We start from the raw sequence: 57267 nt of genomic DNA, 5'->3' as shown, positions 1-57267 counted from the left end.
GCTTGCGGAACATCTCCAGACCGGTAACGGTGGTCTTGCTCTTCTCGTCCTTCAGACCAACGATCTCAACTTCCTCGCCAACCTTGATCTGGCCCTGCTCAACACGACCGGTAGCCACGGTGCCGCGGCCGGTGATGGTGAACACGTCCTCAACGGGCATCAGGAAGGGCTTGTCAGCCATACGATCGGGAGTGGGGATGTAGTTGTCAACAGCGTCCATCAGGTCCAGAATGCACTTGTACTCGGGAGCGTTGATGTCGGTGCTGGTGCTCTCCAGAACGGCCAGAGCGGAACCCTTGATGATGGGGGTGTCGTCGCCGGGGAAGTCGTACTCGCTCAGCAGATCGCGGATCTCCATCTCAACCAGATCCAGCAGCTCGGGGTCGTCCACCTGGTCAACCTTGTTCATGAAAACAACGATGTAGGGAACGCCAACCTGACGGGACAGCAGGATGTGCTCGCGGGTCTGAGGCATGGGGCCATCAGCGGAAGAAACCACCAGGATAGCGCCGTCCATCTGGGCAGCACCGGTGATCATGTTCTTAACGTAGTCGGCGTGGCCCGGGCAGTCCACGTGAGCGTAGTGACGGTTGTCGGTCTCGTACTCAACGTGAGAGGTGTTGATGGTGATACCACGCTCGCGCTCCTCGGGAGCCTTATCGATGTTGGCGTAATCGGTGAACTCGGCGTCGCCCTTCATCGCCAGAACCTTGGTGATAGCGGCGGTCAGAGTGGTCTTGCCGTGGTCAACGTGACCGATGGTGCCAATGTTAATATGAGGCTTGCTGCGCTCAAACTTAGCTTTTGCCATTTTAATTGTCCTCCTTTTTTTAAACCATAGAGCCTAAGGTTATAATACTAAAACCAACGTCAAAAATCAAGAGATTTTTGATGATTTGCCGCATGGATACGCCCATGCGGCAAATCTCTGGTTTTATTTACTCCTTGTTGCGGCCAGCCATGATGCTCTCGGCAATATTCTTGGGTACCTCAGCGTAGTGGCTGGGCTCCATGGAATACTGACCGCGGCCCTGGGTCTTGGAACGCAGGTCGGTGGAGTAACCGAACATGTTGGACAGGGGAACGAAGGCGTTGATCTGCTGAGAACCAGACAGAGCCTCCATGCCCTGGATCTGACCGCGACGGGAGTTCAGATCGCCGATAACGTCGCCCATGTACTCGTCGGGAACGATAACAGCAACCTTCATGATGGGCTCCATGATAGCGGGATCCGCCTTGGCCATAGCGTCCTTGAACGCCATGGAACCGGCAATCTTAAAGGCCATCTCAGAGGAGTCGACCTCGTGGTAAGAACCGCCCTTCAGGGTGACCTTCACGTCCTCCACCGGGTAACCGGCCAGGATACCGGCCTTCATAGCGCCCTGGATACCCTGATCGATCGCGGGGATGAACTCCTTGGGAACATCACCGCCAACAACGGCGTTGATGAACTCGTAGCCCTTGCCGGCCTCGTTGGGCTCGATGTCGATGATACAATGACCATACTGACCCTTACCACCGGACTGACGGGCGTACTTGGTGTTGGAGCTGGCCGCACGGCGGATGCATTCGCGGTAAGCAACCTGGGGAGCACCCACGTTGGCTTCTACCTTGAACTCACGCAGCAGACGGTCAACAATGATTTCCAGATGCAGCTCGCCCATGCCGGCGATGATGGTCTGGCCGGTCTCCTCGTCGGTCCAGGTACGGAAGGTGGGGTCCTCTTCAGCCAGCTTGTTCAGCGCAATGCCCATCTTCTCCTGACCAGCCTTGGTCTTGGGCTCGATGGCAACGCGGATAACAGGCTCGGGGAACTCCATGCTCTCCAGGATGACGGGATGCTTGGGATCGCACAGGGTGTCACCAGTGGTGGTGTTCTTCAGGCCAACAGCGGCGGCGATATCACCGGCGTAGCAGACCTCGATGTCCTGACGATGGTTTGCGTGCATCTGCAGGATGCGGCCCATACGCTCGTTGTTCTCCTTCACGGAGTTGTAAACGGTGGTGCCGGCTTCCACCATACCGGAGTATACGCGGAAGAAGCACAGCTTACCAACGAACGGGTCGGTCGCGATCTTGAAAGCCAGAGCGGCGAAGGGAGCGTTGTCGTCGGAAGGACGGCTGGTCTCCTCGCCGGTCTCGGGATCCACGCCCTTGATGTCCTCGATATCGGTGGGAGCGGGCATGTAATCCACGATGGCGTCCAGCAGCTTCTGAACGCCCTTGTTGCGGTAGGAAGTACCGCAGGTAACGGGAACCACGGTGTTGGCGATGGTTTCCTTACGCAGAGCCTTCTTGATTTCTTCCTTGGTCAGCTCTTCGCCGTCCAGGTACTTCATCATCAGCTCTTCGTCGCCTTCGGCAATAGCCTCCAGCATTTCGGCACGATACTGCTCGGCCAGCTCACGCATATCCTCGGGGATGGGCTCCACGCGGATATCCTTACCCATATCGTCGTAGTAGACGTCCGCCTGCATATCGATCAGATCGATGATGCCCTTGAACTCGTCTTCCTTGCCGATGGGCAGCTGGATGGGCACAGCATTGCACTTCAGACGCTCGCGCATCATCTTCACAACGCGGTAGAAATCGGCGCCCATGATGTCCATCTTGTTCACGTAAGCCATGCGGGGTACGTGATACTTGTCGGCCTGGCGCCAAACAGTCTCGGACTGGGGCTCAACGCCGCCCTTGGCGCACAGAACGGTAACAGAACCGTCCAGAACACGCAGAGAACGTTCTACCTCAACGGTGAAGTCCACGTGGCCGGGGGTGTCGATGATGTTGATCCGATGCCGGTTCTTCTTGGCCTTGGCGGGATCGTTCAGCAGTTCCGTGTGGCTCCAGTAGCAGGTGGTAGCAGCAGAAGTAATGGTAATACCACGCTCCTGCTCCTGCGCCATCCAGTCCATGGTAGCCGCGCCATCGTGCGTTTCACCGATCTTGTGGTTAACACCAGTGTAATACAGGATACGCTCGGTGGTGGTGGTCTTGCCGGCGTCGATGTGCGCCATAATGCCGATGTTTCTGGTCATTTCCAGAGAAACGTCTCTTGGCATATTAACCTCCTATATATACAGGGCGGATCAATAACGGTAATGGGCGAAAGCCTTGTTGGCCTCGGCCATCTTGTGAGTGTCCTCACGCTTCTTCACGGCGTTACCGGTGTTGTTCACGGCATCCATGATCTCGTTGGCCAGACGCTCACGCATGGTGCGCTCGCTGCGGGCGCGAGAGTAAGTGGTGAGCCAGCGCAGACCCAGGGTCTCACGGCGCTCGGCACGAACCTCAACAGGCACCTGGTAGGTGGAACCACCAACGCGGCGGGCCTTAACTTCCAGGCTGGGCATGATGTTCTCCAGAGCTTTTTCGAACATCTCCAGGGGATCGTTACCGGACTTCTCCTTTACGATCTCGAACGCATCGTAAACGATTTTCTGAGCGACGCCCTTCTTGCCGTCCAGCATGATGCTGTTGATCAAGCGGGTCACCATCTTGGAATTGTACAGCGGGTCAGCCAGAACGTCCCGCTTAGCAATGTTACCTCTTCTAGGCATCTTTCTTCCCTCCTTCACAGAATGATATCATCGGTACTCGAAAGCAATAAACTCCCGTTGTGCCATGCAAAGAGGCCTTATATAAAGACGCCTTTGATGGCGGGGTAAACGTTAATTACTTCTTCTTAGCACCGGCCTTGGGGCGCTTCGCGCCGTACTTGGAGCGGGCCTGGTTACGGTTGGCCACACCCTGGGTATCCAGAGTACCACGGATAATGTGGTAACGAACACCGGGCAGGTCCTTAACACGGCCGCCACGAATCAGTACTACGCTGTGCTCCTGCAGGTTGTGGCCGATGCCAGGAATGTAAGAGGTTACCTCAATACCATTCGTGAGCTTTACACGGGCTACCTTACGCAGAGCAGAGTTGGGCTTCTTGGGGGTCATGGTACGAACAGCGGTGCATACACCACGCTTCTGGGGGCTGTTAGCGTCGCTGTAAGACTTGTCCAGAGAGTTGTAGCTCTTCTGCAGAGCAGGAGCGGTAGACTTGCGGACAGACACCTCACGGCCTTTGCGTACAAGCTGGTTAAAAGTAGGCATTTTGTTCTCCTTTCTTCAAATTATTTATGTTAAAGCGGCAAGCCGCCATAACATCAAACAGGCATAGTTGCGCCATGACCGGCGCAACAGTTTTTATTTTACACACTAGCTTTGTGTATGTCAACAGTATTTTCGAAAAAAACTTGGTTGATTCACTGAAATTTTATTTTCTGCGCCTGTAAAGGGCTTTTCCCTGCCCCCCGCCGCTGCAAAACAGCCGTTTTCGCAAAAGAAGTGCCGCCCCCAAAAGGGCGGCACTTCGCAAAAACGATTCAGAGCACCGGGCGAAAATTACTCGGCAGCGGTCTCAGCAACCGGCTCCAGTACTTCCTCGGCAGGATCCGCGATCTCTTCGGGAACGATGCCGTTCTCCTCCTGCTCGCGGCGGATCAGCTCGGCTTCCACCTCGTCCAGACCGGTACCGGCCGGGATCAGCTTACCGATGATTACGTTCTCCTTCAGGCCCATCAGCGGGTCAACCTTGCCCTTGATGGCGGCTTCGGTCAGCACGCGGGTGGTCTCCTGGAAGGAAGCGGCAGACAGGAAGCTGTCGGTGGACAGAGACGCCTTGGTGATACCCAGCAGCACGTCGGTGTACTGAGCCAGCTTCAGGCCCTCCTCGCCGGCGGCGATGCGCTCCATCAGAGCGGCGTTCTGCTGCTCCACTTCCATCTTGTCGGCCAGAGCGCCGCCAATCAGGGTGGTGGAGCCCGCGTCGTCCACGCGAACCTTGCGCATCATCTGACGTACGATAACCTCGATGTGCTTGTCGTTGATTTCTACACCCTGCAGGCGGTATACCTTCTGAACCTCCTGAATCAGGTAGTTCTGAACGGCGATACGGCCCTTGATGGCCAGGATGTCGTGGGGGTAGGCATGACCCTCGGTGATCATGTCGCCCTTCTCCAGCTGCTGACCCTCGGTGACGCGGATGCGCTGACCGAAGGGAATCAGGTAGCTCTTCTCGGCGGGAGCACCGTTCTCGTCCACACCGGAAACCACCACATGGCGGTTCTTCTTGCTGTCGTCGATGTGAGCGGTACCGGCAATCTCGGTCATGATGGCCAGAGCCTTGGGCCGGCGGCTCTCGAACAGCTCCTCAACGCGGGGCAGACCCTGGGTAATGTCCTCAGCAGATGCGATACCGCCGGTATGGAAGGTACGCATGGTCAGCTGGGTACCGGGCTCACCGATGGACTGAGCAGCGATGATACCAACGGACTCACCCACGCGAACGGGATCGCCGTTGGCCAGGTTGGAGCCGTAGCAGTGAGCACATACGCCCACCTTGGCGCGGCAGTTCAGCACGCTGCGGATCTGCAGCTCGGTGATGCCGGCGGCCTCGATCTTCTCGGCGTCGAACAGGTCCATCATCTTGCCTTCGGGCACGATGACCTCGCCGGTGGCGGGGTTGCACACATCGCCCACGGCGTAACGGCCGATCAGACGCTCGCGGAAGGTCTCGATCTCTTCCTTGCCCTCGCGGATATCGGATACCCAGATACCCTCGGTGGCGCCGCAGTCCTCCTCACGGACGATCACGTCCTGAGAAACGTCAACCAGACGGCGGGTCAGGTAACCGGAGTCGGCGGTACGCAGAGCGGTATCCGCCATGCCCTTACGGGCACCACGGCAGGAAACGAAGTACTCCAAGATGTTCAGGCCTTCACGGTAGTTGGCGCGAATGGGCATCTCGATGGTCTTACCGGCGGTGTTGGCCAGCAGACCGCGCATGCCGGCCAGCTGCTTGATCTGGTTCATGGAACCACGGGCACCGGAGTCCGCCATCATGAAGATGGGGTTGCGGTCTTCCAGGTTGTCGGCCAGAGCCTTGGAAACCTTGTCGGTGGTCTCCTGCCAGATCTGGATCACGCCGTTGTAGCGTTCCTCGTTGGAGATCAGGCCTCGGTTGAACTGCTTGATCACCTTGGAAACCCGCTCGTCGGCCTCAGCCAGCAGCTCGGGCTTCTGGGGCGGGATCACGGCGTCGCACACGGCAACGGTGATGCCGCTGATGGTGGAATATTTGTAGCCCTGGGCCTTGATGCGGTCCAGCATCTCGCTGGTGGCCTTGGTGCCATGCACCGCCAGGCAGCGGCTGATGATGTCGGGCAGGTTCTTCTTGGTGACCTGGAAGTCGACCTCGTAGCCGAACATGGCCTCGGGATCGTTGCGGTCCACATAGCCCAGATCCTGCGGGATGGGCTGGTTGAAGATGATGCGGCCCACGGTGGTGTCCACCAGCTTGCTCTTCAGCTCGCCGTTCACTTCCAGAGTGCGGCGAACCTTGATGCGGGCCTGCAGGGTGATGACCTTGTCGCTGTAAGCCATGATGGCCTCTTCCTCATCACGGAAGACCTTGCCCTCGCCCTTGTCACCATCGTTGACCATGGTCAGGTAGTAGGAGCCCAGAATCATATCCTGGGTGGGCACGGCAACGGGAGCACCATCAGAAGGCTTCAGCAGGTTGCCGGAAGCCAGCATCAGCATGCGGGCCTCGCGCTGGGCCTCCACGCTCAGGGGCAGGTGCACGGCCATCTGGTCGCCGTCGAAGTCGGCGTTGAAGGCGGTACATACCAGAGGATGCAGCTTGATGGCGTGGCCTTCCACCAGCACGGGCTCGAAAGCCTGAATGCCCAGACGGTGCAGGGTAGGCGCACGGTTCAGCATGACGGGGTGACCCTTGATCACGGTCTCCAGGCTGTCCCACACTTCGGTGCGGGCGCGCTCCACCATCTTGCGGGCGCTCTTGATGTTGTTGGCCAGGCCCTTTTCCACCAGATCCTTCATCACGAAGGGCTTGAACAGCTCCAGAGCCATCTCCTTGGGCAGACCGCACTGGTACATCTTCAGCTCGGGGCCTACAACGATAACAGAACGGCCGGAGTAGTCAACACGCTTACCCAGCAGGTTCTGACGGAAGCGGCCCTGCTTACCCTTCAGCATGTCGGACAGGCTCTTCAGGGGGCGGTTGTTGGGGCCGGTGACGGGACGGCCGCGGCGGCCGTTGTCGATCAGGGCGTCCACAGCCTCCTGCAGCATGCGCTTCTCGTTGCGCACGATGATGTCGGGAGCGCCCAGCTCCAGCAGGCGCTTCAGACGGTTGTTACGGTTGATGACCCGGCGATACAGGTCGTTCAGGTCGCTGGTGGCGAAACGGCCGCCGTCCAGCTGAACCATGGGACGGATATCCGGCGGAATCACGGGCACAACGTCCATGATCATCCACTCGGGGCGGTTGCCGGACAGGCGGAATGCCTCCACAACCTCCAGGCGCTTCAGGATACGAACGCGCTTCTGGCCGCCGGCATCCTCCAGCTCGTTGCGCAGCTGGGTGCGCAGCTCTTCCAGATCGATCTCTGCCAGCAGCTCCTTGATGGCCTCGGCGCCCATGGCAGCCTTGAACTCATCCTCGTAGCGCTCGCGCATCTCGTGGTATTCCTTTTCGCTGAGCAGCTGCTTCTTCTCCAGCGGGGTGTAGCCGGGATCGGTTACGATGTAGCTGGCGAAATACAGCACCTTCTCCAGCTGACGGGGGCTGATGTCCAGCATCAGGCCGATGCGGCTGGGGATACCCTTGAAGTACCAGATATGGGAAACGGGCGCGGCCAGCTCGATGTGGCCCATGCGCTCACGGCGCACCTTGGACTTGGTGACCTCAACGCCGCAGCGGTCGCAGATCTTGCCCTTGTAGCGGATGCGCTTATACTTACCGCAGTGGCATTCCCAGTCCTTGGTGGGTCCGAAAATGCGCTCGCAGAACAGGCCGTCCCGCTCGGGCTTCAGGGTGCGGTAGTTGATCGTTTCCGGCTTTTTGACCTCGCCGTAGCTCCAGGCACGGATCTGTTCGGGAGAAGCAAGGCCGATCTTGATCGAATCGAAATCGTTATATTCCATTAAACGAACCCTTCCTTTTCTAATGTTTCGATGAATGAGGGCTTGGGGGCGCGGCGCGCTGTTTCAACGCGCCGCACACCACTCTCGGCTTGATCAGAATTCGTCATCCATACCCAGGCCGTCGTCGGCAAACAGGCTGTCGTCCGGCTCAAAAATCTCCTCCGGCTCATCGAAACCGGCGTCTGCATCGGAATCAGCGTCCTCAATGCTGTAATCGTTGCTCAGTTCGTTCTCCACCAGAACGTCCTCGCCCATGGGCAGGTCGCGGGTGTCGAAGCCAGTCTCCTCGTCGTCGAAGTTCTGCTTCAGATCCACCTCGTCGCCGTTGGAATCCTGCACGCGCACATCCAGACCCAGGCTCTGCAGTTCCTTGATCAGAACGCGGAAGCTCTCGGGGATGCCGGGCTTGGGAACGGGCTGCCCCTTCACGATGGCCTCGTAGGTCTTTACACGGCCGACCACGTCGTCGGACTTCACGGTCAGGATCTCCTGCAGGGTGTAGGCTGCACCGTAAGCCTCCAGGGCCCAAACCTCCATTTCGCCGAAGCGCTGGCCGCCGAACTGGGCCTTACCACCCAGAGGCTGCTGGGTAACCAGGCTGTAGGGGCCGGTGGAACGGGCGTGGATCTTATCGTCTACCAGGTGATGCAGCTTCAGGTAGTACATGTAACCAACGGTGACGCGGTTGTCGAACTTCTCACCGGTGCGGCCGTCGTAAACGGTGCTCTTGCCGTCCTCGTCCAGCTCGATCTTGGAGAAGTCGATCACATGGCCGATCTCCGGGCGCATGATCTTGTCCAGCTTGGTGGGATATTCGGGAGCGTTCTCGCCGTGGTTGGTCTCATAGGCCAGATGGTAGCACTCGCGGATGTCCTGCTCGTGGGCGCCGTCGAATACGGGGGTCATGATCTTCCAGCCCAGCGCCTTGGCGGCGTAGCCCAGATGAACCTCCAGCACCTGACCGATGTTCATACGGGAGGGAACGCCCAGGGGGTTCAGCACGATGTCCAGCGGAGTACCGTCGGCCAGGAAGGGCATATCCTCCTGGGGCAGAATGCGGGATACAACACCCTTGTTACCGTGACGACCGGCCATCTTGTCGCCCACGCTGATCTTACGCTTCTGGGCGATGTAGCAGCGCACAACCTGGCGTACACCGGGCTGCAGCTCGTCGCAGTTGTCGGGAGTGAATACCTTCACGTCCACAATGATGCCGTACTGGCCATGGGGAACGCGCAGGGAGGTGTCGCGCACCTCGCGGGCCTTCTCGCCAAAGATGGCGCGCAGCAGGCGCTCCTCGGCGGTCAGCTCGGTCTCGCCCTTCGGGGTGACCTTACCAACCAGAATGTCGCCGGCCTTGACCTCGGCGCCGATGCGGATGATGCCGCGCTCGTCCAGATCCTTCAGGGCATCCTCGCCCACGTTGGGGATGTCGCGGGTGATCTCCTCGGGTCCCAGCTTGGTCTCGCGGGCCTCGGTCTCGTACTCCTCGATGTGGATGGAGGTGTAAACGTCCTCACGAACGATCTTCTCGTTGATCAGAACGGCGTCCTCGTAGTTGTAGCCCTCCCAGGTCATGAAGCCGATCAGGGCGTTCTTACCCAGGCTGATCTCGCCGTTCTTGGTGGCGGGGCCGTCGGCGATGACCTGACCGGCCTTCACCTCTTCGCCCTTGTCCACGATGGGGCGCTGGTTCACGCAGGTGCCCTGGTTGGAGCGCATGAACTTGATGAGCTCGTACTCGTCGGTGGTGGTCTTGCTGGTGCGGATCACGATCTTGTCCGCATCCACATGCTCCACAACACCGTCGTTCTTGGCCAGAACACAAACGCCGGAGTCACAGGCAGCCTTGTACTCCATGCCGGTGGCCACGATGGGCTGCTGGGTAACCAGCAGAGGCACGGCCTGACGCTGCATGTTCGCACCCATCAGAGCACGGTTGGCGTCGTCGTTTTCCAGGAAGGGGATCATGGCGGTAGCCACGGACACAACCATCTTGGGGCTTACGTCCATGTAGTCCACGCGCTCGCGCTCGATTTCCAGAATCTCGTCACGGCGGCGGGCATTGACGCGGGCCTTGGTGAAGTGGCCTTCCTCGTCCAGAGGCTCGTTGGCCTGCGCTACAACGTACTCGTCCTCCACATCGGCGGTCATGTAGACCACCTCGTCGGTGACCACGCCGCGCTCCTTGTCCACCTTGCGGTAGGGAGCCTCGATAAAGCCGTACTCGTTGATGCGGGCGAAGCTGGCCAGATAGGAAATCAGACCGATGTTGGGACCTTCAGGGGTCTCAATGGGGCACATGCGGCCGTAATGGCTGTAGTGTACGTCACGCACCTCGAAACCGGCGCGGTCACGGCTCAGACCGCCGGGGCCCAGAGCGGACAGACGGCGCTTGTGGGTCAGCTCGGCCAGAGGGTTGTTCTGGTCCATGAACTGAGACAGCGGGCTGGAACCGAAGAATTCCTTGATGGCGGCAACCACAGGCCGGATGTTGATCAGGCTCTGGGGGGTGGCCTCGTTCATGTCCTGCGCCTGCAGGGTCATGCGCTCGCGGATCACGCGCTCCATACGGGAGAAGCCGATGCGGAACTGGTTCTGCAGCAGCTCGCCCACGCTGCGGATACGACGGTTGCCCAGGTGGTCGATGTCGTCGGTAACGCCAATGCCGTGGTCCAGACCGTTCAGGTAGTTGATGGAGGAGAAGATGTCGTCCAGGGTGACGGTCTTGCTGATGAGGCGGTCGTGGTTCTTGACCAGCAGCTCCTTCTGCTCGGCCTCGTCGCTGGTGGCATCCAGAATGGCCTTCACCTCAGCAAAGGTCACGCGCTCGTTGATGCCGCACTCCAGCACGTCGAAATTGAAGAAGTTCTGGGCATCCACGGTGCCGTTGGTGATCACCTTGCGCTCCCGGTCGTCGGCCATGATGAAGGCCACGGATACACCGGCGGCCTCGGCGGCCTCGGCGGCCTCACGGCTGATCTTCTCGCCGGCGGCAATCAGCAGCTCGCCGGTGAGGGGGGCAATGATGTCGCGGGCGGCCACAAAGCCGGTGATGCGGCGGGCCAGAGCCAGCTTCTTGTTCATCTTGTACCGGCCGAACCGGGACATGTCGTACCGGCGGGGGTCGAAGAACAGGTTATTCAGGTGGGTCTGGGCGCTCTCCACCGTCGGGGGCTCGCCGGGACGCAGCTTGCGGTAGGTCTCCAGCAGACCCTCTTCCTCGTTGTGGGTGGTATCCTTGTCCAGAGTGGCCAGGATGCGCTCGTCCTCACCGAAGAACTCCCGGATCTGGGCGTCGCTGCCCATGCCCAGAGCACGCAGCAGCACGGTAACGGGCAGCTTGCGGTTCTTATCGATGCGCACATAGAACACATCGTTGGAGTCGGTCTCATACTCCAGCCAGGCGCCGCGGTTGGGGTTCATGGTGGCGGTGTACAGCTTCTTGCCGGTCTTGTCGTAGCTGGCGCCGAAGTAAACGCCGGGGCTGCGAACCAGCTGGCTGACGATGACACGCTCCGCACCGTTATTGATGAAGGTACCCGCGTCGGTCATGAGCGGGAAATCGCCCATGAAGATCTCCTGCTCCTTTACCTCGCCGGTCTCCTTGTTCAGCAGCCGGGCGGTAACGCGCAGGGGCGCCGCGTAGGTAGTGTCGCGTTCCTTGCACTCTTTGATGGTGTATTTGGGCTCTCCCAGATGGTAATCCACGAATTCCAGAGCCAGATTGCCGGTGAAGTCCTCAATGGTGGCAATGTCGCGGAAAACCTCTTTCAGACCCTCGTCCAAAAACCAGCGGTACGAGTTCTTCTGCACCTCGATGAGGTTGGGCATGGTGATAACCTCATCGATGCGGGAAAAGCTCATGCGTTCGGTTTTGCCAAGGGTTGTGGGCTTGACCTTCATCATAAAAAGCTTCCACTCCTATCCTGTTTCTACTTACATGATTGAGCACGCCCCGCCGGGGCAGTGATACGGCCCGCAGAGTTTTGTGTATTTTTCACAAACTTTTGCGAGTTTTTTGTACATGCTGCCTTTTTTAGGGCGTGTTGATCCAATTATGGTATACCATAACAGTATAATGGCCAAAAAGCCCGGTGTCAAGCCATTTTTTCGCTTTTTTTAAAAACACCGGCCCAGGCATGATACGCCCGGGCCGGTGTTATCTTTTTGATGATTCTCAGCGGCATTGGTTCTCGCTTGCCACGATCTGGGCGAAATCCACCGCCCCCAGCTCCCGGTTCACCTGCTCGCTGATGCGCCGGAACACCTGCTGAAAGGCACAGATACCGGAGGCGCCCCGGTTGCACTCGCCGCACTCCTCCAGGCAGCGGGAAAGCTGATAGGGCCCCTCCACCGCACGGATCACATCCAGCATGGTGATTTCCGCCGCAGGCCGGGCCAGCTCGTAGCCTCCCCGGTTGCCCTTGAAGCTGGCCACCAGACCACTGGCCACCAGCTTGCCCAGAATCTTCAGCGAAAAGCGCAGCGAAACGCTCATCTCCTGGCTGATGGAGCGGGCGTCCATCCTCTTTTGGTTTTTGGCCAGGCAGTAAATGATACGGATGGCGTAATCCGATTCCTGCGTGATGTGCATAAACGCCTTCTCCTTTCCCGCGGGCGGCAAAACCGGGCCCGCCGTGCAGGGCCGCGCCCCGCAATAACTATACTTTAATGATATAGTTAAATATATCAGGTTTGAGTGGAATTGTCAAACCCGCCCCGTATACAGAAAGCGGGCGGCTCCCTGCAAAGGAACCGCCCGCCTGAATTCATTGTCTTATGCGTTGACCGCAGCCTTTTCGCCCCGGCGGAACAGCACCCGGAACACCAGGCGCACCAGCGGGCCGGCAAGGAACACCTGCCAGCACAGGGCCATAGGGAAATTCATCACCGCGGTCTGCAGCCAGACGGCCACAATCTGGCTGCCGGGATTCTTGAACAGGATGGTGGCCACCAGACTCATCATGGGGCACATCAGGCAGACGATCATGCAGGAGATGGCCAGAATCACAAAGACCGGCTTATCCAAACCGGGGGTGACCAGACGGAAGGCCATCTTCTGGGACAGGCGCTCCACCACAAAGAACTCCAGAATGAAGGCCACCGGCCACATAATGACCATCTCGCCAAAGGCCATGACAAAGACCTGATTGCTCATGCCGCCCACATTCAAAGCAATGTTGTAGCAGATCATGGCATAGACCATCACAAAGGCCATCATCAGGGTAAAAATAACATTTTCCAGTTTGGTTTTCGGCATAACGAATACTCCTCCACATTGTTTTTTCGGATGTTTGTGTGTCCGCAACGCTGTGTTGTTCGTTAGCCGTGCAGGCCGCGAAAGCGGGGCTGCTCCGGTGTCGTTTCCAATAAAACCAAACGTTCTGCGCGCCGCCCGTTTTTGGGCAGCGTCGACTATGGTACCACATTTTCGCCCTCGCTGCAAGTCTTTTTTTGCTGGACAGCACCGTTTCTGCTCTCTATAATATGGAAATAATACAGGAAATCGAAACGGAGGCCGCGCAAATGAACCATTCCCCTTTTCCCATTCTGGAATTTGACCCGGACCGCCGGGCCAAACTCTGCCCGGAGCAGCCCGACGCTCCCCTGCTGCCGGAAAAATGCGTGATCACCTTCTTCCGGGAAGCACTGGAGGAGCTGGTGCGGGAACAGAACCTTTCCCCCATCGCCCATCTTCATTCCGAAATTGTGGATCTGCCCATCTACCGGCTGGAGCGGCGTGGCGAGCCGGTATGCGTCGCTCTTCCCTTTGCCACCTCGCCGGGTGCGGTCTGCACACTGGAAGAGCTGCATGCACTGGGTGCAGAGAAATTCGTGGTCTGCGGCGGCGCCGGCTGCCTGACCCCCGGCCTTGAGCTGGGGCGGATCATCCTTCCGGTGAGCGCCGTGCGGGACGAGGGCGCCTCCTACCACTATCTGGAGCCCGGCCGGGAAGCCGCCTGCCCCGCCGAGGGCCTTGCCGCCGCCCGCCGGGGACTGGCGGCGCTGGGGGTTCCGGTGCTGGAGGGCAAGACCTGGACCACCGACGCCCTGTACCGGGAAACCGAGGGCAAAATTGCCCGCCGGGCCGCCGAGGGCTGCCTGACAGTGGAGATGGAATGCGCGGGCTTTTTCGCCGCGGCCCAGTTCCACGGTCTGCCGCTGGCCCAGCTGCTCTACGCGGGCGACGATCTGAGCACCGACACCTGGGACAGCCGCGGCTGGGATCGGCAGCACACCGTGCGCCGCAACCTGCTGGAAACCGCACTGGATCTGGTCACTTATTTTTAAACAACGCAAAAAAATGCCGCCTGAAAACCCAGGCGGCATTTTGTTATGTTCTGCTTATTTGCGCTGCCCCTTGAACACCTCAATCTCGGTGGCGGGCAGCTCATGGCGGAATTCCCGCTCGGTGCGCTTCAGGTTGCCGCAGATGCAGGTCTCCTCGCCCCGGGCATCCAGCGGCATGTAGTAGCCGCAGGTGGTGCAGCGGACATACAGGCCGGGCTTGCGTTTAAACTCCTTGGCAAAAAAGCCGGTGGCCTTGGGGCCATGGCCCACGTAGGTAAAATTCATCTTCGCCTTCAGCTCTTCCTGCTGTTTGCGGATCTGCTCCTCGTTCACATTCCAGTTCGCCAGCATATACGGTTCTCCTTTTCTTTGTGATACCTGCTTGTGCCTGTTTGATGATCAATCCAGGAAATCCCGCAGCTTCTTGGAGCGGCTGGGGTGGCGCAGCTTGCGCAGAGCCTTGGCCTCAATCTGACGGATACGCTCACGGGTAACCTCAAACTCGTGGCCCACCTCTTCCAAGGTGCGGGGACGGCCGTCCTCCAGACCAAAGCGCAGGCGCAGCACCTTTTCCTCACGGGGGGTCAGGCTGCCCAGCACGGCGGACAGCTGCTCCTTCAGCAGGGTATGGCTGGCAGCCTCGGCGGGCACGGGGGCATCCTCATCGGGGATGAAGTCGCCCAGATGGCTGTCCTCCTCCTCACCGATGGGAGTCTCCAGGCTTACCGGCTCCTGGGCCACACGCATGATCTCGCGCACCTTTTCCACGGGCATGTCCAGCGCCTCGCTGATCTCGTCCGCGGTGGGCTCGTGGCCATTCTGGTGCAGCAGCTGGCTGGACACCTTCTTCACCTTGTTGATGGTTTCCACCATGTGCACCGGGATACGGATGGTACGGGCCTGATCCGCGATGGCGCGGGTGATGGCCTGCCGGATCCACCAGGTGGCGTAGGTGGAGAACTTGAAGCCCTTGGTGTGGTCGAACTTCTCCACTGCCTTGATCAGACCCAGGTTACCCTCCTGGATCAGATCCAGGAACTGCATGCCACGGCCCACATACCGCTTGGCGATGGACACCACCAGACGCAGGTTGGCCTCGCTCAGGCGCTGCTTGGCCCGCTCGCCCTTGCGGATGGCGGTTTCCAGATTGCGCAGCTCGATGCGCTGTTCGGTGGGCAGCGCATCCTTGGTCTGGGTCAGCCAGATGCGCTTCTCATCGCTGGAGAGCTCCTTGTTGTCCTCGATCTCGCAGATCTTGGCGAACTTTTCCTTCTTTTCCTCAATGGCCTTGTTGCCGTCCAGAATGTCCAGCGCCAGGCGAATTTCCTCGTCGCCGCTGAGCAGAGGCACCCGGCCAATCTCCTTCAGGTAGACCTTGACCGGATCGTCGATGGCAACGCCCTCGGCAGACAGGGCGTTCTCGAACATATCCACGCTGTCCTCGGTGAGGGTAAAGTTTTCGGAATCGGCGTCCGGCTCATCCACGATCTCCACATTGTGGCCTTCCAGCGTCTCATACAGCTTGTCGATCTGCTCCACGTCGAAGCCGGTTTCCTCAATGGCGTCGTTGATCTGCTTGGTGGTCAGCTTGCCGTTGCGCTTGCCGGTCTCGATCAGTTCGCGGATGGTGATTTTCTTTTCTGCCATATCTTTTACTTCCTCCTGGTTTGGATACATTTGGACTTTTTGACCTGTGTAATATGTAATTCTGCCGGGGTTTACGCCTTCTGGCGTCGCAGCCCGGCAAGGTAATCTTCCAGTTCCTGGCCGCTCATGCGGGCGGCTTCGGTGCTTTTGGGGGCGCTCTGCTGGATGCGGTTCAGATACATCTCCACATCCCGCGGGCCGATGCCCACATCGTAGTTGCGGGCCAGCAGATGGGAGATCCGGTTCACGGTATCCTCCGGCAGCTGGGTAGCCAGAGCGGTCAGATCCGGCCGGATGCCCTGGGCCCTGCAGCGCAGGATGGCCCGGTAGGCCTCCCCCATGTCCTCCATGAGGAACTGCTCGGGGGCAAGGCGTTTTTCCACCGTGGAGATGAAATCCGGGTTTTTGACCATGGCCGCCACCAGCTGCTGCTCGGCACTGGCCACGCCCAGAGCCTTCTCGCTGTTCATGGTGTTGTAGGGCAGCTTGATGTCCGACCCCAGCCCCTGATTCAGCAGATCCCGCTCAAACTGGCGCTGCTTTCGGCGTCGGCCCGCCTTCACCGCGGCATCCAGCTGGTTCAGAATTGCCGCCTTGGCCACGTCGGTTTCCTCCGCCAGTCGTCCGGCGTAAATGTCCCGCTCGGTGGGCGAAACGCCGTCGGCCAGAATGCGGATGACCTCCTTGATGTATTCCACCCGATCCGCCGCCCGGGTGATGTCGTATTTGCTCCTCACCTTCTGGATCTTGTACTCAATGGCATTGCTGGTGCCGTTGAGCAGCCGTTCGAAGGCGTCCCGCCCGAACTTTTTGATGAATTCGTCCGGGTCCTTGGCGTTGGGAATGTTCAGCACCGATACCTTCACCGGGCTTTCGCTGAACAGGCCCAGACTGCGGGCGGTGGCCTTCTGGCCCGCCTCGTCCGAGTCGTAGCAGAGCACCACCTCGTCGGCGTACTCGGCCAGCAGCCGCACCTGCTCGGCGGTAAGGGCGGTGCCGCAAGCGGCCACCGCCGTATCGAACCCGGCCTGATGCAGGCTGATCACGTCCATATAGCCTTCGCACAGAATGTAGCGGCGGCTGGTGCTCTTTTTGGCAATGCTCAGCGCGAACATGGCCTTGCTCTTTTTGTAGACCAGCGTTTCCGGGCTGTTGATATACTTGGGCTTCTCGTTGCCCAGCACCCGCCCGCCGAAGGCAATCACGTTGCCCCGCAGGTCGAAGATGGGGGTCATCACCCGCCCCCGGAAGGCGTCGTACACGTTGCCCTTTTCGCTGCGCTTTTCCACGCCGGCGGCCAGCATCTCCTCTTCGGTGAAGCCCTTGGCCCGCAGGTGCATGCGCAGCGCCCGGAAGTCATTGGGCGCATAGCCCAGGCCGAACCGCCGGATGGTGGAGTCGGACAGACCGCGCCCCCGCCAGTAGGCCCGGGCAGCAGCAGCTTCTTCGGTGGGGGCATTCAGCTGCTCGTAGAAAAAGCGGGCGGTCTCCTTGTTCACCGAGAGCACCCGGCTGCGCAGCCGGCCCACCTTGTCGTCCTCCTCGGGCATGGGCATGCCGGCCCGGCCCGCCAGATACTTGACCGCCTCCACATAGTCCAGATTGTTGATCTTTTTGATGAAGGTGATCACGTCGCCGCCCGCTCCGCAGCCGAAGCAGTAGAAACTCTGGGTCTCCGGGTAGACCACGAAGGAGGGTGTCTTTTCGCTGTGGAAGGGGCACAGCCCGGTGTGGGTGCGGCCCCGGTGGCGCAGCTGCACATAGCTGGCCACCACGTCGGTGATGTCATTGCGGCGCACCACTTCCTCCACATATTCATGGGGAATCACAGGCAGCCCCTCCTTTCCGGGTCAGGAATATCGGGCGGCAAAGCAGCCCTTACAGAACGTGCCACTTGCGGGGCACGAAAAAGTCTTCAAAGGTGCGGATGGCGAACTCGTCGCTCATGCCGCTGATATAATCGGTGACCGCCCGATCCACCCCTTCCTGATAAGCAATCTGCAGAAAGCCTTCCGGAAGCAGGTCGATGTGGGTGCTCAGCCGCTCGTACAGCCCGCCGATCACCCGCTCCACCTTTTCCTCCTCCTTCTTGGCGGTCTTATCCACATAAACAGTGGAGTACATGAAGGAGTGAAGCGCCTCGTAGGCCTCGCCCACTTCCGGGCTGAAGGCCAGCTGGGACTGGCTGCTGTGAGCCACCAGATCGGCAATCAGGGTGGTAATACGCCGGCTCTTGGTGTCACCCAGCACCTCCACCACGTCCCGGGGCAGCTGCTCCGGGCGCAGCACACCGGCGGTGATGGCGTCCTCAATGTCGTGGTTCATATAGGCAATGCGGTCGGAATAACGCACCGCACACCCCTCCAGCGTGGCGGGCCAGGTGCCCTTGGTGTGGCACACCAGGCCGTTGCGCACCTCCCAGGTGAGATTCAGGCCGGTGAAGCGGCGCTCCAGCCGATCCACCACCCGCAGGCTCTGCTGATAATGGCGGAAACCATGGGGGCTCAGCTGGTTCAGCGCCCGCTCCCCCGCATGGCCGAAGGGGGTATGCCCCAGATCATGCCCCAGGGCAATGGCTTCGGTCAGATCCTCGTTCAGGCGCAGCGCCCGGGCAATGGTGCGGGCAATCTGATCCACCTCCAGCGTGTGGGTCAGCCGGGTGCGGTAATGATCCCCCTCCGGGGAAAGGAATACCTGGGTCTTTTGCTTGAGCCGCCGGAAGGACTTGCAGTGAACCACCCGATCCCGGTCCTGCTGATAACAGGTGCGCAGGGGGCAGGGCTCTTCCGGCCGCACACGGCCCCGGCTGCACTCAGCGAGTGCAGCGCCCGGCGCCAGAATCTGGCGTTCAATCTGCTCTGTGTGCTTCCGAATTTCGTCCATGGCATGTCCCTCCCCTGTGCTTCGCGCCCTCTGGCCGATACGTCTTGTAATAATATATACGACACAAAGGCCCAAAACCCTTTTTTCATTCTGTGAATTTTTTGCAAAAGCCCCAATTATTTTACGCCAAACGTCGCCCGGGGTGCATCAGAACGGGGTGTAGAAGGGCTGGGAGATACGGGGGGTCACCGCGCCGCGGCTCAGCTCCTGAAAAGCGGTGGGCAGGCCGGCTTCCTGCCCGGCAGGCAGAGTGGCGGTAAGGGTGACCTTGTCGGCAAAGACCGGCTCATCCACCTGCGCGCCCGCCCCCTGAAGCAGCAGCATCGCCCGCTCGTACAGCGAGTAGTCCACCTCCACGGTGAGCTTCACGCAGGAGCGCACAGTCACAATCTTCGCAGCCCGCAGGCCGCTGGCCGCGCTTTCGGTGTAGGCCCGAACCAGACCGCCGGTGCCCAGAAGAATACCGCCAAAGTAACGGGTCACCACCACGATGCAGTCGGTAAGGCCGGCATGCTGGATGCTCTCCAGCACCGGCAGGCCCGCGGTCTTGGCAGGCTCGCCATCGTCGGAATAGCGCATTCTTCCACCCTCCCGCAGCACATAGGCATACACGTTGTGCCGGGCGGTGCGGTGCTGGGCGCGGATGCTGTTCAGAAATTCCACCGCCTTTTCCTCGGTGTCGGCAAAGGACACATTGGCGATGAACCGGCTGCGCTTTTCCTCAATCTCGGCTGTGGCAGTTCCCTGAATGGTGCGATAGTCCTGCATGGGCGGCCCTCCCTCTTTTCTCATTTACAGACAACAAAAAAGGCGGTTTGAAACAAACCGCCTTTTTGGCTTTTGGATCTTACTTCTTGAGACCGAAACGACGGTTGAAGCGATCAACACGTCCGCCGGTGTCAACCAGTTTCTGCTTGCCAGTGTAGAAAGGATGGCACTTGGAGCAAACTTCAACGTGGATCTCAGGCTTGGTGGAACGGGTGTGGATGACCTCGCCGCAAGCGCAGGTGATGGTGCAGTCCACATAATTGGGATGGATGCCCTGTTTCATTCTTTTCACCTCTTTCTGGTTAATGACTAAGGGGGCCATGCTTGATACATGCGCCCATCACAACCTTCAATAGGAGGCCACCAGCATACACCATCCTGTGCGTATGGAGCGGCCGTCGGAACGATTGCCAAAATAGTATAGCACGCATGCTTTCAAAATGCAAGCTTTTTTGCTCTTTGCCTGCAAAAAAAACAGGAAGAACCCGGTTTGAATGGTTCTTCCCGTTTTAAAGCATTTTACAGTTCGTACTGTTTAGCTTAAATATTGCTGCCAGTACTCTTCCAGCGTAAGATTCTGCTCGGTCAGGAAGGAGGCCAGCTCCTTGCCCACATAACGCCAGTGCCAGGGCTTGAACTCCACGCCGGTGATCTCCTGCTTATCCTCCGGATAGCGCAGCACAAAGCCGTATTCCGCCGCATGCTCGCTGAGCCACTGATATTCCGGGGTCTGCACAATGGTCTCGGCATTCTTGGTCTGGCTGTACTGGGGCACCAGATCCACGGCAAGGCCGGTGTTGTGGTCCGACTCGTAAGCCTTCTGCTCCACCTGCTGAGCCTGCTGCTCCGCGGCAGCCTGATCCAGCCCCTGATTCAGCAGTGCCTGTACTTCCTGTTCATACAGCTGCTGCTGGCGGGTCGTGCTGCGGAAACCGGAAATAATCTTCAGCTGCAGCCCCGCTTCCTGAGCGGCCTGCTGCATGGCGAAGAAATCCTCCACAGCGTGGCTGTCCAGATAATAGCCCGCACCGTCAATGGCATCCGTCTGGGGATCAAACCCTTCGGGCAGCGGATTGCCCGGGCCGTTCAGCACCGCGAACCAGTCCTCTGCGGTCACCGCAGGGCCGGGCACCGGCGTGGGAGAAGGCTCTGCAGTCGGCTCGGCCGAAGCGCTGGCCGCCTGCGAAGATACCGGCTGGCTTTCCGGCTGCTCCCTCTTTCCAAACCTGCCGCCCCACAACAGGGCAGCAGCAATCAACACCGCCGCAATCAGAACCACCAGCACTGCAATCCAGATTTTCCGGCCGCCGGAACCGTTTCCTTCCGGCTCCGAACCGCCTTCCGCTGACCAGCGCACCTTCTGCGCCGGAGCTGCAGTCTGCGCAGCACTCTGCTGCATTTTTTTCTCCTCTTCCGGAGTAAAATATTTCATCTCATGCGGCATGGTTTACCCCCCTCGTGCCGTTTTGTGCGGGATTTCTTACACTTCCTCCCGCTCTTCCTTCTCCCGGCGGTAGACCATGCGATACTGCTTGAGCCCCGCACGCCAGGCGATGGCCAGCGCAATTACCACCACTGCATAGATCAGTGCGAAGTAGAAAAATACTTCAACCGCGCCGTGTGTGTAGGACGCTACCAGCATCTTCAGAGTCTCCGGCTTCAGATTCAGCCGGTCCATCCGAATCAGCCCGTTAAACAGCAGCGGAACCACCACACTGAACAGCACCGCTGCGGAAAAGGCGTTAATGCACCAGCGCAGCCGGGCCGCGCCGGAAGGCTGCAGCCGCATCAGCAGCACCAGTGCGATCACGCAGACCACCGCCAGCACTGCAAACCCGATCCATACCATCTGGGTGATGCGCGCCATATAAGGTGCAATGTAGGGCGCCACGATCAGCTGCACGTAGTTGTCGTAGTCCACCTGACAGCCGCTGGCCATCTCCTGCACCGCCTCGCGGATCTCGTCCGTCAGCTGAATGCCCCGCTCCTCCAGATTGTTTTCGATGGCTTCCACTGCCGCTTCGGCCACCTCCGGATGGGCGATCAGGCGCCGGTCTCCCTGATACAGGGCTTCCACCGCCCGGAACATGTCCTGCTGGATCTGATCCTCGGTCACAATGCTGGTCATCACTTCCTGTGGAATGCCGCCCGCATTGCCGTAGCTGATGTAGTTTTCGTTCAGCTGCTCCAGCGTGGCCTGGCAGAAACCGCTCTCCAGCACCTGGCTGCGCAGATAGCGGGAATTGCATACGGTACACGCCACAACACCCAGCACCGTGAGCAGCACCAGCAAAAAGCTGAGCACCCATGCCACCGCTCCGGTAATCACCGGGCCGGCAGCATTTCTGCGGATTTTTTTCTGTTTCATCCTTTGCCGCCTCCCTGTTATTTGCTCTTGTCGATCATCGGACCGGACACATACTCCGCGTACACAAAGTAACGCTGGGGCGTGAAGCCGAGTGCGTCAAAGGGGTAGCAGGTATACAGAATCAGGTTTTCGTCCGTGCGGGTGAAATCGTAGGTGGTGGCATCCTGATAATCGGCCACCTTCATCTCGGTTACCCGGTACACATAGCTGCCGTAATGAGTATCGATGTGGATCAGGCTGCCCTCTTCCACATCCTGCAGGCCATTGAAAAAGGTGTTGTTATGGCCCGCCAGCAGCACGGTCTTGCTCTCGCCGGGGATACCCGCGCCCGTAGAATCCGCATAGGTTGCCACGCCCCGGTTCAGCTCGCGGGTGGAATCGCCGTAATACAGCGGCGCATCCACGCTGGTACCCTCAATGGTAATCTGACCATACTGGTCGCCCTTCGTGGGATACACCAGCTCACTGTACGGCACCGTGGTGGCATTTTCAATGCTGTTTGCCAGCTCCTCATACAAATTGGCGGGCTGGCTTTCTTCCTCCTTGCTGAACATGTAACGGGCAAGCCCCACATAGGGCCCTACCGTGGGAATGGCAGCCAGATACAGCACCCCTGCAGTAAGCGCGGCAAACAGTACCGGCACCCCCACAAAGCTGAGCATTTTGCGCCAGAGCGGCGCTTTGGGCCGGGAAGGAGCCGGACGGACAGGCCGGGAATCGTCCGGCCGATGATATACGGGCATTTGGATAGCCCCCTTTCAAGAGATGCTTGCCCTGCACTTCCCGTTCTGAGCGGCAAGCCGGCAGTGGCAAATGTATATCAAAAGGCAAAAAACCTTTATAAAACACAAAAAACAAGGAAAGTTAGCACAACGGGTTCCTTTCCTTGTTCGCGGGCAAATTATGTGGCAAACACATCATTTGCCTTGTTCGAGTGATTACTCACCCAGCTTGCGAGCCTTCACAGCAGCAGCGCCCAGAACGGAAGCCACAGCCAGAGCCACAACAGCGGCGCCGGTGGTGTTCAGGCCGGTAGCCTTGATCACGCCAGCGGTGGAAGCAGCAGCGCCGGAGGTGGCAGCAGTAGTGCTGTCAGCCTTGCTGGAGCTGTCGGTCCACTCGGGAGCACGGTCAGTGTTGGCAACAGTGGTCTTGGAAGCGGTGATGGAAACACCACCAACCTTCACTTCAGCCTTAACGGTGGCAGAGCCATCCAGGTTCAGCTGAACAGAAACATCGCCAGCCTCAACGCTGTTGTTGCCGGCAGCAGCCTTCATCTCAGCCAGGGCAGTGTCCACGATGTTGCCGATCTCAGTCTGGCTGTTAGCAGTCTGCAGAGCAGCCTGAGCCTTCTCAGCGGCAGCCTTAACAGCAGCCACATCAACGCTGGCGGAATCGGTCAGACCGTCGATCGCAGCGTTCACCTGAGCCATGTCAACACCGTAAGCAGCAGCCTGGTTGGAGTACTCAGCAGCCTTAGCCTTCAGCTCGTCCTTGGTGTAACCAGAACCAGCAGCGAAAGCGGAGGTAGCCATAGCAGCAGCCAGAGCCAGAGCAGCAACGGTAGAAATAACCTTCTTCATTGGTATCGTCCTCCTTTCCCAAATATTTATATAACGCGGAATATCCGCGCTATATCAAATGGAATTCAGAACCACCGGCCGAACAGTTTCTTCGGTTTGGCGGCATCCCGGAGCTGGGGTTCCAGCCCGGCAAACACATCCGCGCCGTTCTGGCGCAGATAACGCACCGTGTCGGCGCCCTGCCAGCTTTCGACCTTCTGCATGGCCGGGCCGATGAGAGGCGGGCGCTTGTCCACGGAATGGGTATCGGTAGACAGCACGTGAACGAGCTGCCACCGCAAAAACTTTTGAATCATCGCCTGCCGGCTGCCGGCACGCATGATGCTGCTGGCATTCACCTGAGTAACCGCTCCGGCATTGACCAGATCGAACAGGCGGGTGGGATCACTGAGCATGTAGGGGTATCGCTCCACATGGGCCAGCAGCGGCGTGATGCCCTGCAGCCCCAGGTTGTAGAAAATATCCTTGGCCCAGGTGGGGTAAAACATGGGGGAAAATTCCACCAGCAAATACGGCGTATCCTGCAAAAGCAGCGGATCCAGATCCAGCTCCAGCAGATCGGAGCTGAAGAACACTTCCGCGCCCAGCTTCAGCTTGACCGGAAGGCCTTCTCTGCTTACCGCATCCTGCAGAATCGCAAAGGACTCTGCCCGGCGCTGCGTGAATTCCTCCACGCTGGTGCGTTCGGCATTGAAGTGCGGCGTGAGGGCAATCTCATCCACTCCCTGCTCCAGCTGCCGCCGGATCAGCGCCAGGGAGTCGTCCACGGTCTGTGCGCCGTCGTCAATTCCCGGCAGGATGTGGCTGTGAAGGTCCGTCATGGGGCCGCTCTCCTTTATCTCTTATTTATAATAGCCGTATTCGTAGGAATAGTAGTAGCCGGTATCGCGGCTGGTGCTCTTCAGATCAAAGCCGTTGAGCACGGCACCAATGATGTTGGCATTGGCCGCCTCCAGGTTTTTCTTGGCCAGCTGCGCCGACTCGATGGTGGCGTTCGCGTGGCCCACCACAAAAATCACACCATCGGCCAGTGCGCTCAGCACCGCTGCATCGGTAACCACCGATGCGGGAGGAGTATCCATAATGATGTAGTCATACTGAGCAGACAGGCTGTCCAGCATTTTGCCCATGCGGGCACTGCCCAGCAGCTCCGCAGGGTTGGGCGGGATCACACCGGCAGTGATTACGTCGATGTTCAGATCGCTGAAATGCACAATCACATCCGCGGGGGTTGCCTCACCGCTGAGCACGTTGGTCAGGCCGCTGGCCCGGCGGGTGATGCGCAGATATTTATGCATGACCGGCTTACGCAGGTCACAGTCGATGATCAGCACCTTCTTGCCGTTTTCCGCCAGCGAGATGGCCAGGTTGATGGCCACGTTGCTCTTGCCCTCACCGGGGATCGAGCTGGTGATCACCAGCCGGCGATAGTTGTTGCTGGCAGCCATGAAATTGATGTTGGTGCGCAGGGTCTTATACGCCTCCACATACTGGAAAGGAGCGTTTTTCGAGATGATCTGCAGCTTGCGGTTGATGGGCTGATCTTTTTTCTTTTTCTTTCCCAGAGCGGGCAATTTGAAAGCCATCGATCAGTCCTCCACTTCCACCTGCGGAATGACGCCCAGTACGGTAAAGCCCAGATGCTTCTGGATATCGTCATCCGTTTTAAAGGTATTGTTCAGCATTTCCTTCAGGAAAATAAAGCCCACGCTGGCCACCAGACCCAGCAGGCCGGCAATGGCAGTGTTCATGGTCTTGTTGGGCGAAACCGGGGCATCCCCCACACGGGCATCCGAGATGACCTTTACGGAACCGGCTTCCACCGCCTCCTGAATCACATCGGGGGCGATTTCCACAATTTTACCCACAATAGCCTTGGCCTCGGCAGGGTTTTCATCCTGCACCGAGATCTGCATGACCTGGGTGGAGTCCACCGCAGACACGCTTACCCGGTCGGCAAGCTGCTCATAGGTCATATCCAGGCCCAGCTCTTCGATTACCTGATCCAGAACCGTGTCGCTCTTTACGATGATACCGTAGGTCGCCACCAGATTCTTGGCGGTGGTCAGCATATCGTTGGTCAGGTTGGTGCTGGTCTGGCTCTGCTGCGAGTTTACGATCATGGTGGCACTGGCCTGATACTGCGGAGTGATCAGGAAATTGGTAACCAGAAAGCCCACAATAGCGCACACGATGGTGCTTGCCACAATGGCCAGCAGATTATTTTTCAGCATGAAAAATATTTCACGCAGGTCTATGGTCTCGTATTCTTGCTCCACAGTCTTTCCCCCAGTAATTGATAAAAAAGGACTTTTTTGCCCTATTAAAAACGTCATTTTATTCGGATGGTTAAGAATTTATTTGAAACCATTCGACGACGCTTTAAAGTATATCACAAACGTTTTTGGCCTGCAAGGCAAAAGATATTTTTCGTAAACTCGCATAAAGGATTTCCGTCCATGGATTTATTCTTTAGATAAATTCATACCAGGTTTGTCACCAAGTGCATATTTTCTCCCTGAATCAGGATATTTTTCCCTTAAACGGAACCATTCCTGCCAGATTTTCCCCTCTCAGGTCACCCGTTTCCGGGCGCAGAAAGGGGGGAGCGCAGCTTCCTGCGCTCCCCCGCTGTAAAACCGATGACCGTATTCGCTCATGCAGCCGGTTCCGCAGTGGGCTCCGGCGTTGCCGCCGCACCGGCTGTATCCGTCTGGGCAGCCTGATCGCCGCCCTCTGCTCCATCGGTCTGTCCGTCCGTTCCCTCATCCGTCTGGGCGGTTCCGTCGCCCTGTCCGGTATCGCCTTCGCCGGCCGGCTCTGTCTGCGCGGAATCGGACGCAGCGGAATCCGAAGCTGTGATGGATCCGGGCGACCAGGTGGGCCGCAGGCTGCCATCCTCCAGCTGATGGGATACATCCAGCGTGCCCTGCTCGGTATCGCCAATCCCCTTGCCGTCCTCATTGTGCAGCAGATAGGCGGCAAATTTGAGCTTATAGTCCAGATTATTAAAGGTACCAAGCAGCACCTTGGCCCGGTTCTGATAGATAAAATACAGCTCATTGGCTTCCCCGAACTGGATGCTGGTGCAGTCATCCTTCAGCTCATAGGTCCAGAGCAGCGCCAACAGCCGGTTCACATCCTCCAGGGGATCGTGCCCGTTCTCTTCGCCCGTTGACGAAGAAGAGGTGGACGCTGTGCTGGAAGTCTGGCTGGAGGAAACACCGGAAGCCGCCGGTGCGGGCGTCGCCGTGGCGTTGGGGGTGGCCAGCTTCAGATAGTAACCGGCCACAGGAGCTTCAATATCCAGCCCCAGCAGTGCGGGCAGGCCTTCGGGCTGCGTTTCCCCAATGGCCATAATCTTGAGCCCGTCGCTCAATGTGAGCCATCCGCTGTCTGACTGGGCACACCAGGTTTCCACCGCAGGTTCCACCCGAATCACCAGCGTGCTGGGCAAGCGACGGCGAATCTCCACCCGTTCCAGATAAGGCAGACTTACCACCATGCTTTTTTCCTTCTGGGCGGCGGAGAACTGGAACATATTTTCACCCACCGGCACACCCAGTGCCCCAAGAATTGCGTCCTCGGTATAAATGCCGGTATTCGCCGGGGTGCTTCCGTCCATATTTTCAATGCGGAAGGTCTCCACCTTGAACAGCACCGTGAGCGAGAGAACCACACCGATGCCCACCACCAGAAGCCCCAGAAATGCCATGAGCAGATTTCGGCGGCGACGGCGGCGGCGAAGCTCGCTGTGCGTCAGCCGCCGGGGCGGCCTTACCCGGGCAGCCGTATGTTGACCGGGATAAGGCTGTTCACTGTGGGGATACTGCTGCGTTCCGTGGGGATACCGGGTGTTCTGCCGCCGGTAATCGGGCTGCGGTGCCGAACCCTGCCGCTGCCGGGCCGTCCGGTTTACCGGCTGGGGTTCTCTGCGCCGGGAACCGGTCTGGGGGGCCGGGCGGGTCTGCTGCTGTCGCCTGCCGCCGTCCACAGCCTGAACGCGCCGGGCGCTCTGGCCGCTGTTCTGCGCAGGCTGCCGACCTGAATTTCGCCTGATCTGCCGTTTCGCCACCGGCTCCCCTCCTTTCTTTTGTATTATTTTCCTGAATTATTACTTTTCGTTATTTTTCTTTGCCTTTTCCAGCCCCATCAGCTGGGCCAGTTTTGCCCAGATCTTATCCAGACTGTGAGGCTCGGCCAGGCGCTGGGCATTGCTTCCCATCTGAGCCAGGCGTCTCGGCTGGGCCAGCAGCTCCTCCACCATGGTAATGAGCTTTTCGCCGGTGAGATCCTTTTCCTCTACCACCAGCGCGGCTCCGGCCTTCTGCAGCTCCAGCGCGTTGTAGTACTGATGGTTCTCGGCCACATTGGGGCTGGGGATCAGAATCGCCGCACGGCCCACCGCCTCCAGCTCGGCCAGTGTGAGCGCGCCTGCCCGGCTGATCACCAGATCCGCCGCGGCCAGCAGCTCGGGCATGTTGTTGATGTACTCGCTGACCACCAGATTTTCATTATAGGAAAAACCCTTTTCACTGGCCAGATTTTTGAACAGCTCCACGCCCCGGCTGCCGGTGGCGTGCAGATGCAGGATGTTGCGGGGCTGCTTCTGCTCCCAGGCGGCCAGATCGGCCACCACCTCGTTGATGCGTCGGGCACCCAGACTGCCGCCGAAGCTCAGGATCACGGTGCGATCCCCTGCGTTCAGTTTGGCGCGGGCGGCGGTGCGATCCTGCTGGAAGATTTCCGGCCGCACCGGGTTGCCCACCACCGTGGTCTTTTGGGGTGCGCCCAGCTTTTCCACCGCTGCGGGCACGGCGGCAAAGATTACATCCACATCCTTTGCCAGCAGCTTGTTGGTCACACCGGGGAAGGCGTTCTGCTCATGGATGGCGGTCTTGATGCCCATTTTGGCAGCGCAGCGCACCACCGGGCCGCTCACATAACCGCCGCAGCCGATCACCAGATCCGGCTGCACCTGCCGCATCATAGCCTTTGCCCGGGGCCCGGACAGAGCCAGATGCCACACCGCCTCGATGTTACGCAGGATATTTTTCGGGGTCAGGCTCCGCTGGATACCGTTTACCTCGATGTGATGGAACGGATAGCCCGCCTGCCCCACCAGCTTATACTCCATGCCCGCCTTTCGGCCGGCAAAATGAATCTCGGCATCCGGGCAATGCTGCTTGATAGCGCCCGCAATGGCGAGTGCCGGGTTGATGTGGCCGGCAGTGCCACCGGCTGCGATCAATACGCGCATGATAAGCACCTCCTTCAAAACATTAAGGGATCAGCGGCGGAAACGTGCATAGGGATCCTCTTCCTCCCGGGCACGCTGCGCCTGCTTTTCCTGTTCGGCCGCGGCTTTTTCGTCGGCCTTCTTCCGGTTGCCTGCCCGGCACACACTCATCACCACACCCATCTGACCCAGCAGCATCAAAAGGCTGGTACCGCCGGAGGAGAAGAAGGGCAGGCTGATGCCGGTGTTGGGGATGGTGTTGGTCACCACCGCCACATTGAAGAGGAACTGGAAGCTGATCTGGGCAATACAGCCCACCACCAGCAGACTGCCGAACCGGTCGGGCGCGTTCCATGCAATCACAATCCCCTGCACGATCAGCAGAAGGAACAGCAGGATGCAGATTACCGCGCCCACAAAGCCCAGCTCTTCGCACAGGATAGCGAAAATAAAGTCGTTCTGGGCCTCGGGCAGCCACATGTGCTTCTGTACACTGTTGCCGATGCCCACCCCGAACAGTCCGCCGGAACCGATGGTGTACAGGCTCTGGCCGGTCTGGCGGGTGGAGTCCTGCATATCCGAGAAGGGCTGCAGCCAGCCCTGAAGGCGTTCCGCCACATAGCCGCCGCGGGTAACCAGCAGCAGGGAAATGAGAGTAACCGCCACGCCGCCCGCCAAAAAGAACCAGCGCAGCAGCGCGCCGCCCACCAGCATGATGGACGCGGCAATGCAGCACATCAGGATCATGGCGCTGTGGTGCGGCTCCAGAAGAAGCAGCAGCAGAATGGGCGCCAGCAGAACGCCGGGAAGCAGAATGCTCAGCTTCAGGTTCTGCATGGGGCCCGCACCGGGAAACTGGCCCTCAATCCGTTTCTGATACCGGGCAAACAGATGGGCCAGCAACAGAATCAGAGCAAATTTTGCAATCTCACTCACCTGAATGGTGGGCAGACCGCTCACGTTGATCCACCGGCGGCAGCCCTTGATGGGCGGCATGAACAGCACCACCACCAGAAGCCCCAGTGTTACAAAATACAGCGGCCAGGCAAACCGGCGCAGCCAGTGGTAATCCACCCGGGAGATGAGCAGTGCCGCCGCCAGACCCACAATTGCGTAAAGTGTCTGGGGGCCCACATATTCATAACTGTTGCCGAACTTGTTCAGTGAGGTGGCGTAGCTGGCGCTGAACAGGATGATCAGGCCGAACACCTGCAAAATGATCAGGTTGGCAAGGAAAGCTCCGTTCAGCTTGCCGGGATGCTTGTAGAACATCCGCACCGGGGCCTGGCTTGCCTGCCGGGCCTGCCGGGCGGCGCGGCGCATCTGCTCCGCCCGCTGCCGCGTGGCAGACTGTGAACCCGGTGCGCGATAGGTCTGGCGGGCCGTACCGCCGTGCCGTGCCATATCGGTCATGGCCACAGACCTCCTTTTTCAGGGGTACTCAGGCTGCGGAAGCAGCCTGGCAAAGGGATGAAATCAATAATAGAAATAGGCAAAGGTCAGCCCCAGCACAACAAACAGGGCCTCCAGTGCACTGAAGCTCGCGTCGATCTTCACCTCGCTCCAGCCACGCATCTCGAAGGAGTGGTGGATGGGGGTCATCTTGAAGATGCGCTTGCCGTGGGTCAGCTTGAAGTAGGTCACCTGAATCACCACGGTGGCCGCCTCCCAGATGTAGACCGCACCGAAGAAGAACAAAATCTCCGGCCGGCCCATGGCATAGCCCAGACCGGCAACCGCGCCGCCCAGGAACATGCTGCCGGTATCGCCCATGAAGGTCTTGGCCGGGTAGAAGTTCCAGATCAGGAAACCGGCCAGCGCACCGGCCAGGGCCGCCGGCAGAATGGACATCACAAACTGGCCCAGGAAGCTCACCAGTGTCAGGAAGCCCAGCATGGACACAAAGGTCACGCAGGAGCACAGGCCGTCGATGCCGTCGGTCAGGTTCACCGCGTTCACCACACCGATGATCAGAATATAGGACAGCGGGTAGAACAGAATCCCAAAATCCACCATGCCGAAGAAGGGCAGGGTGATGCTGGTGCTCAGGGTACCGTTCATCCACAGCCCGGCCAGCAGCGCAGTGGTCACCAGCAGCTGGCCAACGATCTTCTGCCAGGCCCGCAGACCCAGATTACGCTTTTTTACCACTTTGATGAAATCGTCCAGAAAACCGATCAGGCCAAAGCCGAAGGCGGAGAAGATGGCCAGATACAGGCCCCGGGAATCCGGGCCGCCCATCAGCTCGGGGCTGCCGTGCAGCAGGCTGGTGAGGGCCAGGCAGACCGCGAATACGGTGCCCAGAATGAAGCACAGACCGCCCATGGTGGGGGTACCCTGCTTTTTGTTGTGCCAGGTGGGGCCGATCTCCTTGATGGTCTGCCCGAAGTGCAGCTTATGTAAAAACGGAACAATGAACAGACCGGAGACCGCCGAGATCATAAAACCGCAGGCGGCCGCCAGAATCAGCGCGTAACGTGCCATAGTTTGATTCTCCTCTTAATCGTTTGTTTGGGCTTCGGCATACAGCATCTGAAGCACCTGCTCCAGCCGCATGCCCCGGCTGCCCTTTGCCAGCAGCGCGTCGCCGGGAGCCATCCGGCTCTTCAGTGCCTGCGCCGCTTCTTCGTGGGTCTGGCAGCGGGTCACCGCAAGGCCCGCCTTTTCCGCCTCATCGGCCGCAAACCGGCTGGCGGAGCCCAGTGTGACCAGATGGGCCAGGCCGCTTTGTGCCGCCCAGCGCCCCACCTGCCGATGGGCCTCTTCCTCAATGGAGCCCAGCTCCAGCATATCGCCCAGCAGTGCGAACCGCCGGCCCTTGCAGGGATATTCCCGGAACATGTTCAGGCTGGCGCGCATACTGTCCGGGCTGGCGTTGTAGCAGTCCTCAATGAACACCCGGCCACCGTTTTCCACCACCTTCTGGCGCATGCCGGTGGTCTGGTAATCCGCCAGAGCCGCCGCGCAGCGGGCCGCAGCCAGCCCCATGCGGGTGGCGGCAGCGTAGGCGGCCAGCGCGTCGTACACGCTGTGCAGCCCCAGCGCGGGGATGGTCACTGCAAAGCTGCCGTGCTCCCGATCCTCCAGCGTGAAGGCCATGCCGTTTTCCAGCGTCTTCACCTCCACCGCACGCACATCCGCCTCCGGTGCGTCCATGCCATACCAGACCGGGCGCAGACGGTCGGGAATCATCCCCTCCCGCCGGGCCATCTGCAGATACTCATCGTCCGCGTTCAGGGCCAGCGGCGCGCCGTCCGGCAGGCCGGTGCAGATTTCCAGCTTTGCTTTCAGGATATTCTCCCGGCTGCCCAAACTTTCCAGATGGCTCACACCAATGCAGGTGATCAGCCCTGCGCCGGGCCGGGCGGCCCGGCTGAGCCGCTCGATCTCGCCCAGGGCGCTCATGCCCATCTCCACCACCGCATACTCGGTATCGTCGGAAAGGCGGAACAGGGTGTTGGGCACGCCGATCTCGTTGTTCTGATTGCCTTCGGTCTTAATGGTACGACCAAAGGCGCTGAGAATGGCGTAGCAGAATTCCTTGGTGGTGGTCTTGCCCACGCTGCCGGTGACCCCGATCATTCTGGGGTGAAACAGCATGCGGTAGTTGGACGCCATGCGCACCATGGCGTGGTGGCTGCTGGGGCAAAGCACCAGCTTTTTCTCGGGAACACCCTCCAGCGGATGGTTGGCCACCACATAGGCGGCCCCTTCCGCCACTGCCTTTGCGGCAAAGTCATGGCCGTCCACCCGCTGGCCGGGGAAACATACGAACACGCAGCCCGGGCACACAGCCCGGCTGTCCGTCACCACGGCGGTGATGGTTTCGCTGCCCACCGAACCGGCCTCGGCCAGCCCGGCAAGCAGCATCTTTGCAGGGATCGGCTGCATTGCAACTGCCTCCTTTTGTGTTGTTTGCGCCCGGCAGATTGGCCGGGCGCCTTCCTGTTTTGTTTATCGCGGCAATCAGCCCTCGCCGGTTCCGTCCGTCCCGGCGTCTGTTCCGGAATCCGAGGACGCCGCGTCTGTGGACGCACTGGTGTCCTGCGTCGGGTCGGCCGCAGCCGCAGTGGTGATGGTCACCACCGTGCCCATGGGCGTCTCGGTGCCCGCGGTCACATCCTGACTGGTCACCTGACCGTTCTCGTCACCGCTGATGCGCACATTCAGGCCGGAGCCTGCCAGCATCTGGCTGGCCAGCGCCGCACTCTTTCCGGTCACATCCGGCACCGTTGTTTTGGTGTATTCGGTGCTGTCGGTATACAGATACACCGTGGTACCCGCGGCCACCTTGGTGCCCGCCTCCGGGTACTGGGCCAGCACTGTGTCGCCGCTGCCCACCTTCCGGTGAGCCAGGCCGATCTTGTTCAGCTCCACCTGGGCCAGATCCCACTGGCTGTAGCTGGGATTGTTGGGAGTCACCAGATTGGGCACGGTCACATCGCCGCTGGGCAGCAGGCTCTCATCCATTTCGATGCCCAGATAGGGGGCCACCTCGCTGATGATATTGCCGATCAGCGGGGCGCTCAGCATGGAGCCGTACTCGGTTTCCGCGTGGGGTTCATCCACGAAGGCCAGAATGGCAATCTGCGGATCGTCCACCGGCAGCACCGCCAGGAAGCTGGAAACCTTCTCGTAGGTTCCATCCTCCCGCTTCTCCTGATCCAGCTTTTCACTGGTACCGGACTTGCCGCCGATGTGGTAACCCGCCACATAGGCGTTGCGGCCGGCGGCGCCCGCGGCACCGTAGTCCACAACGCCCTCCATCATATGCAGCACCTGCTGGGAGACCTCCTCGCTGATGACCTGACGCTTGATGGCGGGCTCGGTCTGCTGCACCACATTGCCCTCCTGATCCACGATCTTATCCACAATGTAGGGCTGAACCAGATAGCCGCCGTTGGCGATGGCCGCCACTGCAGTGATCATCTGGATGGGGGTCACCTTCTGGGCCTGACCGAAACTGGTGGACGCCAGGTCGATCAGGGACATGCTGTCCTCCGGGTGGTAGGAGATGCCCGCGTATGGGGCCTGCTCCGCCGGCAGGTCGATGCCGGTCTTTTCGGTAAAGCCGAAGGCATTGTAGTAGTCCGAGAAGGTTTCAATGCCCATCTTCAGGGCTTCCTGAATGGTGGCAATGTTGCAGCTGTTATACAGCACCTTGCCCATATCCTGCCACTGATGGGCCGCGCCCTCAGCGCAGGTATAGCTCTTGGTGTTGGGCAGCACCTGATAGCTGCCGCCGCAATAGTAGGTGGTGCCGGGCGTGCTCACACCGGAATCCAGTGCGGCGGAGGTGGTGATCAGCTTGAACACCGAGCCGGGGGTATACAGGTCGGTAATGGCCTTGTTCTTCCACTGGCGCTGGCGTTCCTGGCCCTGCACCTGGGTGTATTCCTCATCGGACAACCCCTCCAGCAGGGCAGCCCGCTCCGGATCGTAGATGGTCATGGGGTCGTTGGGGTCAAAATCCGGCTTGGTGGCCATGGCCAGAATCGCACCGGTGTTCACATCCATCACGATTACCACGCCGCGCTCGGATACGTTGTTCACCTTCACCGAGTTTTCCAGATATTTTTCCGCAATGGCCTGAATGTTGGCATCCAGCGTGAGCACCAGACTGTTGCCGTCCTGCGCGGGATATTCCTCCCGCTCGTCGTTGGCAATTTCGGCGCCCAGACCGTTCTTGATGCTCACCAGACGGCCGGGGGTACCGGCCAGCGTTTCTTCATAATAGGCTTCCAGCCCATAAAAGCCGTAACCGTCTGCATGCATGAAGCCCAGAACGCTGGCGGCAAACGCCCCGTAGGGATATTCCCGCTTGGTGTCCTGCGTGACGGTGATGGGCAGACTGTTCTCGCTGGCGTATTCCTTGATCTGGTCTGCGATGGGCTTATCCACCTGCCTGGCCAGCACCTCGTACTGGCTCTCGGTGTCGATCAGCTTTTCGTACACCTCGTTCTCATCCAGACCCAGCATGCCGGCCACATCGGCGCTCACGGTGCGCACCCGCTCAGCCCGGCGCTCCTCGGCGGGGCGTTCATCGCCCTCTTCCGCCTTGGGGGCGCTGATCTGGCTGGGGTCGGCAGCGATGGTCCACACGATGCTGCTCTTGGCCAGCACCTTGCCGTTGGCGTCGTAGATCTGGCCGCGGGTGGGGGTCACGGCCACATCCTTCAGCTGCTGGTTGGCAGCCTGGATGCGGTATTCATCGTGCATGGCGATCTGCAGCCAGGCCAGGCGGCCGATCAGAATCGCCGCACCGGCCGTGAACGCCCCCGCCAGAAGCCAGTAACGCAGCAGGCTGCGCCTGCTCTTTTTCTTCTGGGGATCCTGTGGCCCGTTTTGCGGATTGTTCATTCTTGCCATGGCAGTATTTCCTTAGTTTGCTTCAAAGTCATTCGCCGCACAAAAAAGGGGGATGATTTTGGTCGAAGCCCCCTGATAATCGAAAAAGCGTGCGCGGCGGCACGCTTTTTCCATTTGCGGTCAGGGATCCAGGTGATCCATCAGGCGCAGAAATCCGTTGTTCAGCAGATCCAAAACGCGCTGCCAACCGCTCTCCGGCCGCTGGATGGTGCTCTCGTTTTCCAGTGTCACATAGGTGATCTGGCTTTTGTCCAGCTTCATCAGCCCAAGCTGCGCGGCAATCTGCTCCACGTTTTTCAGGTTGGTCTTGCTGTCCAGCACGCCGGAGAGATAGTTGTAATCGCTCTGGGCGTTGACCAGCTGCTGGTTGGTTTTCTGGATCTGGGTGGTCAGCTGGGTAATGGTGGCCTGGCTTTGCAGCAGGCCCACGGTAAGCATGGCCATCACGCAGCTTACCGCAACCGTTTTACAGGCCTGAGCGCTGATCTTCATGGCCTGCTTTTTGCCCCGTACTGCCTGCATTCTTGGCTTTACGTCCAGTGGCCGGTCCGCAAAGCGCTCCAGTTCATAGGCCGCCTGTGCCATGCGCGCTCACCTCCTTTTTGGTTCCTTGCGTTTTTGGTTTCCCGGCTCCCCTTTGCCGGTGCGGGCGAGGGTTACTCGCCCAGCTTTTCAATGACCCGCAGCTTGGCGGAACGGCTGCGCCGGTTTTCCTCCAGCTCAGCGGCCGTTGCCTCAATGGGCTTGCGGGTAATGAGCTTTCCTTTTGCCTTGCCCCCGCACACACAGACCGGATATTCCAGCGGGCAGGTGCAGGCGGTGGCCCACTGGCGGAATTTGTTCTTCACCAGCCGATCCTCCAGCGAATGGAAGGTAATGATGGCGAAGCGCCCGCCGGGAGCCAGCAGATCAAAAATCTCATCCATGCCCTGGCTGAGCACGTCCAGCTCGCTGTTCACCGCGATGCGCAGTGCCTGAAAGCTGCGCCGGGCGGGATTTTTATCCTTGCGGCGCACCGCCGGGGGCAGCGCGCTGGCAATGGCGTCGGCCAGCTGCAGGGTGGTTGCGAAGGGGGTTTCCTCCCGGCGCTGCACAATGCGCCCGGCAATGGCCCAGGCATAGGGCTCCTCGCCGTATTCCCGCAGAATGCGGGCCAGCTCTTCCCGGCTGGCGGTGTTCACCAGATCCGCGGCGGTGGGGCCGCTCTGGCTCATGCGCATATCCAGCGGCGCGTCCTGCCGGTAGGAAAAGCCCCGGGAGGCGTCGTCCAGCTGGTGGGAGGATACCCCCAGATCCAGCAGGGCGCCGTTGATTTTTTCAATGCCCAGTCCATACAGGGCGCTGCGGGCGTTGCAGAAGTTGGTCTGCACCAGCGTGGCGGGCAATCCCTCCAGCGCCTTGCCCGCTGCCTCGATGGCATCCGGGTCCTGATCCAGACTGACCAGCCGGCCGGTGGTAAGCCGCCGGGCGATCTGACTGGAATGGCCGCCGCCTCCGGCGGTTCCGTCCAGATAGATGCCGGTCGGATCGATGGCCAGCCCCTCCAGACATTCGTTTAAAAGCACGGGGATGTGGCTGAATTCCATGTGCGTTCCCCCTTATAGTTCCAGTTCTTCCATGGCGGCTTCCAGCTGCTCGCTGCCAAAGCCCGCCTGTTTTTCCTGCCAGGCAGCGGTGTCCCAGATTTCGGCGTGCTTGCCCACGCCGATGATGGTCACATCCTTCTGCAGGCCCGCGTGGGTGCGCAGGCTGGGCGAGATGAGCACCCGGCCCTGTTTGTCCGGAGTGACCTCGGTGGCCATGGCAAAGAGGAACCGCTGAATCTCGCGGGTCTTGACCATGCTCTTGCCCTGCAGCTTTTCGCAGATGAGCTGCCATTCGCTCTCCGGGAAGGCGACCAGACAGTTGTCCATCCAGCGGGTGATCACAAATACCTGACCCATCTGTTCCCGAAAGCGCGCCGGGAAATTCAGGCGGCCCTTTTCGTCGATGGCATAGTTGTACTCGCCCATCAACATACGGCGCCGCCCCCTTTCCGGTTTATGGGGCGGGGGATCTGCCCATCGGCTCCACCTGTGTGGAAAACTCTCCACTTTCCCCCACTTCTCCCCACTGTATCAATTATTATACGTTACACCCACTTTAATTGCAAGATATAGCGCCGAAAAAGAATCGTGAAAAATCTCGATGGAAAGCTGGTTTTTCGCGCTCTGACTGCATATTTTTCCTGTTTTGTGCATTCTTTCCGATCCGGAGCAAAATCCGGCCCTTTCCCGGCCACTGGCGGCCGCTTTTTCACCGGGTTTTCCACACGGCCGGGCAAAGAAAAGCCCCGCGTCCTGCCGGTCTGGCAGGGCACGGGGTCTGAATGCTGACAAAAAAGATCAGCCGTTGTTGTTTTTTGCATTCTGGCGCAGGTTGGCGCGCACGGTTTTGACCTCCGCCGCGTTGCGGGCCAGCTGCTCCTCGGTAATGCGCAGCATGTTTTCGCAGTAATCGGTCACGGTGGTGCGCATCTCGCGGGACTGGCTCTGCGCGCTGGAGAGGATCTCCGCTGCGCGCTGCTGAGCAGCCCGTACGATCTGCTCCTCGCCCACCAGCACCCGGGCCCGATCCTCGGCCTTCTTCACGATGGCCTCGGCCTCCCGCTTGGCGCTGGCGATGATGTCCGCCCGGTCGTTTACGATGGCCTTGGCCTGACGGATCTCGGTGGGCATATTCAGGCGCACCTCATCGATGATGTCCCGCATTTTGTCAATGTCCACCATCCGCTTGCTGCCGGAGAACGGCAGGCCGGAGGCCTCTTCCATGGTTTCTTCCATCAGATCCAGCAACTCGTCGATGTTCATTCTTCTCGCTCCTTTTCATAGCGGGTCACCAAAACGGTGCCGTAACGGTATTGTTTTTTCTTGCAAAGGCCCTCGCACTCGTCCGGCAGGCTGGCTGCCAGCTCGCTCTCGCAGAGAACCGTGCCGCCGGGGGCGGTCACCCGCGCCACCTGGGGCAGAATCTGGGCCAGCGTGTCATGGCGGTAGGGCGGATCCAGCAGCACAATGTGGAACTGCTCCCCGCAGCTGGCCAGAAACGTGTCCGCTCTGGTGTTGCGAATCCGGCTCTGGGCCTGCACACCGGCAGCTTTGCAGTTCTGCTCCACGATGCGCACCGCACCCCGATCCTGATCCACAAACACGCAGCTGGCCGCGCCGCGGCTCAGCGCCTCGATGCCCAGCTGCCCGCTGCCTGCGAACAGATCCAGCACCTTTGCCCCCGGCAGGATGAACTGCAGGGCACTGAACATGCCCTCCTTCACCCGATCCACCGTGGGCCTTGTAATATCTTCTCCCGGCAGGGCCGCCAGCTTTGTTCCCCGGGCAGAGCCTGAGATCACACGCATGGGGGTCCACCTCCCTCTTGTCATCCATTTGTTTTTTCCATTATGGCCCGCACCGGCCGCTTTGTCAAGCAAAATACCCCGGACAGGGTGGGCCGATTCAGCCTTTTTTCGGCCGCAGCATCTCCAGAATCCGGTCCACCGCAGCAGCGTCACAGCCGTTCCAGAGCGTTCCGTCCACCTGAATGTTGGGCCCCTTGCCGCACTGCTTGAAGCAGTTCTGGGTGCGCAGCACCGCGGTGCCCTCGGGCAGCTGGGCCAGCCCCTTTTTCAGCCGGTCCATCAAAGCGGCGTTCTTCGCACCGCAGCGCCCGCCGCTGCACACCACAATTTCATGGGCGGCGGCCCCCAGCTTCAGGCTGGGATACAGCCGGATCAGCTTTTCCAGCAGGGGCACCTTGTAGCCGGTGCAGATGGAGATGGTCTCCAGTGCCTGGGGCGGAATGTGACCGTAGATTTCCTGGGTCTCCCGCAGCAGAGCCACGGTATCCTCCTGCTCCAGTGTGGGGCGGCTGCCCTTGCGGCCGGCGTAATACTCCGCGGCCTCGGCAAAGCGTTCGTGTAATGTGTTCTGATCCATGGATCAATCCTCCGTTTGGGGGTGAAAATAGTCGTAGATGGTCTGGGCGGCCTTCTGCCCCACACCCCTGGCATTGGTCAGCTCGTCCACACCGGCCTCGCGCACCGCACCCACCGATTTGAAGTGGGCCAGCAGCGCCTTGGCGGTGGCGGGCCCCACGCCGGGAATGGCGGTCAGACTGGAAGCATAGGCCTTTTTCTTCTGGTTCTGCCGCTGATAGGCGATGGAGAACCGGTGCACCTCGTCCTGAATGGAGGAGATGAAGGTGAAGATGTTCCGGTGCATGCTGATGGCAATCTCTCCGCCGTCTGCGGTCACGATGGCCCGGGTGCGGTGGTGATCGTCCTTCACCATGCCGAACAGGGGTACCGCCGCCAGAGCGGTACCTGCCAGCGCCGCCTTCACCGCGCTCACCTGGCCCTTGCCGCCGTCCAGCAGAATCACACTGGGCAGCACCGAGAACTGGCCCGCCGTGCCCTTTTCGTACTCGGCGGCCCGGCGGCTCAGCGCCTCGGCCATGCTGGCGAAGTCGTCGGTGCCGGCCACGGTGCGCATCTTGAAGCGCCGGTAGCCGCTTTTCTTGGGGCGGCCGTTTTCAAACACCACCATACCGCAGACGCTGGTGCCCTCGCCCCAGTTGGAGATATCGTAGCTTTCGATCACCGCCGGCGGCTCGGGCAGGCCCAGCACCGCAGCGGCCTCGTCCAGCAGGCGCTGGCTGCGGTCGGTACGGCCGCTCTCCCGGGCAAGGCGCTCCACCGCGTTGGTGTAGGCCATGCTCACCAGCTTGGCGGTGTCGCCCCGCTGCGGCACATACAGCTGCACCTTTGTGCCCCGGGTCTTCTCCAGCAGCTGGGTCAGGGCCTCGTGGCTCTCGGGCAGCACATCCACCGCAATGACTTTGGGGATCTCCTCCCCATCCAGATAATAGCGGGGCAAAAATTCCTCCCGCAGAGCATCCAGATCGGCGGTGCCCCGGAACAGAAGCTCCCGTTTGTCGGTCAGGCGGCCGGTGCGGTAGCGCAGGATGGCGGCGCAGCTGTTCTGCCCGGCTCCGGCGAAGGCGATCACATCCATCTGGGTGCTCTCGTCCACCACCACCTTCTGCCCGGCCGACACCTTTTTGATGGCGGCAATCTGATCCCGCAACAGGGCGGCCTGCTCAAAGTCCAGTCGCTCGGCGGCCTCCTCCATGCGCTGCTCCAGCGTTTTCACAATGTCCTTTTTACCGTAGCGGATCAGCCGGATGGCCCCCTGCACCGCCTCGTTGTAGGTTTCCTTGCTGATCTTGCCGCTACACAGGGCCATACACTTGCCGATGTGAGCGTTCAGGCAGGGCCGCCCCTTGCCAATCTCCTGGGGGAAGCGCCGGTTGCACCGGGGCAAAAGGAAGGCATCCTGCGCGGTTTCCACCATCTGGCGCACCGCAAAGCTGCTGGTGAAGGGGCCGATGTACTCCGCCCCGTCCTCCTCCTTTTGCAGCGCCGCCGAGATGCGGGGATATTCCTCTTTGGTGATCTTCACATAACTGTAGCCCTTGTCATCCTTCAACAGGATGTTGTACTTGGGGGTGTGGGCCTTGATCTGGCTTGCTTCCAGCACCAGTGCCTCGAACTCGCTCTGGCAGACGATCACATCGAAGTTGAAGGCATGTTCGATCATCTGGGTGACCTTGGCGTCGTGGGGAACGCCCTCCCGGAAATACTGGCTCACCCGGGTGCGCAGCCGCTTGGCCTTGCCGATGTAGATGATTTCATCCCGCTTGTCCCGGATGATATAGACCCCCGGTAGCAGGGGCAGCATCTTCGCCTTTTCGTGCAGTTCAGCCTTGGTCATGGCAGGGGTCCTCCTTTGGGGCGGCGGAGCGCTTTGCCGGCCCATTTTATTCAGTATGCCCCGCTTTGGGGCAAAAGCAGAAAAAGGGCGGGTCTTGCACAACCCGCCCTTTGATTTATGAAAGCAAAGAAATTACTCGGCGAAACCGGAGTTTACCAGCTTTACCAGGCCTTCCACGGCAGCCTGCTCGTCGGCGCCGTCGGCGATGATGCGGATGGTGGTGCCGCCCACGATGCCCAGGCTCAGAACGCCCAGCAGGCTCTTGGCGTTAACGCGGCGCTCTTCCTTCTCAACCCAGATGGAAGACTTGTACTCGTTGGCCTTCTGAATGAAGAAGGTAGCAGGACGGGCATGCAGGCCGACTTTGTTCTCAACGGTAACTTCTTTAACAAACATGATTCATTCGCTCCTATTTCTAAAATTAGATGGGCTTCTGATTGTTATAATAGCCCATTCTTACCCGATTGTACAGTGCATTTGTGCAATTTTGTCAGTTTTCCGAATCCACAAAATACCGGAAACGTTTCTTTGTGCAAATCAACCACTTAGTTTTCAACAATCTCATGAGAAATCCCGAAAGTTTTCAACAAAATCAGTATCAATTACTTTTTGCGGCTCTGATTATGCTCATTTTGGTACGCTTCGTACAAATCCGGGCGGCGGGTACGGGTGCGTTCCAGACTCTGCTCGCGGCGCCATTTGTCTATATTGCCATGGTGACCGCTGAGCAATATCTCTGGAACTCTTTTTCCCCGCCACTCCTCCGGGCGGGTGTACTGGGGATACTCCAGCAGGCCGTTCCAGTGGCTTTCATCCTGATAGCCCTCCGGCTGAGCCAGCACGCCGGGCTGCAGGCGCAGCACACTGTCCGCCACCACCAGCGCGGCCAGCTCACCGCCGGTGAGCACATAGTCTCCGATGCTGATCTCCTCGTCCGCCAGCTCCTCAATCACCCGCTCGTCCATGCCTTCGTAATGGCCGCAAACCAGAAGAAGGCTGTCGTATTCAGCCAGGCGCTTGGCGGTCTCCTCCGAGAAGGGCTGGCCCGCCGCGGTCATAAATATAATATGCGGCCGCTGACGGCCCTGTTCCTCCACCTGACGGATGATATCCTGGCAGCAGTCATAGATGGGCTGGGCGTTCATCACCATGCCGCAGCCGCCGCCGTAGGGGTAGTCGTCCACCTGCTTCTGCCGGTTCAGGGTGTAGTCCCGGATCTGATGGCAGTGTGTTTCGATATAGCCTCGCTTTGCGGCCCGTCCCAGGATGCTTTCGTCCAGCACCCGCTGGCACATCTCCGGGAACAGGGTCGCCACATCCACACGCATCATACCTGATCACCATTTTCCGCTTCGCCGAACATGCCCGGAATGGGGCTGACCAGCACCTTGCGGTCCTCAATGCAGATTTTTACCAGGAAGGGCTTCACCGCCGGGAACAGGGCGGTGGAACCGTCCGGGCAGGCAACCGTATAAATATCCTGTGCGCCGGGGTGGCTCACCTGAGTGATCTCGCCGTAATCGCGGCCGCTCTCTGCGTCGATCAGACGGCAGCCCAGCAGGTCCGCCTGAAAATAATGGCCCCGGGGCAGCTTTGCATCTGCCCGATCGATGTAGAACACCTGGCCCACCAGCGCGCGGGCGGCATCCATATCGTTCACGCCTTCAAAGGTAACCAGCGCCATGTTCTTGTGGGCGCGCACCCTGGTCACGGCAATGGGGTTCTGCCCCTGCGGGCCCCGGTACAGCCGCTTGAACCGGCCCAGAAAGGCCGCGTCGTCGCACCAGAGCTCCACCTTCACTTCGCCCGCCACTCCGTGAGTGGTCACGGCCTTGCAGACTTCCAGATACTGCTGCATCTTGTTTCTCTCCTTTTGTGTGGGGCTGGGCCGCTTCGCCCGCCCGGTGACAGGAGCAATCCCGCCTCACCCGAGCCCCTGGGCGCAGATGGTGCGGCCTTGCCCATGCAAAAAAGCAGGGCCACTTGCACAGAAGCTGGCAAGTGGCCCTGTTTGTGTGGTTTTGTTCTCCCGAAGGTCAGTCGATCTCTACCATGACCTTTTCGCCCTTGCGAACGGCGGCAGCCCGCATTACAACGCGGATGGCCTTGGCGATACGGCCCTGTTTGCCGATCACCCGGCCCATGTCGTTCTCAGCCACGCTCAGGTGGTAAACGATGGTGCCGTCCTCACGGGGGGCGTCCACGGTAACGGACACAGCGTCCTTATCGTCGACCAGGCCCCGGGCAACTGCCAGCAACAGCTCCTGCATAGGGTTGCCCTCCCTTTAAGACTGATTACAGGATCTCGTTCTTCTTCAGCAGCTCACGAACGGTGTCGGTGGGCTGAGCGCCGTTGGCGATCCACTTCTTGGCCTTCTCGGCGTCGATGTTCACAACGCTGGGCTCCTTGGTGGGATCGTAGTAGCCGATCTCCTCGATGAAGCGGCCGTCACGGGGGAAGCGGCTGTCAGCAACAACAACGCGGTAGAAGGGAGCTTTCTTGGCGCCCATGCGGCGCAGACGGATCTTAACTGCCATAGTGGTAAACCTCCTGATGTTTGGGGCCCCGGTTCGGGGCGTTTTGATTGTTATATTGTATCAAACCCGCCCTTTTGAGGGCTGCGGGTCATACCGTAAAAAGCGGCGCGTTTTTTCGCGCTTACATGCCGCGCAGGCGGCGGCCGAAGGCCTTGGGGTTCTTTTTCATCTGCTTCATCATCTTCTGCATCATCTCAAACTGGCGAAGCAGCTTGTTCACCTCTTCCACGCTAGTACCGCTGCCGGCGGCAATGCGGCGCTTGCGCTTGGGGTTGATGATGCTGGGCTTCTCCCGCTCGGCGGGGGTCATGCTGTGGATGATGGCCTCGATGTGCACGAACACCTTTTCGTCGATGTCGTCCGGGTTGATCTTGTTGCCGCCGGGAAGCATGGAGACCAGCGACGCAACGCCGCCCATCTTCTTCATCTGGGCCAGCTGGTCCAGCATGTCGTTCATGTCGAACTTGTTCTCCATCATCCGCTTGGCGGTCTCGGCGGCTTTCTTCTCGTCCTGCAGGTCCTGCGCCTTCTCAATCAGGGTGAGCACGTCGCCCATACCCAGAATGCGGCTGGCCATGCGGGCCGGATGGAAAACCTCCAGATCGTCCAGCTTTTCGCCGGTGCCCTGGAACTTGATGGGCTTGCCGGTAACGGCCTTGACGCTGAGCGCCGCGCCGCCACGGGTATCGCCGTCGGTCTTGGTGAGAATGATGCCATCCACCGCCACGGCCTCATTGAAGGCCTTGGCCACGTTTACCGCGTCCTGACCGGCCATGGCGTCCACCACCAGCAGAACCTCGTCCACCTCAACGGCTTCCTTGATGCGGCCCAGCTCATCCATGAGCTCCTGGTCCACATGCAGTCGGCCGGCGGTATCCAGAATCACGATATCGTTGCCGTAGTCCTTTGCGTGGGCGATGGCCTTTTTGGCGATGATCTCGGGCTTTTCGGTGCCCATGGTGAACACCGGAACCCCCGCCTGCTTGCCCACCACCTGCAGCTGATCGATGGCCGCGGGGCGGTAGATATCGCAGGCCACCAGCAGCGGGCGATGGCCCTGCTTGAGGAACCATTTGCCCAGCTTGGCGGCATGGGTGGTTTTACCGTTACCCTGCAGACCGCAGAGCATGAGCACCGTGGGCGGCTTGGACTTGATGTGGATGCGCGCGGCCTCGTTGCCGCCCATGAGCTCGGTGAGGGATTCGTTTACGATCTTGATGACCTGCTGGGCGGGGGTCAGGCTTTCCATGACCTCCTGGCCCATGGCCCGCTCGGTGACCCCGGCGATGAAGTCCTTGGCCACCTTATAGTTTACGTCGGCCTCCAGCAGGGCGGTGCGAACCTCACGCATGGCGGCCTTGATGTCCGCCTCGGTGAGCTTACCCTTGCCCCGCAGCCGTTTGAACACGCCCGAAAGACGTTCGGAAAGAGATTCAAAGGCCATGTCGTTGTCCTTTCGTTGTGTGCTTATTCGCTGATCTGCCCGATGATCTCGAGCATCCTGCGGGCGGAATCATCGATGCGCTTGTTCGGCGTGTAGCCGTTGGCGTTTTCAAACTGAATGTCCCGCGCAAGGCTCTCCAGCTGGCTGATTCCCTGCTGGACCGCCCGGTAGCGCTTTGCAAAGCCCACCTTTTCCTCCAGCTCCAGAATGATCCCTTCGCCCCGCTTGATGGAATCCCGCACGCCCTGCCGGGTGATGCCGAAGTTATCGGCAATCTCGGCCAGCGACAGATCATCGTTGTAGTACTGCTCCATCACGTCGCGCTGCTTTTCGGTGAGCACGTCGCCGTAAAAATCCAGCAACAGTGAAATCTCAAGATTTTTCGCCACCGAAAACGCCTCCTCGCCGGGGTGCCGGGCCCTGTAAAGTGTTTTACCTTTTCGTAAAGCGTTTTGCTTTACAGTTTGCTATTATAACAGAGGCTGCGCGGCGCTGTCAAGGGGAATTTCCCGCAAAAAACGTTCTTTTTTCGGCCGCTTCGCACCGGGCATGACTTTGCAGGCGGAACGTGCTACAATAAAGGCAGAAAGCTGCGGGCTGCGCCCCCTTCTTCGCCCTGTTGTTTCCCCTCTTTCCTATATATAATAGAAAGGCAGGCGTTTGCGATGACCGGAATCAACGAGACCTATTATCAGCAGCTCACCCGCTGCCCCGTGGTGGCCCTTGGCGGCTATGCGGCAAAACACGGCCTTCCCGGCAAGCTGTATGCCTGCCTGTTGTTCGACGGGCCCACCGGCACCGGCAAGGACGCACTGGCCACCGCCATGATCCGCCTTGCCACCCAGCGGGGCGAGCTGAAGGCCGGCCAGCCCATTGTGGAAACCGGCTGCGGCGCTTTTGCGGCGGCGCTGGCCATTGCCGCCGGGCGCAGCGGTCACCCGCTCACGCTGGTGGTACCGCCGGCACTGGAGCCGGAGCGGGAACGGTTTCTGCAGGGGCTGGGGGCCCGGCTGCGGCCCTGCTACGAACGCCCCTCCGGGCAGGAGGGCATGGACATTCTGGCCCGCCGCATGGCTCAGGAACAGGGCGCCTACTACATGAACTATCTGGCCAGCGAGGATAACCCGGAATACCACCGGCGCATCACCGGCCCCGCCATCTTAAAGGCCACCGACAGCGGCAATCTGATCGATGCCATCGTGGCGGGGGTGGGCAGCGGCGGCACTGTGACCGGCGTGGGCGAATATGTAAAGGCCTGGACCAACCACATCCGCATGGCAGCGGTGGAGCCCTATGAATGCCAGGCCATCGGCGGCGGATTTCTGGCGCCCCACGGCATTCCCAACATCGGCTTCGGCTTCGTGCCGGAAAACTACAACCCTTATGTGGTGGATCTGGTTCTGGCGGTAACCACCGGCGAGGCGGTGCAGGCCGCCCGCGAGGTGCTGCTCACCGACGGTATTCCCGCCGGGCCCAGCGCCGGGGCCACCCTTTACGCCGCCCGTACCCTGCTGGAACGGGGCAAGAGCAAGAGTGCTCTGTGCATCTTCCAGAGCCGTCAGGTCTACGCCTGAACCACCAAACAGAACCGACCGGAAAAGAGGATTTATTGCATGTACGACGAACTCACCGAAGTGGACATCCGGAAAATGCAGGAGGAGATCGAACACCGCATTCTTGTGGTGCGCCCCCAGTGCCTGGAGGACGTGAAGATCGCCCGCTCCTACGGGGATCTGAGCGAAAACTTTGAATACAAGGAGGCCAAACGCCAGAAAAACCGCAACGAGAGCCGCATCCGCTACCTGCAGCGGATGATCAAGACCGCCAAAGTGGTCAAGTCCGACCATGCCGAGGGCTCGGTGGGCCTGTTTGACAAGATCACCCTGTACTTTCCTGAGGACGAGGAAGAGATGGTGGTCAAGCTGGTAACCACTCTGCGGGTCAACGCGGACAGCGGCCTGATCAGCCGGGAGTCCCCCCTGGGCCGGGCCATTTTCGAAAAAAAGGTGGGCGATACCGTACAGGTGGAGGTGCGCCCCGGCGTGAGCTATCCGGTAACCATCCGTGCCATCGAGCCCAGCGACGACGACGCTTCCCTGCCCATCAGCCAGTATTGATCAGAACAAACCAAAAAGGCCGCCGCGCCTCCCCAAATCGGGAAGCACGGCGGCTGTTTTTGTTTGTGTTTTCTGACCGGATTACTTGCCGCGGATCACACGGCCCAGCTGGATCAGCAGGGTGGGCGCGAAGGCCAGACCCAGAATCTGCAGGTACTGAATACCGCTGAGGGCGGTCACCGCGAACAGGCTTTCCAGCACGGGGATCAGCAGCACGGCCACCAGCAGCACCACGCCGCCGGCAAAGGCCATCAGCGAGTACTTGTTGCTGCCAAGGCCCAGCTTGAAGATGGACTCGGTGCCCCGGCAGTTGAAGCCGTGGAACAGGCGGGCCAGCGTCAGGGTGGCAAAGGCCATGGTGCTGGCCATGGCGGCGCCGCCGGCGGACAGGCCCAGATAGAAGGCGGTCATGGAGGCAACGGCGATCAGGGCACCCTGCCACAGGATCTTGAACATGAGGGGCTTATCCAGAATGGAGGCCTTGGGATCGCGGGGCTTCTGGTCCAGCAGACCCTTACGGGCGGGCTCCATGCCCAGCGCGATGGCGGGCAGGCTGTCGGTGAGCAGGTTGATGAACAGTAGGTGCACCGGCTGGAAGGGCACGGGCAGCGCCATCAGCGAAGCGTACAGCACCGCCAGAATACCGGCCATATTGCCGGACAGCAGGAACTGAATGGCGTTCTTGATGTTGGTGTACACGCCGCGGCCGTTCACCACCGCCTTCACGATGGTGGCGAAGTTGTCGTCCGCCAGAATCATGGCGGCGGCATCCTTGCTCACCTCGGTGCCGGTGATGCCCATGGCCACGCCCACATCCGCCTTCTTCAGGGCGGGGGCGTCGTTCACGCCGTCGCCGGTCATGGCGGCAATGCAGCCCCGGCGCTGCCAGGCGGAGACGATGCGGATCTTGTGCTCGGGGGAAACACGGGCATAAACCGAGATGTGCGGCAGCTTTTCATCCAGCTCGTCGTCGGTCATGGCGTCCAGCTCCACACCCTCCAGGGCGATGTCGCCTTCCTCAAAGATGCCGATCTGCTTTGCGATGGCAGTGGCGGTGACCTTGTGGTCGCCGGTGATCATTACGGTGCGGATGCCGCCCCGCTTTGCGTCGGCCACGGCCTGCTTGCTCTCCTCACGGGGCGGGTCGATCATGGACACCAGACCCACGAAGGTGAAATCGTTCTCATCCTCCAGGGTGAGCTCACGCTCCGCATCCATCTCGCGGCAGGCAAAGGCCAGCACGCGCAGGCCGTTTTCGGAGAACTCCTCATTCGCCCGGGTAATGGCGGTACGCATCTCGTCGGTCAGGGGCACAACGCCCTTGGCAGTAAGCAGCCGGTTGGAACGGGCCAGCAGCACATCCATGGCGCCCTTGGTCAGCAGCATGGGCTTGCCGTTCACCCGATGCAGGGTACTCATCAGCTTGCGGTCGGAGTCAAAGGCCAGCTCGCCCAGACGGGGGAACTGACTGCGCACGCTGTTTGCGTCGGTCTGGTGCATGCCGCCCCAGTTTACCAGCGCAATCTCAGTGGGATCGCCCACCGAAGCGCCGCTGGCAGCATCCACGGTGGCATCGCTGGCCAGCAGGCCGATCTTCATCAGCAGCTCCTGGGCCGGGTCGCTCATGTCGGCATTGGCGGCCTGCACCAGCTTGCCGTCCGCCCAGATCTGCTGCACGGTCATCTTGTTCTGGGTCAGGGTACCGGTTTTATCCGAGCAGATCACCTGCACCGAACCAAGGCTTTCCACCGCCTTGAGCTCCTTGATGATGGCGTTCTGACGGGCCATCTTCTGGGTACCCATGGCCAGCACGATGGTCACGATGCTGCTGAGCGCCTCGGGAATGGCGGCCACTGCCAGCGCCACGGCGAAGAGCAGCGAATCCAGCAGCCCCATGCCGCTGCGGAACATGGACAGGCAGAATACCACGGCACAGATGGCCAGAATGGCTGCGGCCAGCTTGCCGGAGAAGTCGTCCAGGCTCTTCTGCAGGGGGGTCTTGCGCTGCTGGGTCTGGTTCATCAGCTCCGCGATGTGGCCCAGCTCGGTGTTCATGCCGGTGCCGGTAACCACCATCACCGCACGGCCGTAGGTGACCAGCGAGCCGGAGAACACCATGTTCTTCTGGTCGCCCAGCGCGGTCTTGCCGGCGGGCAGGGCCTCAGCGGTCTTTTCCACCGCCTCGGATTCACCAGTCAGCGAGCTTTCGTTCACCTTCAGGGAATAGCATTCCAGCAGACGGCCATCGGCCACCACCAGATCGCCCGCTTCCAGATACACGATGTCGCCGGGAACCACCTTGGGGCCCGCCACTTCCTGGCGCACACCGTCCCGCAGGACCTTGGCCACCGGGGCGGACATGGCTTTCAGACTTTCCAGGCTCTTTTCCGCCTTCAGATACTGCACCGTGCCCAGCACCGCGTTCATGATGAGCACCGCGAAGATCACCAGTGTGCTCTCCACATTGCCGGACACCATGGAGATCACTGCCGCCACGGCCAGAATAAAGACCAGCAGATCCTTGAACTGCTCCAGAAATACCACCAGCGGGCTTTTCTTTTTGCCCTCGGCCAGCTGGTTGGGGCCGTGCTCCTCCAGCCGCCGGGCGGCTTCCTGCGCAGTCAGGCCGTTAGCGGTGGCCTTTACCTGCTCCAGGGTTTGCGGAACGGTTTTGTCGAAATAAGTCTGTTCCATCATTTTTCTCCCTTTCTTTTTTGCCCGTTTACCCGGCGGGAAGTCTTTTTTCGCAAAAGAAAAAAGACTTCCCGACAGCACGCGCAAAGCGTTGCTGTCGAAAAGTCTTGTTACCGACTCGTTAAGAAGCGGCGCACCCTGCCAGGCCTTTTCAGGCCGTGATGTTGACAAGGCGGCTTGCAACTACTCCCTTTTCAACTTGGACTAACTATACCACGCCCATCGGGCTGCGTCAAGTGATTTTTGCAGGATTTTCATTTTTTTCATATTTTTGCACTTTTTCCCATCCCGCTGCACATCCGGCCCGCTCCTCCCAGGGAATGCGCCAGATCTCGTGAAAGCCTTCCTCCTGTTTCGGCTCCACCAGCCGGGGCCGCATAAGAGCGATGGCAAAAAAGGGCACATGCCGCTGGCGGCAGGCATCATTCCGGATGGCCTGCATCACACCGGTGTCGATCCACACCGCCACACAGCGCACCCCCTCCGGCACCGCCCGCAGCACCCTGCGCCGCGCCCTGCGGGACAGATGCACCGAATCCACCACCACGTCCCTGCCCTGTTCCAGAGCTGCGCGCATGCGCTGGTTCATGATCCGGTGTACCCGGCGATAACCTTTCAGGGTAAGCTCCCTGCCGAACAGCTCCATTCGGATTCCGTCCGACCCGATGTATTCCGCCCCGGCCATTCGTGTTCTGGCCCAGGTGGTTTTTCCCGCGCCGGAAATGCCCACCATCAGGTACATTGTCGCCATCGCTCTTCCTCCTTTTCCTGTGTATTTCCCGGTTTTTCCGTAACAAAAAAGACTTTTCGGCACAGCAAACACTGTGCCGAAAAGTCTTGTTACCGTTCCTGGAAAAACCGGCCCGCTCCGCCAGGCATATTCATGCCGTGATGTTGACAAAAGCGGCTTGCAACTACTCCCTTTCCAACTGGCTTTACTATACCAGCTTTGCCGGGTGTGGTCAACGGTTTTCACACAGTTTTTACCCTTTGCGGATGTGGCGCAGGATGTAGCTGCTGAGCAGAGTACCCAGCACCGCAAACACTGCCATGATCAGGAATACCACCCGGTAGCCCTGCAGGCCGGGCATCTTATCCAGAATGCCGCCGTAGATTGCATACATGAAAGCGCCGGGCAGGTAACCGATGAAGGAACCCATGGACATGGCCGCACCGGTGATTTCACGGGGAACCCGCACCTCATCCATGGGTGCGAAGAAGATGGCGCGCATGCTGAACACCAGAGCGCCGATGCTCAGGGTGAAGGTCATGCCCAGAACAACGCCCATGCTGCCGTGGGGCAGGAAGGCAAACACTGCCAGCGCCACTGCCACAATGATGAACACAACGCGCAGGAAACGGGTAGCCGAGTGCAGCACCTTATCGCTGATGAAGCCGCCGATGGGGCCGCCCAGCATTTTCAGGCCGTACTGGTTGATAATGCCATAGGCGCCCACCAGCGCGGCGGGCAGAGCGTAAACTTCCTCAAGGAAAGGAATGAAATAGGTCAGACCACAGTAAACCGCATATACCATGAAGATGTTCATGGAAACCAGCCAGATGTTCTTGTTTTTCAGGGCGCTGAGCACACCTTCCCAGGCTGCCTGGTTGGCACTTACCTGCCGGCCTTCCTGATTGGCAGCGGGCTTTTTGTCCGGGTCCAGCAGGAAGTAGGCAATGATGCCGATCACGCCGGGCACCGCCGCATAGAACAGAATGGCCATGCGAAGACCGGCGGCGTTGCTGCCCATGGCAGCAAAGATGCTCAGAGCACCGAAGGCCACAATGGTATCCACCAGGCCACGCCCGGCTTCCATGATACCAAACATACGTCCCTGCTCCTCCTCATTGCCCAGAAGCCGAACGGTTTTCAGCATGGTGGGCCAGTAGAGCATATCTGCACAGATCGCAAGCAGGCAGTAGATCAGCAGGAACACCCCGTAGGACGGGAAGGTGGACAGCCAGATACCACACAGGCAGATTCCCAGCAGCGCCATGGGGATCATGATCTTTTTGGAGATACGGTCAGTCAGATAGATGGAAGCCAGGAAACCAAAGGTGGAGATCAGGCCAGCCACGCTGATGGCGGTACCGATCTGGGTGTGGGAAAGCCCCATGAACTCCTGCATGGGCACGTAGAAGGCATCTTTCAGATTGCCCAGCTTGTAAATCGTGCCGGCGCCCAACAGAAGGGTGCCGAAAGAGATCCATTTTTTACTGTTCGCAGTTTTGATCGCTGCCATAAACATTCCTCTCTTCTCTTATAAGTACAGTCTGTTGATCATTCTTTATGATCATGCGGGATTCGCAGTTTTGTGTGGGCCGGTTCGTTACGGCTCCATTATACGAGGGCTTCAGTGTGTTTTCAAGTGTTTTTATGCGTTTAATTGCGTTTTCGTGTGCATATACAAGGTTTTCTGTGTTTTATTGTGCATTTTTTCTTCGTTTCATTGTTGTTATCTGTGCATTCCTATGCTATACTGTGGGTGTGGACCCGTACGTTACAGCTAAAGGAGTTTTGATGAATATGTTGGCTGAGCAAAGATATCAGGAGATTCTGGCGATTCTTCGCCGGGAAGGCAGCGTGAAAAGCGCACAGATCCGCCAGGCATTGGGGGTTTCCGGCGAAACGGTTCGCCGCGACCTGGAAGCAATGGAGAGCCTGGGCATGCTGCGGCGCACCCACGGCGGCGCCATGCCGGCAGAACCGGGCGAAGCCAGCGCGGCTTATACCCCTTTTTATAATCGTCAGCAGCAGAACACCGGCCACAAGAGCCAGGTGGCCCAGCTGGCGGCGGATTACATCCGCGAGGGGCAGTCCATCGCGCTGGACTCCGGCACCACCGCGCTTTCGCTGGCCCGGGTGATCCGGGAGCGGTTCCGCCGCCTCACCGTGGTGACCAACTCGCTGGCTGTGCTTCAGGAGCTGGGCGATGTGCCCGGGATCACCGTGATCCTCACCGGCGGCGTATACCGCCCGGAAGAGGCCGCCTTTTCCTCCGACTTTGCCACGCTGATTTTTTCAAAGCTGAATATTGATACCTTCTTCCTCACCACCTGCGGCGTTTCGGTGGAGCGGGGTGTGACCTATCAGCGGATGGACGAAATCATCGTGCAGGAGTCCATGATGGAGGCCGCGGGCCGAACCATCATGATTACCGATTCCAGCAAGCTGGGCACCAATTCCCTGGTGCGCATGTGCGGAATTGACCGGCTGGCGATGATCATCACCGATTCCAGCGCCAGCCCTGAACAGATCGCCCCCTTCCAAAACGCAGGCCTCCTGGTGGTGACGCCAAACGAAAAGGAGCTGTGATCTTATCATGAACACCCAGCAACGGCCCAGCGTGCTTTTGATCTCTGTGGACGCATTGAAACCGGAATTTTTACTGGAACAGGAACGCCTTGGTGTAAATCTGCCCAATCTGACCCACTGCTTTTTGCAGGGCGGCGCGGTGGCCAGGGGCGGCGTGAAAAGTGTTTTCCCCACCTTTACCTATCCATGCCACCAGAGCATCATCACCGGCGTAAATCCTGCGGTTCACGGCATTTACAACAATGCCATCTTCGACCCCGCCGGCAAGCACATGGGCGCCTGGAACTGGTTTGCCAATAAGAACGTGAAAACCCTGTGGCAGGCAGCCCGTGAGGGCGGTTACTGCTCGGCCAGCGTGGCCTTCCCCACCTCGGTGGGCGCGGACGGCGACTATATCGCCCCCGAGTTCTGGTGGGACGGCTCCGCACTGGATTCCGCCTTTCTGGATGTGGTATGCCGCCCCCAGGGCCTGATCAGCGAGATGGAGGCAGACATCGGCCGCTATGCCGGCGGTCTGGATCTGACTGATGCGGGCGATGCTCAGCGCGGCGCGGCTGCACTGTGGATGCTGCGCAATAAACTGGAGCCCCAGATCGAAGAAAAGCCCTTCTTTATGAGCGCTTACTTTGCCAGCTTTGACGAAAGCGCCCACCTGTTCGGCGTTTACAGCCCGGAAGCGGCGGCCAGCCTGCAGAAGATCGACGCCATGCTGGGCGAGTTGATCGACGAAGCCCGGCGCATCTGCAGCGGCAACGTCTACGTGTGTGTGGTTTCCGACCACGGCTCGCTGGATAACACCCATAACATCAGCCCCAACGTGCTGCTGCGGCAGGCCGGCCTGATCCAGATTGACGACGAGAGCCGGGTTCTGGACTGGAAGGCCTGGAGCCAGCGGGCAGGCGGCACGGCGGAAATCCGCCTGGCCAATCCCGACGATGCCGAAACCCGTACCAGGGTGGAGCAGATTCTGGCGGATCTGGCCGCCGATCCGGACAGCGGCATTCTGGAGGTTCTGAACCACCAGCAGGCGCTGGAGCGTGGCGGCTTTGCCCAGGCGGACTACGTACTGGTATCCAAGAAGGGCTACGAGCTGCGTGACGACGTGGTTGGTGAATACTGCCGCACCACCCTGCATCAGAAGGCTCAGCACGGTTACAGCGAAAACTTTCCGGAAATGCGGGCCAGCTTCCTTATCGCCGGCCCCGGCATTGCTCCCGGCACCGATCTGGGCTGCATGCAGCTGATCGACATTGCCCCCACTCTGGCTCACCTGATGGATGTATCGCTGCCAGAGGCACAGGGCACCCCGCGGCTGGACTAAACGCCGGAAAGGGAGAATGTCATGAAAACCATCGAAACCGCCGTCGGCGCACTGGCCGACGCGCTTTGGGGCAACTGGTTGTTGTTTGTTCTGCTGGGGCTGGGCATCTGGTGCACCGTTCTTACCGGCTTTGTACAGGTGCGTCGGCTGCCCTTTCTGCTGCGCAGTCTGGCCTCTTCCCGTAAGCAGGATGCCGGGGAAGGGCGGCTGTCCTCTCTGCAGGCGCTGCTCACCGCCATTTCCAGCTGTGTGGGCAGCGGCAACATTGTGGGTGTTTCCACTGCCATTCTTTCCGGTGGGCCGGGCGCGCTGTTCTGGATGTGGGTGGCTGCCTTCTTCGGCATGGCCACCAAATTCTGTGAGATCGTACTGGGCATGTGCTATCAGGGCAAGGACCGGGACGGCAACGTGATCGGTGGCCCCATGTACTACATCTCCCATGCTCTGCATACCACCGCCGCCGGAGTTCTTGTGGCGCTTCTGCTGTTTGTGCAGAACGCGGGCGGCACCCTGATCCAGTCCAACACCATTTCCAGTGTGGTAAATCAGAGTTTTGGCCTTGCGCCGCTGTTCACCGGTATTTTCCTTGCTCTTGTGATGACCTTCATCATCAGCGGCGGGTTGCGTCGTCTGGTAAAGGTGGCCCAGTTCGTGGCCCCCTTCATGGCTCTGCTTTATGTGGCGGGTGGCCTGATCGTGATTCTGGCAAACGCACCGCGCATTCCCTGGATGTTCGGCCAGATTCTGGGCGGAGCCTTCCACCCACAGGCGGCTCTGGGTGCTGCGGCAGGTCTCACCGTCCGTGACGCCATGCGTTACGGCGTGGCCCGCGGGCTTTACTCCAACGAGGCCGGCGAAGGCTCGGCCGCAGTACTGCACGCCGGAGCGGATGTGGATCATCCGGTGCGGCAGGGCATCTACGGCATTGCCGAGGTCTTTGTGGACACCATGGTCATCTGCAGCACTACCGGCTTTGCGGTGGTCATCACCGGCGCCACCTCGCTGGATTCCAACGCAGCCACTCTGGCGGCCAGCGCCTTCGGCACTGTACTCCCTCTTTTCTCCCGTGTGGTGCCGGTCTGTCTGGTGCTGTTCGCCGGCACTTCGCTGATGAGCCAGTGGTATTTCGGCCATGTGAGCCTGAACTATCTGGGCAAGCCCCGGGCAGCCTTTGTATACCGCCTGCTCTCCCCTCTCATGATCCTGCTGGGCAGCCTGAGCACGGTGGATCTGGTCTGGTCCATTCAGGACTGTGCCCTGGGCCTGCTGATTATTCCCAACGTGATTGCCCTGCTGCTGCTTTCCCCGCAGGTGCGGCGGCTCACCAGAGAATTCTTTGACCCGAACAATTCCTTCATCCACAAACAGGAGACCCGCACCGCCGGGTCCAAAGGAGAAGACTTATGAACCAAGAACTGTTGCAGCGTTTCCAGTCCATTCCCGCCGTGGCCGACGCAGCTGCCGGCAAGGTAACCTTCTGGATCAATCCGAACCGCGTTTCCGGCGGCGAAAAAGAGATTACTGCAGTAACCCCCGCCATGATCGAGGACGCCCGGGCCCGTCTGGATCGTTTCGCCTCTTATATCGCCAGGGTTTTCCCCGAGACCCGGGAAAACGGCGGCCTGATCGAATCCCCTCTGGCTGCCATCCCCGGCATGCGGGATTTTCTGAATGCGGAATACAATTCCGCCATCTCCGGCTCTCTGTTTCTGAAAAAGGACAGCGACCTGCCCATCGCCGGTTCCATCAAGGCCCGCGGCGGTATTTATGAGGTACTCAAGCACGCCGAAACGCTGGCCATGCAGGCCGGCATGCTCAGCGAGAGCGACGACTACGCTGTTCTGGCTGAGCCCCGTTTTCAGGAATTCTTCCGCCAGTACACCGTACAGGTGGGCAGCACCGGCAACCTGGGCATGAGCATCGGCATCATGAGTGCAAAGCTGGGCTTCCGGGTGATCGTGCACATGTCCGCTGACGCAAAGCAGTGGAAAAAGGATCTTCTGCGCAGCCACGGCGTGGATGTGCGGGAATACACCGCCGACTACTGCGCCGCCGTGGAGGAGGGCCGCAAGAACTCCGACGCGGACCCCATGAGCTATTTTGTGGATGACGAAAACTCCGCCGACCTGTTCCTGGGCTACAGCGTTGCCGGCAAGCGCCTGGCCAACCAACTGAAGGCCCGGAACATCACGGTGGATGCAGACCATCCCCTCTTCGTTTACCTTCCCTGCGGCATCGGCGGCGCCCCCGGCGGCGTGGCCTACGGCCTGAAGGTGGAATTTGGCGACGCGGTGCACTGCTTCTTCACCGAGCCCACGCAGGCCTGCTGCATGCTGCTGGGCATGGCCACCGGCCTGCACGACGGCGTATGCGTACAGGACTTCGGCATCAGCGGCAAAACCGAGGCCGACGGTCTGGCTGTGGGCCGTCCCTCCGCCTTTGTGGGCCGTGTGGTTTCTTCTCTTGTCAGTGGTATTGCCACGATCCAGGACGCCACTCTTTACGATTTGATGCGCGGCCTTCTGCGCACTGAGGATACCTTCATCGAGCCCAGCTCCTGTGCCGCCTTTGCCGCTCTGCTGCAGCCCTCTGTGATGGCTCAGTATCTGAAGGCCAACGCCCTGGAGGACAAGGCGTCCTCCATCACCCACATCGCCTGGGCCACCGGTGGCCGCATGGTACCCGCCGCCACCCGTGATGCCTACCTGAAAATGGGCTTGTGATTTACATTTACCCCTTTCTCTCTTCTCAACAAAAAGGACCCCTGTCTCCTGACAGGGGTCCTTTCAGCCTGTCGAAAAAGGTCACCGAAAGGTGGCCTTTTTCTCGTATTGAGGAAAAGAAAGCGGTATAATAGTGTGGGGGGATAAAAATGCTGGTA

The 57267-nt window shown here is 59.8% G+C and carries 51 protein-coding genes (1 of these 51 only partly in view); 7 read left to right on the top strand and 44 right to left on the bottom strand.

Annotation, left to right across the window (positions count from 1 at the left end):
• The 8 genes from tuf to EDD77_RS03095 all read right to left on the bottom strand — a co-directional run.
• Nucleotides 1–811 carry the 5' portion of an elongation factor Tu gene (gene tuf / locus EDD77_RS03130; protein ID WP_058965813.1) on the bottom strand. The gene continues 392 nt to the left of window position 1, outside the view, so 811 of the gene's 1203 nt are visible here — the first part of the coding sequence; its start codon is at nucleotides 809–811; its stop codon lies off the left edge, out of view.
• Between the two features lie 127 nt (nucleotides 812–938).
• Nucleotides 939–3059 carry an elongation factor G gene (fusA, locus tag EDD77_RS03125; RefSeq protein ID WP_058965812.1) on the bottom strand — a complete coding sequence of 707 codons (2121 nt, stop codon included), beginning with the start codon at nucleotides 3057–3059 and terminating at the stop codon, nucleotides 939–941.
• Nucleotides 3060–3086: 27 nt separating this feature from the next.
• Nucleotides 3087–3557: a 30S ribosomal protein S7 gene (gene rpsG, locus EDD77_RS03120; RefSeq protein WP_058965810.1), complete on the bottom strand. Its 471-nt coding sequence runs from the start codon at nucleotides 3555–3557 to the stop codon at nucleotides 3087–3089.
• A 115-nt stretch (nucleotides 3558–3672) separates the two neighbouring features.
• Nucleotides 3673–4101: a 30S ribosomal protein S12 gene (gene rpsL / locus EDD77_RS03115; protein WP_058965808.1), complete on the bottom strand. Its 429-nt coding sequence runs from the start codon at nucleotides 4099–4101 to the stop codon at nucleotides 3673–3675.
• Nucleotides 4102–4392: 291 nt separating this feature from the next.
• The gene (gene rpoC / locus EDD77_RS03110; protein ID WP_058965806.1) at nucleotides 4393–7998 is read right to left on the bottom strand and encodes a DNA-directed RNA polymerase subunit beta'; all 3606 of its coding nucleotides are present in this window, start codon (nucleotides 7996–7998) and stop codon (nucleotides 4393–4395) included.
• A 93-nt stretch (nucleotides 7999–8091) separates the two neighbouring features.
• Nucleotides 8092–11907: a DNA-directed RNA polymerase subunit beta gene (gene rpoB, locus EDD77_RS03105; protein ID WP_058965804.1), complete on the bottom strand. Its 3816-nt coding sequence runs from the start codon at nucleotides 11905–11907 to the stop codon at nucleotides 8092–8094.
• A 271-nt stretch (nucleotides 11908–12178) separates the two neighbouring features.
• On the bottom strand, nucleotides 12179–12595 hold the full coding sequence (locus EDD77_RS03100; protein ID WP_058965802.1) for an RrF2 family transcriptional regulator: 417 nt from the start codon (nucleotides 12593–12595) through the stop codon (nucleotides 12179–12181).
• A 183-nt stretch (nucleotides 12596–12778) separates the two neighbouring features.
• The gene (locus EDD77_RS03095) at nucleotides 12779–13261 is read right to left on the bottom strand and encodes a DUF2798 domain-containing protein (RefSeq protein ID WP_058965800.1); all 483 of its coding nucleotides are present in this window, start codon (nucleotides 13259–13261) and stop codon (nucleotides 12779–12781) included.
• 266 nt (nucleotides 13262–13527) lie between these two features.
• Here EDD77_RS03095 and EDD77_RS03090 point away from each other — a divergent pair, with 266 nt between their 5' ends.
• Complete coding sequence (locus EDD77_RS03090) at nucleotides 13528–14292, top strand: nucleoside phosphorylase (RefSeq protein WP_058965798.1); 765 nt, start codon at nucleotides 13528–13530, stop codon at nucleotides 14290–14292.
• Between the two features lie 54 nt (nucleotides 14293–14346).
• On the opposite strand, the gene EDD77_RS03085 is transcribed toward EDD77_RS03090, so the two are convergent.
• The 33 genes from EDD77_RS03085 to ylxM form a co-directional block, all read right to left on the bottom strand.
• On the bottom strand, nucleotides 14347–14643 hold the full coding sequence (locus tag EDD77_RS03085) for a hypothetical protein (RefSeq protein WP_058965797.1): 297 nt from the start codon (nucleotides 14641–14643) through the stop codon (nucleotides 14347–14349).
• Between the two features lie 48 nt (nucleotides 14644–14691).
• On the bottom strand, nucleotides 14692–15939 hold the full coding sequence (rpoD, locus tag EDD77_RS03080) for an RNA polymerase sigma factor RpoD (protein WP_132587303.1): 1248 nt from the start codon (nucleotides 15937–15939) through the stop codon (nucleotides 14692–14694).
• Nucleotides 15940–16010: 71 nt separating this feature from the next.
• Nucleotides 16011–17768, bottom strand: coding sequence for a DNA primase (gene dnaG / locus EDD77_RS03075; RefSeq protein ID WP_058965793.1), 1758 nt, complete (start codon nucleotides 17766–17768; stop codon nucleotides 16011–16013).
• A 49-nt stretch (nucleotides 17769–17817) separates the two neighbouring features.
• Complete coding sequence (locus tag EDD77_RS03070) at nucleotides 17818–18822, bottom strand: deoxyguanosinetriphosphate triphosphohydrolase (RefSeq protein ID WP_058965791.1); 1005 nt, start codon at nucleotides 18820–18822, stop codon at nucleotides 17818–17820.
• Between the two features lie 147 nt (nucleotides 18823–18969).
• On the bottom strand, nucleotides 18970–19590 hold the full coding sequence (locus tag EDD77_RS03065) for an IMPACT family protein (RefSeq protein ID WP_058965789.1): 621 nt from the start codon (nucleotides 19588–19590) through the stop codon (nucleotides 18970–18972).
• A 79-nt stretch (nucleotides 19591–19669) separates the two neighbouring features.
• Entirely contained in the window at nucleotides 19670–19873 is a 204-nt protein-coding gene (rpmE, locus tag EDD77_RS03060; protein ID WP_058965787.1) for a 50S ribosomal protein L31, read from the bottom strand.
• 252 nt (nucleotides 19874–20125) lie between these two features.
• Nucleotides 20126–20989 (bottom strand): M15 family metallopeptidase, encoded by an 864-nt coding sequence (locus EDD77_RS03055; protein ID WP_172733308.1) that lies wholly within the window; start codon nucleotides 20987–20989, stop codon nucleotides 20126–20128.
• An 81-nt stretch (nucleotides 20990–21070) separates the two neighbouring features.
• Nucleotides 21071–21958: a hypothetical protein gene (locus EDD77_RS03050; RefSeq protein ID WP_058965783.1), complete on the bottom strand. Its 888-nt coding sequence runs from the start codon at nucleotides 21956–21958 to the stop codon at nucleotides 21071–21073.
• 17 nt (nucleotides 21959–21975) lie between these two features.
• A complete protein-coding gene (locus tag EDD77_RS03045) occupies nucleotides 21976–22701 on the bottom strand; it encodes a class D sortase (RefSeq protein WP_058965781.1) in 726 nt (241 codons plus the stop codon).
• Nucleotides 22702–22896: 195 nt separating this feature from the next.
• Nucleotides 22897–23541, bottom strand: coding sequence for a hypothetical protein (locus EDD77_RS03040; protein ID WP_058965779.1), 645 nt, complete (start codon nucleotides 23539–23541; stop codon nucleotides 22897–22899).
• A 65-nt stretch (nucleotides 23542–23606) separates the two neighbouring features.
• A complete protein-coding gene (locus EDD77_RS03035) occupies nucleotides 23607–24362 on the bottom strand; it encodes a tyrosine-protein phosphatase (RefSeq protein WP_058965777.1) in 756 nt (251 codons plus the stop codon).
• Nucleotides 24363–24383: 21 nt separating this feature from the next.
• Entirely contained in the window at nucleotides 24384–25127 is a 744-nt protein-coding gene (locus tag EDD77_RS03030; protein WP_058965775.1) for a CpsD/CapB family tyrosine-protein kinase, read from the bottom strand.
• A 3-nt stretch (nucleotides 25128–25130) separates the two neighbouring features.
• Nucleotides 25131–25820 (bottom strand): YveK family protein, encoded by a 690-nt coding sequence (locus EDD77_RS03025; RefSeq protein WP_172733307.1) that lies wholly within the window; start codon nucleotides 25818–25820, stop codon nucleotides 25131–25133.
• A gap of 377 nt (nucleotides 25821–26197) precedes the next feature.
• Complete coding sequence (locus tag EDD77_RS03020) at nucleotides 26198–27616, bottom strand: cell division protein FtsQ/DivIB (RefSeq protein WP_058965771.1); 1419 nt, start codon at nucleotides 27614–27616, stop codon at nucleotides 26198–26200.
• Between the two features lie 39 nt (nucleotides 27617–27655).
• Complete coding sequence (gene murG / locus EDD77_RS03015) at nucleotides 27656–28801, bottom strand: undecaprenyldiphospho-muramoylpentapeptide beta-N-acetylglucosaminyltransferase (RefSeq protein WP_058965769.1); 1146 nt, start codon at nucleotides 28799–28801, stop codon at nucleotides 27656–27658.
• Between the two features lie 30 nt (nucleotides 28802–28831).
• Nucleotides 28832–30193: an FtsW/RodA/SpoVE family cell cycle protein gene (locus EDD77_RS03010; RefSeq protein ID WP_242868441.1), complete on the bottom strand. Its 1362-nt coding sequence runs from the start codon at nucleotides 30191–30193 to the stop codon at nucleotides 28832–28834.
• Between the two features lie 63 nt (nucleotides 30194–30256).
• Nucleotides 30257–31264, bottom strand: a complete 1008-nt coding sequence (gene mraY / locus EDD77_RS03005) for a phospho-N-acetylmuramoyl-pentapeptide-transferase (protein WP_058965767.1) — start codon at nucleotides 31262–31264, stop codon at nucleotides 30257–30259.
• A 15-nt stretch (nucleotides 31265–31279) separates the two neighbouring features.
• Nucleotides 31280–32671 (bottom strand): UDP-N-acetylmuramoyl-tripeptide--D-alanyl-D-alanine ligase, encoded by a 1392-nt coding sequence (locus EDD77_RS03000; protein WP_058965765.1) that lies wholly within the window; start codon nucleotides 32669–32671, stop codon nucleotides 31280–31282.
• Between the two features lie 75 nt (nucleotides 32672–32746).
• Nucleotides 32747–35149, bottom strand: coding sequence for a penicillin-binding transpeptidase domain-containing protein (locus EDD77_RS02995; RefSeq protein WP_058965764.1), 2403 nt, complete (start codon nucleotides 35147–35149; stop codon nucleotides 32747–32749).
• Between the two features lie 120 nt (nucleotides 35150–35269).
• Nucleotides 35270–35734, bottom strand: a complete 465-nt coding sequence (locus tag EDD77_RS02990) for a hypothetical protein (protein ID WP_058965763.1) — start codon at nucleotides 35732–35734, stop codon at nucleotides 35270–35272.
• A gap of 71 nt (nucleotides 35735–35805) precedes the next feature.
• Nucleotides 35806–36735 carry a 16S rRNA (cytosine(1402)-N(4))-methyltransferase RsmH gene (gene rsmH, locus EDD77_RS02985; protein WP_058965762.1) on the bottom strand — a complete coding sequence of 310 codons (930 nt, stop codon included), beginning with the start codon at nucleotides 36733–36735 and terminating at the stop codon, nucleotides 35806–35808.
• A gap of 12 nt (nucleotides 36736–36747) precedes the next feature.
• On the bottom strand, nucleotides 36748–37167 hold the full coding sequence (gene mraZ, locus EDD77_RS02980; protein WP_058965761.1) for a division/cell wall cluster transcriptional repressor MraZ: 420 nt from the start codon (nucleotides 37165–37167) through the stop codon (nucleotides 36748–36750).
• A 366-nt stretch (nucleotides 37168–37533) separates the two neighbouring features.
• Complete coding sequence (locus EDD77_RS02975; protein WP_058965758.1) at nucleotides 37534–37998, bottom strand: HrpE/YscL family type III secretion apparatus protein; 465 nt, start codon at nucleotides 37996–37998, stop codon at nucleotides 37534–37536.
• A complete protein-coding gene (gene rsmD, locus EDD77_RS02970) occupies nucleotides 37995–38543 on the bottom strand; it encodes a 16S rRNA (guanine(966)-N(2))-methyltransferase RsmD (protein WP_058965757.1) in 549 nt (182 codons plus the stop codon). The genes EDD77_RS02975 and rsmD overlap by 4 nt, the downstream gene beginning before the upstream one ends.
• A gap of 97 nt (nucleotides 38544–38640) precedes the next feature.
• A complete protein-coding gene (locus EDD77_RS02965) occupies nucleotides 38641–39120 on the bottom strand; it encodes an NAD(P)H-dependent oxidoreductase subunit E (RefSeq protein ID WP_058965755.1) in 480 nt (159 codons plus the stop codon).
• Between the two features lie 3 nt (nucleotides 39121–39123).
• Nucleotides 39124–40956 carry an excinuclease ABC subunit UvrC gene (uvrC, locus tag EDD77_RS02960; protein ID WP_058965753.1) on the bottom strand — a complete coding sequence of 611 codons (1833 nt, stop codon included), beginning with the start codon at nucleotides 40954–40956 and terminating at the stop codon, nucleotides 39124–39126.
• 132 nt (nucleotides 40957–41088) lie between these two features.
• Nucleotides 41089–41352, bottom strand: coding sequence for an HPr family phosphocarrier protein (locus tag EDD77_RS02955; protein WP_058965751.1), 264 nt, complete (start codon nucleotides 41350–41352; stop codon nucleotides 41089–41091).
• 206 nt (nucleotides 41353–41558) lie between these two features.
• Nucleotides 41559–42287 (bottom strand): tRNA (guanosine(37)-N1)-methyltransferase TrmD, encoded by a 729-nt coding sequence (gene trmD, locus EDD77_RS02950; RefSeq protein ID WP_242868439.1) that lies wholly within the window; start codon nucleotides 42285–42287, stop codon nucleotides 41559–41561.
• Nucleotides 42284–42814: a ribosome maturation factor RimM gene (rimM, locus tag EDD77_RS02945; RefSeq protein ID WP_058965747.1), complete on the bottom strand. Its 531-nt coding sequence runs from the start codon at nucleotides 42812–42814 to the stop codon at nucleotides 42284–42286. Before rimM ends, trmD begins: the two co-directional genes overlap by 4 nt.
• Nucleotides 42815–42992: 178 nt before the next feature.
• Nucleotides 42993–43226 (bottom strand): KH domain-containing protein, encoded by a 234-nt coding sequence (locus EDD77_RS02940; protein WP_058965745.1) that lies wholly within the window; start codon nucleotides 43224–43226, stop codon nucleotides 42993–42995.
• A 25-nt stretch (nucleotides 43227–43251) separates the two neighbouring features.
• Nucleotides 43252–43494 carry a 30S ribosomal protein S16 gene (rpsP, locus tag EDD77_RS02935; RefSeq protein ID WP_058965743.1) on the bottom strand — a complete coding sequence of 81 codons (243 nt, stop codon included), beginning with the start codon at nucleotides 43492–43494 and terminating at the stop codon, nucleotides 43252–43254.
• Between the two features lie 121 nt (nucleotides 43495–43615).
• Nucleotides 43616–44938, bottom strand: coding sequence for a signal recognition particle protein (gene ffh, locus EDD77_RS02930; RefSeq protein WP_058965741.1), 1323 nt, complete (start codon nucleotides 44936–44938; stop codon nucleotides 43616–43618).
• A 23-nt stretch (nucleotides 44939–44961) separates the two neighbouring features.
• Complete coding sequence (ylxM, locus tag EDD77_RS02925; protein ID WP_058965739.1) at nucleotides 44962–45327, bottom strand: YlxM family DNA-binding protein; 366 nt, start codon at nucleotides 45325–45327, stop codon at nucleotides 44962–44964.
• A gap of 276 nt (nucleotides 45328–45603) precedes the next feature.
• Here ylxM and EDD77_RS02920 point away from each other — a divergent pair, with 276 nt between their 5' ends.
• Nucleotides 45604–46512 (top strand): pyridoxal-phosphate dependent enzyme, encoded by a 909-nt coding sequence (locus tag EDD77_RS02920; protein WP_132587302.1) that lies wholly within the window; start codon nucleotides 45604–45606, stop codon nucleotides 46510–46512.
• A 39-nt stretch (nucleotides 46513–46551) separates the two neighbouring features.
• Nucleotides 46552–47055 carry a transcription elongation factor GreA gene (gene greA, locus EDD77_RS02915; RefSeq protein ID WP_058965737.1) on the top strand — a complete coding sequence of 168 codons (504 nt, stop codon included), beginning with the start codon at nucleotides 46552–46554 and terminating at the stop codon, nucleotides 47053–47055.
• A gap of 81 nt (nucleotides 47056–47136) precedes the next feature.
• On the opposite strand, the gene EDD77_RS02910 is transcribed toward greA, so the two are convergent.
• From EDD77_RS02910 to EDD77_RS02900, 3 genes are all read right to left on the bottom strand, one after another.
• On the bottom strand, nucleotides 47137–49749 hold the full coding sequence (locus EDD77_RS02910) for a cation-translocating P-type ATPase (RefSeq protein ID WP_058965988.1): 2613 nt from the start codon (nucleotides 49747–49749) through the stop codon (nucleotides 47137–47139).
• Nucleotides 49750–49981: 232 nt separating this feature from the next.
• Nucleotides 49982–50500 (bottom strand): ATP-binding protein, encoded by a 519-nt coding sequence (locus tag EDD77_RS02905; RefSeq protein WP_058965736.1) that lies wholly within the window; start codon nucleotides 50498–50500, stop codon nucleotides 49982–49984.
• Nucleotides 50501–50732: 232 nt separating this feature from the next.
• On the bottom strand, nucleotides 50733–51992 hold the full coding sequence (locus tag EDD77_RS02900; protein WP_058965986.1) for an MFS transporter: 1260 nt from the start codon (nucleotides 51990–51992) through the stop codon (nucleotides 50733–50735).
• 284 nt (nucleotides 51993–52276) lie between these two features.
• On the opposite strand from EDD77_RS02900, the gene EDD77_RS02895 reads away from it, so the two are divergent.
• From EDD77_RS02895 to EDD77_RS02880, 4 genes are read left to right on the top strand one after another with little or no spacing between them, the layout of a single operon-like run.
• Entirely contained in the window at nucleotides 52277–53065 is a 789-nt protein-coding gene (locus EDD77_RS02895) for a DeoR/GlpR family DNA-binding transcription regulator (protein WP_058965734.1), read from the top strand.
• Nucleotides 53066–53072: 7 nt separating this feature from the next.
• Entirely contained in the window at nucleotides 53073–54386 is a 1314-nt protein-coding gene (locus EDD77_RS02890) for an alkaline phosphatase family protein (RefSeq protein ID WP_058965732.1), read from the top strand.
• Nucleotides 54387–54407: 21 nt separating this feature from the next.
• A complete protein-coding gene (locus tag EDD77_RS02885; RefSeq protein WP_058965730.1) occupies nucleotides 54408–55793 on the top strand; it encodes an alanine/glycine:cation symporter family protein in 1386 nt (461 codons plus the stop codon).
• The gene (locus EDD77_RS02880) at nucleotides 55790–57109 is read left to right on the top strand and encodes a D-serine ammonia-lyase (RefSeq protein WP_058965728.1); all 1320 of its coding nucleotides are present in this window, start codon (nucleotides 55790–55792) and stop codon (nucleotides 57107–57109) included. The genes EDD77_RS02885 and EDD77_RS02880 overlap by 4 nt, the downstream gene beginning before the upstream one ends.
• Nucleotides 57110–57267: the final 158 nt, after the last annotated feature.

Origin of the sequence: Allofournierella massiliensis (assembly GCF_004345265.1) — a bacterium.
Classification (GTDB): Bacteria; Bacillota; Clostridia; order Oscillospirales; family Ruminococcaceae; genus Allofournierella; species Allofournierella massiliensis.
This window is presented reverse-complemented; position numbering and strand designations above follow the sequence as displayed.

What these genes read in the sequence shown, in the direction of transcription:
- fusA (WP_058965812.1), bottom strand. Translation starts at nt 3,059, where the DNA reads ATGCCAAGAGACGTTTCTCTGGAAATGACCAGAAACATCGGCATTATG.
- rpsG (WP_058965810.1), bottom strand. Translation starts at nt 3,557, where the DNA reads ATGCCTAGAAGAGGTAACATTGCTAAGCGGGACGTTCTGGCTGACCCG.
- rpsL (WP_058965808.1), bottom strand. Translation starts at nt 4,101, where the DNA reads ATGCCTACTTTTAACCAGCTTGTACGCAAAGGCCGTGAGGTGTCTGTC.
- rpoC (WP_058965806.1), bottom strand. Translation starts at nt 7,998, where the DNA reads ATGGAATATAACGATTTCGATTCGATCAAGATCGGCCTTGCTTCTCCC.
- rpoB (WP_058965804.1), bottom strand. Translation starts at nt 11,907, where the DNA reads ATGATGAAGGTCAAGCCCACAACCCTTGGCAAAACCGAACGCATGAGC.
- EDD77_RS03100 (WP_058965802.1), bottom strand. Translation starts at nt 12,595, where the DNA reads ATGCACATCACGCAGGAATCGGATTACGCCATCCGTATCATTTACTGC.
- EDD77_RS03095 (WP_058965800.1), bottom strand. Translation starts at nt 13,261, where the DNA reads ATGCCGAAAACCAAACTGGAAAATGTTATTTTTACCCTGATGATGGCC.
- EDD77_RS03090 (WP_058965798.1), top strand. Translation starts at nt 13,528, where the DNA reads ATGAACCATTCCCCTTTTCCCATTCTGGAATTTGACCCGGACCGCCGG.
- EDD77_RS03085 (WP_058965797.1), bottom strand. Translation starts at nt 14,643, where the DNA reads ATGCTGGCGAACTGGAATGTGAACGAGGAGCAGATCCGCAAACAGCAG.
- rpoD (WP_132587303.1), bottom strand. Translation starts at nt 15,939, where the DNA reads ATGGCAGAAAAGAAAATCACCATCCGCGAACTGATCGAGACCGGCAAG.
- EDD77_RS03070 (WP_058965791.1), bottom strand. Translation starts at nt 18,822, where the DNA reads ATGGACGAAATTCGGAAGCACACAGAGCAGATTGAACGCCAGATTCTG.
- EDD77_RS03065 (WP_058965789.1), bottom strand. Translation starts at nt 19,590, where the DNA reads ATGCAGGACTATCGCACCATTCAGGGAACTGCCACAGCCGAGATTGAG.
- rpmE (WP_058965787.1), bottom strand. Translation starts at nt 19,873, where the DNA reads ATGAAACAGGGCATCCATCCCAATTATGTGGACTGCACCATCACCTGC.
- EDD77_RS03055 (WP_172733308.1), bottom strand. Translation starts at nt 20,989, where the DNA reads ATGCAGCAGAGTGCTGCGCAGACTGCAGCTCCGGCGCAGAAGGTGCGC.
- EDD77_RS03050 (WP_058965783.1), bottom strand. Translation starts at nt 21,958, where the DNA reads ATGAAACAGAAAAAAATCCGCAGAAATGCTGCCGGCCCGGTGATTACC.
- EDD77_RS03045 (WP_058965781.1), bottom strand. Translation starts at nt 22,701, where the DNA reads ATGCCCGTATATCATCGGCCGGACGATTCCCGGCCTGTCCGTCCGGCT.
- EDD77_RS03040 (WP_058965779.1), bottom strand. Translation starts at nt 23,541, where the DNA reads ATGAAGAAGGTTATTTCTACCGTTGCTGCTCTGGCTCTGGCTGCTGCT.
- EDD77_RS03035 (WP_058965777.1), bottom strand. Translation starts at nt 24,362, where the DNA reads ATGACGGACCTTCACAGCCACATCCTGCCGGGAATTGACGACGGCGCA.
- EDD77_RS03030 (WP_058965775.1), bottom strand. Translation starts at nt 25,127, where the DNA reads ATGGCTTTCAAATTGCCCGCTCTGGGAAAGAAAAAGAAAAAAGATCAG.
- murG (WP_058965769.1), bottom strand. Translation starts at nt 28,801, where the DNA reads ATGCGCGTATTGATCGCAGCCGGTGGCACTGCCGGCCACATCAACCCG.
- EDD77_RS03010 (WP_242868441.1), bottom strand. Translation starts at nt 30,193, where the DNA reads ATGACCGATATGGCACGGCACGGCGGTACGGCCCGCCAGACCTATCGC.
- mraY (WP_058965767.1), bottom strand. Translation starts at nt 31,264, where the DNA reads ATGGCACGTTACGCGCTGATTCTGGCGGCCGCCTGCGGTTTTATGATC.
- EDD77_RS03000 (WP_058965765.1), bottom strand. Translation starts at nt 32,671, where the DNA reads ATGCAGCCGATCCCTGCAAAGATGCTGCTTGCCGGGCTGGCCGAGGCC.
- EDD77_RS02995 (WP_058965764.1), bottom strand. Translation starts at nt 35,149, where the DNA reads ATGGCAAGAATGAACAATCCGCAAAACGGGCCACAGGATCCCCAGAAG.
- EDD77_RS02990 (WP_058965763.1), bottom strand. Translation starts at nt 35,734, where the DNA reads ATGGCACAGGCGGCCTATGAACTGGAGCGCTTTGCGGACCGGCCACTG.
- rsmH (WP_058965762.1), bottom strand. Translation starts at nt 36,735, where the DNA reads ATGGAATTCAGCCACATCCCCGTGCTTTTAAACGAATGTCTGGAGGGG.
- mraZ (WP_058965761.1), bottom strand. Translation starts at nt 37,167, where the DNA reads ATGTTGATGGGCGAGTACAACTATGCCATCGACGAAAAGGGCCGCCTG.
- EDD77_RS02975 (WP_058965758.1), bottom strand. Translation starts at nt 37,998, where the DNA reads ATGAACATCGACGAGTTGCTGGATCTGATGGAAGAAACCATGGAAGAG.
- rsmD (WP_058965757.1), bottom strand. Translation starts at nt 38,543, where the DNA reads ATGCGTGTGATCTCAGGCTCTGCCCGGGGAACAAAGCTGGCGGCCCTG.
- EDD77_RS02965 (WP_058965755.1), bottom strand. Translation starts at nt 39,120, where the DNA reads ATGGATCAGAACACATTACACGAACGCTTTGCCGAGGCCGCGGAGTAT.
- uvrC (WP_058965753.1), bottom strand. Translation starts at nt 40,956, where the DNA reads ATGACCAAGGCTGAACTGCACGAAAAGGCGAAGATGCTGCCCCTGCTA.
- EDD77_RS02955 (WP_058965751.1), bottom strand. Translation starts at nt 41,352, where the DNA reads ATGTTTGTTAAAGAAGTTACCGTTGAGAACAAAGTCGGCCTGCATGCC.
- trmD (WP_242868439.1), bottom strand. Translation starts at nt 42,287, where the DNA reads ATGATGCGTGTGGATGTGGCGACCCTGTTCCCGGAGATGTGCCAGCGG.
- rimM (WP_058965747.1), bottom strand. Translation starts at nt 42,814, where the DNA reads ATGCAGCAGTATCTGGAAGTCTGCAAGGCCGTGACCACTCACGGAGTG.
- EDD77_RS02940 (WP_058965745.1), bottom strand. Translation starts at nt 43,226, where the DNA reads ATGCAGGAGCTGTTGCTGGCAGTTGCCCGGGGCCTGGTCGACGATAAG.
- rpsP (WP_058965743.1), bottom strand. Translation starts at nt 43,494, where the DNA reads ATGGCAGTTAAGATCCGTCTGCGCCGCATGGGCGCCAAGAAAGCTCCC.
- ffh (WP_058965741.1), bottom strand. Translation starts at nt 44,938, where the DNA reads ATGGCCTTTGAATCTCTTTCCGAACGTCTTTCGGGCGTGTTCAAACGG.
- EDD77_RS02920 (WP_132587302.1), top strand. Translation starts at nt 45,604, where the DNA reads ATGACCGGAATCAACGAGACCTATTATCAGCAGCTCACCCGCTGCCCC.
- greA (WP_058965737.1), top strand. Translation starts at nt 46,552, where the DNA reads ATGTACGACGAACTCACCGAAGTGGACATCCGGAAAATGCAGGAGGAG.
- EDD77_RS02910 (WP_058965988.1), bottom strand. Translation starts at nt 49,749, where the DNA reads ATGGAACAGACTTATTTCGACAAAACCGTTCCGCAAACCCTGGAGCAG.
- EDD77_RS02905 (WP_058965736.1), bottom strand. Translation starts at nt 50,500, where the DNA reads ATGGCGACAATGTACCTGATGGTGGGCATTTCCGGCGCGGGAAAAACC.
- EDD77_RS02900 (WP_058965986.1), bottom strand. Translation starts at nt 51,992, where the DNA reads ATGGCAGCGATCAAAACTGCGAACAGTAAAAAATGGATCTCTTTCGGC.
- EDD77_RS02895 (WP_058965734.1), top strand. Translation starts at nt 52,277, where the DNA reads ATGTTGGCTGAGCAAAGATATCAGGAGATTCTGGCGATTCTTCGCCGG.
- EDD77_RS02890 (WP_058965732.1), top strand. Translation starts at nt 53,073, where the DNA reads ATGAACACCCAGCAACGGCCCAGCGTGCTTTTGATCTCTGTGGACGCA.
- EDD77_RS02885 (WP_058965730.1), top strand. Translation starts at nt 54,408, where the DNA reads ATGAAAACCATCGAAACCGCCGTCGGCGCACTGGCCGACGCGCTTTGG.
- EDD77_RS02880 (WP_058965728.1), top strand. Translation starts at nt 55,790, where the DNA reads ATGAACCAAGAACTGTTGCAGCGTTTCCAGTCCATTCCCGCCGTGGCC.